The 57,671-nt window shown below is 45.7% G+C and carries 52 protein-coding genes (1 of these 52 running past the window's edge); 23 read left to right on the top strand and 29 right to left on the bottom strand.

The features are described from left to right. The 4 genes in view from VIM72_RS19540 to VIM72_RS19525 are tightly spaced (at most 47 nt apart) and all read right to left on the bottom strand, a layout consistent with a single transcriptional unit that may run on beyond the window. A protein-coding gene (locus VIM72_RS19540) for an ABC transporter permease (RefSeq protein ID WP_332004500.1) crosses the window boundary here: on the bottom strand, nt 1–1,282 show its 5' portion. 1,073 nt of this gene lie to the left of the window's left edge; 1,282 of the gene's 2,355 nt are visible here — the first part of the coding sequence; the start codon lies at nt 1,280–1,282; the stop codon falls past the left edge of the window. Nucleotides 1,283–1,284: 2 nt separating this feature from the next. Continuing rightward, entirely contained in the window at nt 1,285–3,690 is a 2,406-nt protein-coding gene (locus VIM72_RS19535) for an ABC transporter permease (protein WP_332004499.1), read from the bottom strand. Between the two features lie 30 nt (nt 3,691–3,720). After that, complete coding sequence (locus VIM72_RS19530; protein ID WP_325643687.1) at nt 3,721–4,410, bottom strand: ABC transporter ATP-binding protein; 690 nt, start codon at nt 4,408–4,410, stop codon at nt 3,721–3,723. A 47-nt stretch (nt 4,411–4,457) separates the two neighbouring features. Beyond that, complete coding sequence (locus tag VIM72_RS19525; RefSeq protein WP_332004498.1) at nt 4,458–5,705, bottom strand: efflux RND transporter periplasmic adaptor subunit; 1,248 nt, start codon at nt 5,703–5,705, stop codon at nt 4,458–4,460. Nucleotides 5,706–5,930: 225 nt separating this feature from the next. Here VIM72_RS19525 and VIM72_RS19520 point away from each other — a divergent pair, with 225 nt between their 5' ends. The 5 genes from VIM72_RS19520 to VIM72_RS19500 all read left to right on the top strand — a co-directional run bounded on the left by VIM72_RS19520 (nt 5,931) and on the right by VIM72_RS19500 (nt 11,975). After that, nucleotides 5,931–7,271 carry a sigma-54 dependent transcriptional regulator gene (locus tag VIM72_RS19520; RefSeq protein ID WP_332004497.1) on the top strand — a complete coding sequence of 447 codons (1,341 nt, stop codon included), beginning with the start codon at nt 5,931–5,933 and terminating at the stop codon, nt 7,269–7,271. 117 nt (nt 7,272–7,388) lie between these two features. Next, nucleotides 7,389–8,729 (top strand): sensor histidine kinase, encoded by a 1,341-nt coding sequence (locus VIM72_RS19515; RefSeq protein WP_332004496.1) that lies wholly within the window; start codon nt 7,389–7,391, stop codon nt 8,727–8,729. Between the two features lie 39 nt (nt 8,730–8,768). After that, nucleotides 8,769–9,443: a lysoplasmalogenase gene (locus VIM72_RS19510; protein WP_332004495.1), complete on the top strand. Its 675-nt coding sequence runs from the start codon at nt 8,769–8,771 to the stop codon at nt 9,441–9,443. Nucleotides 9,444–9,462: 19 nt separating this feature from the next. Beyond that, entirely contained in the window at nt 9,463–11,061 is a 1,599-nt protein-coding gene (nadB, locus tag VIM72_RS19505) for an L-aspartate oxidase (protein WP_332004494.1), read from the top strand. Nucleotides 11,062–11,114: 53 nt separating this feature from the next. Beyond that, nucleotides 11,115–11,975, top strand: a complete 861-nt coding sequence (locus VIM72_RS19500) for a lysophospholipid acyltransferase family protein (protein WP_332004493.1) — start codon at nt 11,115–11,117, stop codon at nt 11,973–11,975. 53 nt (nt 11,976–12,028) lie between these two features. On the opposite strand, the gene VIM72_RS19495 is transcribed toward VIM72_RS19500, so the two are convergent. The 5 genes from VIM72_RS19495 to VIM72_RS19475 all read right to left on the bottom strand — a co-directional run bounded on the left by VIM72_RS19495 (nt 12,029) and on the right by VIM72_RS19475 (nt 16,109). Then, complete coding sequence (locus VIM72_RS19495; RefSeq protein WP_332004492.1) at nt 12,029–12,529, bottom strand: BON domain-containing protein; 501 nt, start codon at nt 12,527–12,529, stop codon at nt 12,029–12,031. A gap of 121 nt (nt 12,530–12,650) precedes the next feature. Next, complete coding sequence (locus VIM72_RS19490; protein ID WP_332004491.1) at nt 12,651–14,054, bottom strand: MBL fold metallo-hydrolase; 1,404 nt, start codon at nt 14,052–14,054, stop codon at nt 12,651–12,653. A 131-nt stretch (nt 14,055–14,185) separates the two neighbouring features. Further along, nucleotides 14,186–14,545, bottom strand: coding sequence for an ArsR/SmtB family transcription factor (locus VIM72_RS19485; RefSeq protein WP_012788619.1), 360 nt, complete (start codon nt 14,543–14,545; stop codon nt 14,186–14,188). A 213-nt stretch (nt 14,546–14,758) separates the two neighbouring features. Then, nucleotides 14,759–15,436, bottom strand: a complete 678-nt coding sequence (gene tsaB, locus VIM72_RS19480; RefSeq protein WP_332004490.1) for a tRNA (adenosine(37)-N6)-threonylcarbamoyltransferase complex dimerization subunit type 1 TsaB — start codon at nt 15,434–15,436, stop codon at nt 14,759–14,761. A gap of 7 nt (nt 15,437–15,443) precedes the next feature. Further along, the gene (locus VIM72_RS19475) at nt 15,444–16,109 is read right to left on the bottom strand and encodes a 3-hydroxyacyl-CoA dehydrogenase family protein (RefSeq protein WP_332004489.1); all 666 of its coding nucleotides are present in this window, start codon (nt 16,107–16,109) and stop codon (nt 15,444–15,446) included. 98 nt (nt 16,110–16,207) lie between these two features. Here VIM72_RS19475 and VIM72_RS19470 point away from each other — a divergent pair, with 98 nt between their 5' ends. Continuing rightward, the gene (locus VIM72_RS19470; protein WP_332004488.1) at nt 16,208–16,591 is read left to right on the top strand and encodes a RidA family protein; all 384 of its coding nucleotides are present in this window, start codon (nt 16,208–16,210) and stop codon (nt 16,589–16,591) included. A gap of 166 nt (nt 16,592–16,757) precedes the next feature. Here VIM72_RS19470 and VIM72_RS19465 read toward each other — a convergent pair whose 3' ends face one another. Continuing rightward, complete coding sequence (locus VIM72_RS19465; RefSeq protein ID WP_332004487.1) at nt 16,758–18,428, bottom strand: L,D-transpeptidase family protein; 1,671 nt, start codon at nt 18,426–18,428, stop codon at nt 16,758–16,760. A 164-nt stretch (nt 18,429–18,592) separates the two neighbouring features. Here VIM72_RS19465 and VIM72_RS19460 point away from each other — a divergent pair, with 164 nt between their 5' ends. Beyond that, nucleotides 18,593–18,919, top strand: coding sequence for a cupin domain-containing protein (locus VIM72_RS19460; RefSeq protein ID WP_332004486.1), 327 nt, complete (start codon nt 18,593–18,595; stop codon nt 18,917–18,919). A gap of 36 nt (nt 18,920–18,955) precedes the next feature. Here the strand turns inward: VIM72_RS19460 and VIM72_RS19455 are convergent, their stop codons facing one another. The 3 genes from VIM72_RS19455 to VIM72_RS19445 form a co-directional block, all read right to left on the bottom strand. After that, complete coding sequence (locus tag VIM72_RS19455; RefSeq protein WP_332004485.1) at nt 18,956–20,506, bottom strand: Rne/Rng family ribonuclease; 1,551 nt, start codon at nt 20,504–20,506, stop codon at nt 18,956–18,958. A gap of 456 nt (nt 20,507–20,962) precedes the next feature. Beyond that, nucleotides 20,963–21,805, bottom strand: coding sequence for a tetratricopeptide repeat protein (locus tag VIM72_RS19450; protein ID WP_332004484.1), 843 nt, complete (start codon nt 21,803–21,805; stop codon nt 20,963–20,965). A 24-nt stretch (nt 21,806–21,829) separates the two neighbouring features. Beyond that, on the bottom strand, nt 21,830–22,132 hold the full coding sequence (locus tag VIM72_RS19445; RefSeq protein WP_260607449.1) for an HU family DNA-binding protein: 303 nt from the start codon (nt 22,130–22,132) through the stop codon (nt 21,830–21,832). Nucleotides 22,133–22,335: 203 nt separating this feature from the next. On the opposite strand from VIM72_RS19445, the gene mutY reads away from it, so the two are divergent. The 6 genes from mutY (at nt 22,336) to VIM72_RS19415 (ending at nt 28,227) form a co-directional block, all read left to right on the top strand. Then, a complete protein-coding gene (gene mutY, locus VIM72_RS19440; RefSeq protein WP_332004483.1) occupies nt 22,336–23,409 on the top strand; it encodes an A/G-specific adenine glycosylase in 1,074 nt (357 codons plus the stop codon). Nucleotides 23,410–23,606: 197 nt separating this feature from the next. Further along, nucleotides 23,607–24,065, top strand: a complete 459-nt coding sequence (locus VIM72_RS19435; protein ID WP_142684729.1) for a single-stranded DNA-binding protein — start codon at nt 23,607–23,609, stop codon at nt 24,063–24,065. Between the two features lie 132 nt (nt 24,066–24,197). Further along, the gene (gldE, locus tag VIM72_RS19430; protein WP_332004482.1) at nt 24,198–25,535 is read left to right on the top strand and encodes a gliding motility-associated protein GldE; all 1,338 of its coding nucleotides are present in this window, start codon (nt 24,198–24,200) and stop codon (nt 25,533–25,535) included. 28 nt (nt 25,536–25,563) lie between these two features. Next, nucleotides 25,564–26,166 (top strand): hypothetical protein, encoded by a 603-nt coding sequence (locus tag VIM72_RS19425; RefSeq protein WP_332004481.1) that lies wholly within the window; start codon nt 25,564–25,566, stop codon nt 26,164–26,166. Between the two features lie 20 nt (nt 26,167–26,186). Next, on the top strand, nt 26,187–26,807 hold the full coding sequence (locus VIM72_RS19420; RefSeq protein ID WP_332004480.1) for a DUF3109 family protein: 621 nt from the start codon (nt 26,187–26,189) through the stop codon (nt 26,805–26,807). Between the two features lie 46 nt (nt 26,808–26,853). Further along, the gene (locus VIM72_RS19415; protein WP_332004479.1) at nt 26,854–28,227 is read left to right on the top strand and encodes a LutB/LldF family L-lactate oxidation iron-sulfur protein; all 1,374 of its coding nucleotides are present in this window, start codon (nt 26,854–26,856) and stop codon (nt 28,225–28,227) included. On the opposite strand, the gene VIM72_RS19410 is transcribed toward VIM72_RS19415, so the two are convergent. The 3 genes from VIM72_RS19410 to purH all read right to left on the bottom strand — a co-directional run bounded on the left by VIM72_RS19410 (nt 28,228) and on the right by purH (nt 31,660). Then, nucleotides 28,228–29,427, bottom strand: a complete 1,200-nt coding sequence (locus tag VIM72_RS19410) for a TonB family protein (protein WP_332004477.1) — start codon at nt 29,425–29,427, stop codon at nt 28,228–28,230. Continuing rightward, complete coding sequence (locus VIM72_RS19405; protein ID WP_332004476.1) at nt 29,420–29,974, bottom strand: sigma-70 family RNA polymerase sigma factor; 555 nt, start codon at nt 29,972–29,974, stop codon at nt 29,420–29,422. The genes VIM72_RS19410 and VIM72_RS19405 overlap by 8 nt, the downstream gene beginning before the upstream one ends. 171 nt (nt 29,975–30,145) lie before the next feature. After that, nucleotides 30,146–31,660, bottom strand: coding sequence for a bifunctional phosphoribosylaminoimidazolecarboxamide formyltransferase/IMP cyclohydrolase (gene purH / locus VIM72_RS19400; protein ID WP_332004475.1), 1,515 nt, complete (start codon nt 31,658–31,660; stop codon nt 30,146–30,148). A 239-nt stretch (nt 31,661–31,899) separates the two neighbouring features. Here purH and VIM72_RS19395 point away from each other — a divergent pair, with 239 nt between their 5' ends. Then, complete coding sequence (locus VIM72_RS19395) at nt 31,900–33,036, top strand: hypothetical protein (protein ID WP_332004474.1); 1,137 nt, start codon at nt 31,900–31,902, stop codon at nt 33,034–33,036. A gap of 197 nt (nt 33,037–33,233) precedes the next feature. On the opposite strand, the gene VIM72_RS19390 is transcribed toward VIM72_RS19395, so the two are convergent. Next, the gene (locus VIM72_RS19390; protein WP_332004473.1) at nt 33,234–35,336 is read right to left on the bottom strand and encodes a ComEC/Rec2 family competence protein; all 2,103 of its coding nucleotides are present in this window, start codon (nt 35,334–35,336) and stop codon (nt 33,234–33,236) included. A 450-nt stretch (nt 35,337–35,786) separates the two neighbouring features. Then, nucleotides 35,787–38,603, bottom strand: coding sequence for a carbamoyl-phosphate synthase large subunit (gene carB, locus VIM72_RS19385; RefSeq protein ID WP_332004472.1), 2,817 nt, complete (start codon nt 38,601–38,603; stop codon nt 35,787–35,789). Between the two features lie 199 nt (nt 38,604–38,802). Here carB and VIM72_RS19380 point away from each other — a divergent pair, with 199 nt between their 5' ends. From VIM72_RS19380 to VIM72_RS19365, 4 genes are all read left to right on the top strand, one after another. Continuing rightward, nucleotides 38,803–39,486, top strand: coding sequence for a hypothetical protein (locus VIM72_RS19380; RefSeq protein ID WP_332004471.1), 684 nt, complete (start codon nt 38,803–38,805; stop codon nt 39,484–39,486). A 188-nt stretch (nt 39,487–39,674) separates the two neighbouring features. Then, on the top strand, nt 39,675–39,917 hold the full coding sequence (locus VIM72_RS19375) for a hypothetical protein (protein ID WP_332004470.1): 243 nt from the start codon (nt 39,675–39,677) through the stop codon (nt 39,915–39,917). Nucleotides 39,918–39,965: 48 nt separating this feature from the next. Further along, entirely contained in the window at nt 39,966–40,892 is a 927-nt protein-coding gene (locus VIM72_RS19370; protein WP_332004469.1) for a DUF692 domain-containing protein, read from the top strand. Between the two features lie 5 nt (nt 40,893–40,897). Beyond that, nucleotides 40,898–41,554, top strand: coding sequence for a hypothetical protein (locus VIM72_RS19365; protein WP_332004468.1), 657 nt, complete (start codon nt 40,898–40,900; stop codon nt 41,552–41,554). A 3-nt stretch (nt 41,555–41,557) separates the two neighbouring features. Here the strand turns inward: VIM72_RS19365 and VIM72_RS19360 are convergent, their stop codons facing one another. Together VIM72_RS19360 and VIM72_RS19355 are read right to left on the bottom strand one after the other, a co-directional pair. Then, on the bottom strand, nt 41,558–42,712 hold the full coding sequence (locus VIM72_RS19360) for an MFS transporter (RefSeq protein WP_332004467.1): 1,155 nt from the start codon (nt 42,710–42,712) through the stop codon (nt 41,558–41,560). Nucleotides 42,713–42,738: 26 nt separating this feature from the next. Then, complete coding sequence (locus tag VIM72_RS19355; protein WP_332004466.1) at nt 42,739–43,485, bottom strand: DeoR/GlpR family DNA-binding transcription regulator; 747 nt, start codon at nt 43,483–43,485, stop codon at nt 42,739–42,741. 84 nt (nt 43,486–43,569) lie between these two features. On the opposite strand from VIM72_RS19355, the gene VIM72_RS19350 reads away from it, so the two are divergent. Then, entirely contained in the window at nt 43,570–44,115 is a 546-nt protein-coding gene (locus VIM72_RS19350) for a 5' nucleotidase, NT5C type (protein ID WP_332004465.1), read from the top strand. A 9-nt stretch (nt 44,116–44,124) separates the two neighbouring features. On the opposite strand, the gene VIM72_RS19345 is transcribed toward VIM72_RS19350, so the two are convergent. Both VIM72_RS19345 and VIM72_RS19340 read right to left on the bottom strand, forming a co-directional pair. Next, nucleotides 44,125–44,664 (bottom strand): helix-turn-helix transcriptional regulator, encoded by a 540-nt coding sequence (locus tag VIM72_RS19345; protein WP_332004464.1) that lies wholly within the window; start codon nt 44,662–44,664, stop codon nt 44,125–44,127. A gap of 149 nt (nt 44,665–44,813) precedes the next feature. Further along, nucleotides 44,814–45,392, bottom strand: coding sequence for a helix-turn-helix transcriptional regulator (locus VIM72_RS19340; protein WP_332004502.1), 579 nt, complete (start codon nt 45,390–45,392; stop codon nt 44,814–44,816). Between the two features lie 511 nt (nt 45,393–45,903). Here VIM72_RS19340 and VIM72_RS19335 point away from each other — a divergent pair. The 3 genes from VIM72_RS19335 to acs all read left to right on the top strand — a co-directional run bounded on the left by VIM72_RS19335 (nt 45,904) and on the right by acs (nt 50,000). Then, a complete protein-coding gene (locus tag VIM72_RS19335) occupies nt 45,904–46,179 on the top strand; it encodes a hypothetical protein (RefSeq protein ID WP_332004463.1) in 276 nt (91 codons plus the stop codon). Between the two features lie 649 nt (nt 46,180–46,828). Beyond that, on the top strand, nt 46,829–47,974 hold the full coding sequence (locus VIM72_RS19330) for a hypothetical protein (RefSeq protein ID WP_332004462.1): 1,146 nt from the start codon (nt 46,829–46,831) through the stop codon (nt 47,972–47,974). Nucleotides 47,975–48,086: 112 nt separating this feature from the next. Next, a complete protein-coding gene (acs, locus tag VIM72_RS19325; protein ID WP_332004461.1) occupies nt 48,087–50,000 on the top strand; it encodes an acetate--CoA ligase in 1,914 nt (637 codons plus the stop codon). A 13-nt stretch (nt 50,001–50,013) separates the two neighbouring features. On the opposite strand, the gene VIM72_RS19320 is transcribed toward acs, so the two are convergent. After that, a complete protein-coding gene (locus tag VIM72_RS19320) occupies nt 50,014–50,169 on the bottom strand; it encodes a hypothetical protein (RefSeq protein WP_332004460.1) in 156 nt (51 codons plus the stop codon). Between the two features lie 42 nt (nt 50,170–50,211). On the opposite strand from VIM72_RS19320, the gene VIM72_RS19315 reads away from it, so the two are divergent. Beyond that, on the top strand, nt 50,212–51,018 hold the full coding sequence (locus tag VIM72_RS19315) for an alpha/beta hydrolase (RefSeq protein ID WP_332004459.1): 807 nt from the start codon (nt 50,212–50,214) through the stop codon (nt 51,016–51,018). A 175-nt stretch (nt 51,019–51,193) separates the two neighbouring features. Here the strand turns inward: VIM72_RS19315 and VIM72_RS19310 are convergent, their stop codons facing one another. The 6 genes from VIM72_RS19310 to VIM72_RS19285 all read right to left on the bottom strand — a co-directional run. Then, nucleotides 51,194–51,760 (bottom strand): L,D-transpeptidase, encoded by a 567-nt coding sequence (locus tag VIM72_RS19310; RefSeq protein WP_332004458.1) that lies wholly within the window; start codon nt 51,758–51,760, stop codon nt 51,194–51,196. 129 nt (nt 51,761–51,889) lie between these two features. Beyond that, a complete protein-coding gene (locus VIM72_RS19305) occupies nt 51,890–54,829 on the bottom strand; it encodes a M16 family metallopeptidase (protein WP_332004457.1) in 2,940 nt (979 codons plus the stop codon). Between the two features lie 155 nt (nt 54,830–54,984). Further along, nucleotides 54,985–55,329, bottom strand: coding sequence for a hypothetical protein (locus VIM72_RS19300; RefSeq protein ID WP_332004456.1), 345 nt, complete (start codon nt 55,327–55,329; stop codon nt 54,985–54,987). A 29-nt stretch (nt 55,330–55,358) separates the two neighbouring features. After that, a complete protein-coding gene (locus tag VIM72_RS19295; RefSeq protein ID WP_332004455.1) occupies nt 55,359–56,303 on the bottom strand; it encodes an outer membrane beta-barrel protein in 945 nt (314 codons plus the stop codon). 19 nt (nt 56,304–56,322) lie between these two features. Beyond that, nucleotides 56,323–57,393, bottom strand: a complete 1,071-nt coding sequence (locus VIM72_RS19290) for a zf-HC2 domain-containing protein (RefSeq protein WP_332004454.1) — start codon at nt 57,391–57,393, stop codon at nt 56,323–56,325. A gap of 23 nt (nt 57,394–57,416) precedes the next feature. After that, nucleotides 57,417–57,671, bottom strand: a 255-nt coding sequence (locus VIM72_RS19285) for an RNA polymerase sigma factor (RefSeq protein WP_332004453.1), incomplete at its 5' end; no start/stop codon positions are given.

Below are 57,671 nucleotides of genomic sequence, written 5' to 3'. Positions count from 1 at the left end.
AAAGTACAAACTGCAGCACCACCAGATTCTTGCGGAACAATGATGTACCTCCTCCACTGCTCAGATCTCCTTTCAATACTTTCACCGGCAGGAAACGGGATAACACAAAGGCCGGGTAACTGCCTGCCAGCAGGCCCGTCACAATAATCACTCCCAACAGTAGCAGCAGGTATTTACCGGTAACCGGCAGTGTAAACGTGATATGCTTGCCTGTAAAATTATTGAATACCGGCATCAGCAGATATACCGCTACTGCTGCGGTAACCGCTGCTATAGCGCACATCAGGATCGCTTCCCCGGTAAACTGCAGCATCAGTGAGGCCCTTGAAGCACCCATTGATTTACGCACGCCCACTTCGCGGGCTCTCCTGGAAGCCTGTGCCGTGGAAAGGTTCATGAAATTGATACAGGCGATGGCCAGTACAATCAGGGCGGTAATAAAGAACAGTCGCACATACTCTATTCTTCCACCAGCTACTTTTCCGTTTTCATATTTTTCATGCAGGTAGATATCACGGAAGGGTTGCAACCATACTTCGTTCTTACTACCAGGATTAAGTGTAGCATACTGTTGCTGCACTTTTGCAGTGAGGCGGGAAATATCTGTACCGGGTTTTACCACCATATAATTATATATGCTGTAACTGCCGGGCTTCATCAGCCAGGCATCTTCCTGCAGGGTTAGGGCAAAAGGAAGTATAAAGTCGAACCGGATGGAAGACGCAGCAGGTGCATCTTTTACAACAGCGGTTACCTGCAGCGCTTTATTTTCCATATTAATGATCTTTCCGACAAGATCAGTGGTACCATAATATTTTTTTGCGAATGATTCAGTCAGTACAATGGAGTTGGGCTGTACAAGCGCAGTATGCTTATCTCCTGCCACCACCGGGAAGTCCATTTCTTCCAGCAGGTTGGAAGTAGCAAAAATGTAGTTGCTCTCCAGCTGTGATTGCTGCCCGGTTTTAAACAGCCTGTTGGAATTAGTGATACGGACTTTCACATTTGCAGTTATCTCCGGGAAATTATTTTTCAGATCATCCGCCAATACAACCGGCGTGGTTGTCAGTGTGCGCACGCCCCCCCAGTCAACATTCACCTGTAAGCGGTAAATATTCTTACCGTTTGAATGAAATTTATCAACACTGTATTCATCCAGTACCCAGCAAAGGATAAACATGCATACAGCCATTCCAAACGCCAGGCCGGCAATATTGACAGCAGCGAAGAACCGGCTTCTTTTCAGATTCCTCCAGGCAATGCGGAAATAGTTCTTAATCATGTTTATTCAGATCTAAGTGATTTAACCGGGTTCATTAATGCCGATCTTACCGACTGAAAACTGACTGTTCCCCATGCAATCAGCACTACAATTACGGCGGTGAGCGCAAACACCCACCACTCGATATGTATCCTGAATGCAAAATGCTGCAGCCATTTTTCCATGCCGTACCAGGCTATGGGAGAAGCAATGCAGATTCCTATCAAAACCAGTTTGAGAAAATCTTTCGATAACAACAGTGAAATGTTGGCAATAGAAGCACCCAATACTTTACGGATACCTATTTCTTTTGTACGCTGCCGGGAAATGAGCATAGACAATCCCAGCAGGCCCATACAGGCTATAAAGATGGCAAGGCCGGAGAAAATACCAAATAACTTTCCTAGTGTACGTTCTGAAACATACCGCGCCTGGATATCATCTTCCACAAAAGTGAAGTTAAACGGCACATCAGGAATAATACTATTCCAGGCCGATTCCACACGCTTCATGATGGCCTTCTGATCACCGGCTGCCAGCCGCAGGGTGATGATAGCTACTTCTTCCTGCCTTACCAGGTAAATAATGGGATCTACCGGTGATTGCAGGGAGCGGAGATTAAAATCCTCCACTACGCCTACGATAGTCCCGTGCCTGCTCATATATCCGGGCCTCCACTCAATCCTTTTCCCTACGGCATCATCCTTATAGCCCAGTTGCTTTGCAGCAGCCTGGTTAATGATAAAGGCATCGGAAGAATCGGTTGACAACGCCGGGTTAAAATCGCGGCCTGCCACCAGCTTAATACCGGTCGTTTTAAGCAGGTCGAAATCAGACTGGATAATCCCTGCTACAAAACCGTCCTTATCATCCTGCCCCTCACGTACTACAGGGTTGTTGTTAAAAACGCCGCTACCCATTAAAAAATTATGGGCCGAAGCTTGCTGTACACCCGACTGGTTTAAGAAAGCAGCCTTTAACAATGCTGTTTTAGTACCGTCTACGCCAGACAGGTATACATTTACAAGATGTTCTTTATCAAACCCAAGATTCTTTGTTTGCCAGTAACGGAGCTGGGAAAATACCACAACAGTGGAAATGATCAGCGCCACTGCTACTGCAAACTGCGCTACTACCAGGCCCCGGCGGATGAACACACGCGAGCCCGAAGTAACAAAACTGCCTTTTAATACCCGCACAGGTATGAGGCCGGATAAATAAAGCGCAGGGTAACTGCCGGCAATAAGACCAACCACCAATACCAGCAATAATAAACCTCCATATAAAAAACTATCTGCAGCAGAAAGCAATAACAGTTCTTTACCTGTAATAGTATTAAACAACGGCATCACCAAACCCACCAGCAAAATAGCCAGCAGGAAAGAGATAACGCTGATCACCAGCGATTCCGTAAGGAACTGCAGGATAAGGCTTTTTCTTTCTGCGCCCAGCACTTTCCGCAATCCTACTTCCTTTGCTCTTTCATGGGCCCTTGCCGTAGTAAGGTTCATAAAATTGATACAGGCAATCAGGACCAGGAAAACAGCAATGGCAATATACAGCCAGATGAGCGGGGAATTATCAAGGCCCTTGTCGCCCTCGGGATGGAGATGCACATTCCTGATGGGCTGCAGCTCCAGCGCGAACTGTATATTATGCCGCTTTAGTATGCCACCGATATGGGTGGTAACAAATGTTTGCAGATCTTTAGTGAGTTTAGCGGGGTCTGTATGATCGTTCAGCTGTACGTAAGTAACATTATTGCTGAACATAAACCACTGGGCTTCCATATCGCTGCCTCCTTTCAATGCCTCTTTGAGCATGGTGGAAAACGATATCAGCATCGTCATACGAAGATCTGTATTGGCGGGAAGATCTTTCGCCACGCCGGTTACTGTACAACTGTAGCTGTTGCCTACTTTTATCAGCTTTCCGACAGGTGATGCATCTCCAAAATATTTTTTTGCAGCAGATTCAGTAAGTACAATGGAATAAGGTTCTTTTAAAACAGTAGCAGGATTTCCTTCCAGCAAAGGGAAATTAAAAACCCGGAAAAACGCTTCGTCAACGAAACCGGTATTCTCTTCCCAGATCTTTTTATCCCCAACAGTGTAAAGCGTGCTTCCCGGCGCGCAGATACGCACAGCTTCTTTGATGCTGCTGATATCTTTTTTGAGGTTGGGGCCAACGGGAAACTGGGTAGCAGCGCCATACTCGGCATTGCCTGCCTGGCGTATGGATTGAGTGGTAACACGGTAAATATTATCCGCATTATGGTGGAACCTGTCAAAACTCAGCTCATCACGCACATACAACGCAATCAGTATACAACAGGCCATACCTACGGCAAGCCCTGAAATATTGATGACGGTAATCAACTTATGACGCTGTAAATGGCGGACAGCAATTTTGAAATAATTCCGGAACATTATGATGTGGTTTTAGAATGGCGGAAAAAATCACACATGAAACTGTTCCTTGATATTCTCAGTTACTACGCGCCCGTCGAACAGGTTGATGATACGGTGGGCAAACCCGGCATCGTACGGGGAGTGCGTTACCATGATCAGTGTAGTACCGGCATTGTTCAGTTCCTGCAGCAGTTTCATTACCTCTTCCCCGTTGGTCGAATCCAGGTTACCCGTGGGCTCATCCGCCAGGATCAGGTTAGGTTTGGCTACTACGGCGCGGGCAATGGCCACCCTTTGCTGCTGACCACCAGACAGCTGCTGCGGGAAGTGGTTGCGGCGATGCATGATGTTCATGCGTTCCAGCACTTCTTCTACCTTTCCCTTTCTTTCAGCGGCAGGTACTTTCAGGTATAGCAGGGGCAACTCTACATTCTCAAACACTGTTAACTCATCAATGAGGTTAAAGCTCTGGAATACAAACCCGATAGAACCTTTGCGGAGCTGGGCTCTTTGTCTTTCACTCATACGCGCTACTTCCTTATCCCAGAAGTGGTACTCGCCATCGCTGGGGTTATCCAGCAGCCCCAATATGTTCAGCAAAGTAGATTTGCCGCAACCGGAGGGGCCCATGATCGCTACAAATTCCCCATCCTGCACTTCCATGTTAATACCGTTGAGGGCTGTGGTTTCCACCTCTTCTGTTGTAAACAGCTTCTGTAAGTTAACAGTGCGTATCATAAGTGTTTGTTATTTTAAATACTAGTTTATAAAAAAATGGATGAATACTAAAAAGATAAAACGTCTTTATTACCGAAATTCTCATAAGAGGAAGTAATTACCTGGTCGCCCGGCTGCAGGCCTTCCAGTACTTCAAAATATAGCGGATTTTTGCGGCCCAGCGAAATATTCCGTTTTACTGCACGGTTGCCGCTTTTATCCACTACATATACCCAATTGCCACCGGTGTCGGAGAAAAAGCCGCCGAGTGGCAAAAGGATCGCTTCGGCCGACTTCCCCAATACCAGACGGATGGGGGATGATTGCCCACGGCGGATACCTTCCGGCGTATCCTTTTCAAAGTTCATATCAGCCTGGAAACGGCCGCTTTTTATTTCCGGGTATACCTTGGTAACCACCATATCGTAGGATTTACCATCAAATTCAAAGGTGGCTTTCAGCCCTGCAAACACCTGGGAAACGTAATGCTCATCGATATCAGCGCGTAATTTAAACCCGTTCAGGTCATCGATCTGGCCAATATTCTGCCCGGCGGTAATGCTGGATCCTACTTCCACATCAATGGAAGAAAGCTGCCCGGATACCGGAGCGCGTACAATGAGGCTGTTCAGGTTCTCCCGCATCAGGTCAAGGTTGCGCTGGGTTCTGGCCAGGGTGCCCTCCAGCTGGGTAATCTGCATTTTGGCATTGTCCTGCTGGTATTTCTGAGATTGAAGCTGGATCTCTTTCTGACGCAGGAGCCCTTCCAGTTCAAACTTGTTTTTGTTAAACTCCTGCCGGGCCACGATCTTTTCTTCCACCAGTTGCTTGTTCCGGTCGTACAGATCCTGCGCAGCTTCTATTTTGGCATCAATGTCCGAGATAGTCTGCTGCATGGTAAATTCCTGCTGGCGAATGCTCAGGCGGGTATTCTGCAGCTCGTTACGTAAGCGGTAGATCTCCGTTTCATGATTTACGAAATCCATCATCATATGCTGGTTATCCAGCCGCAGAATGGAATCTCCTTGTTTTACCATGTTACCGCCTTCCAGGTATTTCCTGCTCACATATCCTCCTTCAATAGCATCCAGGCGGATGGTTTTCAGGGGCATCACCACCGCGGTAACGGCAATGTATACATCAAAGGTTCCTTTCTTTACTGTAGAGATAGTGATCTTGTCCTTTTCTACATTGAGGGTGGCCCGGTGATCCGCAAAAAGCAGGGTATACAGCAGCAGCATTGCTACTGCGGCGCCACCACCTATCATCAGGATGCGCTTTTTATTCCAAAACTTCTTTTCTAATTTTCTGTCCATGTTTTTTAGCGAAAAGTTTGCTGCCCGGAGAAAGTCAATCCACATGCCAAAGCTGAAAACGCCTTACCAGCAACGCTTTCCACGAAAAACGCTTAAAAAAAACGTCCTTTGCCGGACAAGCGGTGTCCAGAATCGGACACTTTTAAAAGTTCCTGAAATTAGCTGTGGGTTTGAAAGAATCTTTGTTTAATATTGTCACCTATTCACCATTCGCATATGACTACCATGCAACCAGGAAAGATTTTAATTGTTGATGATGATGTGGATGTTTTACGTGCTGCCCGCCTGTTACTCAAAAGACATTTCGAACAGGTTGATTTTGAGAAGAATCCGCAGAAAATACCTTATCTCGTATCCAACTTCGACTACGATGTGATCCTGCTGGATATGAACTTTACGCGCGATCTGAGCAGCGGCAAAGAAGGCTTTGAATGGCTGGACCGTATCCTGGATATAAAACCGGAAACGGCGGTTGTTTTATTTACTGCCTATGGCGATGTGGAAATGGCCGTCAGGGCCATCAAGGCCGGCGCCGTTGATTTTGTGCTCAAACCCTGGGAAAACGAAAAGCTCCTGGCCACCATCCAGAATGCCTATAACAAACGTGCCGCCCAGCAGGATAAACCACCTGCCGCCGTGCATCATCCCGGCAACCAGGTAATCGGTAAAAGCCCCGGTATGCTCACGGTATTTGATACCGTATCCCGGGTGGCTGCCACAGATGCCAATATCCTTATCCTCGGTGAAAACGGTACAGGTAAAGATATGCTTGCCCGGCAGATACACGCGCAATCGAACCGCAGCAATAAACCCTTTGTTAGCGTTGACCTTGGCGCTATCAGTGAAACACTGTTTGAAAGTGAGCTGTTTGGCCATGTAAAAGGCGCCTTCACCGACGCCCGTGAAGACCGTGCCGGCCGCTTCGAAGAAGCCAACGGCGGCACTATTTTCCTGGATGAGATCGGGAATATCTCCATCCCTTTCCAGGCGAAACTGCTTACCGTACTGCAAAACAGGTCTGTTACAAAAGTGGGTTCCAATAAAAGTATACCCATTGACGTTAGACTGATCTGCGCCACCAACCGCAACATTTCACATATGGCGGCGCAACACCTGTTCAGGCAGGATCTGCTCTATCGTATCAATACCATCGAAATACAACTACCACCGCTGCGGGAACGGGTGGAAGATATCATCCCGCTGGCAGAACATTTCCTGCAACTGTACCGCGATAAATACAAACGCCCGGTAAACAGCATGCATGAATCACTTATCACACAACTGCAGCGGTACGACTGGCCCGGTAATATCCGTGAACTGCAACATGCCCTGGAAAGAGCCGTGATCCTGTCGCAGGGAAAAACCCTCCAGCCCAAAGATGTGTTTGTTAAAAATAACAACAATGCCGACCAGGCAATGGATACCGGTTATAACCTGGAAGAAATGGAGCGCAACATCATTTCACAGGCCATGAAAAAATGTAACGGTAACATCACAGAAGCTGCCAAGGAACTGGGGCTCAGCAGGGCCGCACTTTACAGGCGACTGGAAAAATATAATATTTAGCAGAAAGCAGAAGGGATAAAGCAAAAAGCTCCCGCATAATATGTTTAACGATACACTTTTATTTTTCCAAAACAATAGCTTTTTGCTTTGCGCTTTCTGCTTTAAGCTCTTAAAACCATGAATCGCTTCAGCATTAATATCAGCTTACGGGTCATCCTGCTGGCAGCTACCCTCACAGCAGCCATCTGGTTGTATATGCACAACATGCAGCCCCTCACTTTCCTGCTTACCCCGCTGATATTAATACAGCTGTATGGCATCTATCATTACCTGAACCGGATTAACCGGAAACTCACGCTGTTCCTGGAATCCATACGCTACGAAGATTTTTCCATCCGCTTCAGCGCCGATAATAAACTTGGTAAAAGTTTCAGTATGCTGAACCACCAGTTCAATGAAGTACTGGAAGCCTTCCGGCAAACCAGGGCGGAAAAAGAAGCGAACCTGAAATATATAGATACTATCGTGCAGCACATCAGTATCGGCGTATTGTCGTTTGATACAGAAGGTAAAATAGAGCTCATTAACCCGGCGGCTTTCCGGCTGATGGGCATCTACCGGCTGCGCAATATCCATGAGCTGAAAACAGTTCATCCCGGCCTGGCTGAATTACTGATGGAACTGCCTTCCGGAAACAAAACACTGTATGCCACAAGGCAGGAACAACAACTGTCTATACACGCTGCCACCGTACGTTTGCAAGGCAGGCTCATCAAACTCATTTCCATTCAGAACATCCATTCCGAGCTGCAGAAAAAAGAACTGGAAGCATGGCAGAACCTCACCAAAATATTGCGGCATGAGATCATGAATTCCGTGACGCCTATTGTATCGCTGATTGGCACCATGCAGGAAATTGTGGACCTCGACATTGCTCCCGGCGCACAACACCAGGAAGGCATTTCTGATCTGCGCGAAGCGCTGCAAACAGTAGAAAGCCGCAGCAAGGGAATCATGAACTTTGTAAATGCTTACCGCGACTATACCACACTTCCTCAACCCCAGTTTACCAACGTTAACGTAAGATCGCTGGTAAACTCTGTCAGCAGCCTTTTCCAGGCAGATATGAAACAGGCGGGCATCCGCTTTTCCGTAGAAACAGATGCCGAGAACATGGAAATCCATGCAGATATATCGCAGTTGCAGATGGTGCTGATCAACCTGGTTAAAAATGCGATGGATGCATTGGAACAAACGCCCGGGGCAGCCATCAGTATGAAACTGTATCTGAATAACGTTCAGCAGATCTGTATTGAAATTACCGACAATGGCCCTGGTATTGATGCCGATGCCATGAACAAAATATTCATCCCTTTCTTCACTACTAAAAAGAAAGGATCAGGTATTGGTTTAAGCCTGTCGCAACAGATCATACAAATGCACGGCGGACAGCTGAAAGTGATAAGCCCGGGTATTAACGGTAACGGCACTACGTTCTATATCCTGTTGAATACTTAGGAGAAAAATTGTAAATTAACGGTACAATTCCCGTTCCGCATGTTGCGCCCTAAACACCTTATTGTTTATTTCCTTGTACTACTGGCTGATATTCTGCTGATTGCCTTTGGAAAAGAAGAATACCGGTATGCAACCAAGCCGCTGCTGATGATACTGCTGGCTGTGTACACGTTGTATACCAACATAAAAATGCCACGCTCCTTCCGCATTTTTCTATTGCTTGCCTTATTTTTTTCTTCCCTTGGAGATGACCTGTTATTGTTCGATCACCTGTTTTTGCCCGGGCTCGGCAGTTTCTTTATAGCGCAGGTCATGTACTGTATCTTCTTCCTGAAAATACGGTACAGCAATTTGCCGGTACCTTTATGCAGGTATCCATACATATTGCTGAATGCAGCAGTGATCATCCTGTTCCTGCTCTTCCTGCTGCCTCACCTGGGTAGTTTAGCTGTACCCGTTATAGCATACGCCATCACGCTTTTCTTCCTCGTACAATGCGTGCTGCATGCCTTTCATTTCAGCCGGCAACCCAGCGGCTGGTATTCGCTTATTGGCGCTATATTATTCACGATCTCCGATGCACTGATAGCAACAGGCAAATTCTATCGTCCGCTCCCTGCCGGCGATATCCTTGTGATGCTCACCTATGGATTTGCACAATGGGGACTGGTGTATGGCGGTACAGAGTACTTCCGGGTAAAAATTAGCCGGTAATGCTTATTTTTGCTTTACTATGCAGCAAACAGACTTTCTTGTCATCGGTTCAGGAATTGCGGGGCTCACTTATGCGCTCAAGGTATCACAACAATGCCCGGATAAAAAGATCACCATCATCACAAAAAGCCGGGAGGATGAAACCAATACCAAGTACGCCCAGGGCGGCGTAGCGGTGGTAAATGACCTGGAGAACGATAGTTTCGAAAAACATATAGAAGATACGCTTATCGCCGGAGATGGCCTCTGTAATGAACAGGTGGTAGAGATCGTGGTAACTGAAGGCCCGGAAAGAGTGAACGAGATCATTGAATGGGGCGCCAACTTCGACAAAAACGCCGATGGCGATTTTTCCCTGGGCCGTGAAGGCGGGCACTCCGTTTTCAGGGTGATCCACCACAAGGATATTACCGGTAAGGAAATAGAGCGCGCACTGCTGGAAGCTATACACCGCCGTCCGAATATTGAACTGGTCACCCACTGCTTTGTGGTAGATCTCATTACCCAGCACCACCTGGGATACCTGGTCACCAAATCCACCCCGGATATAGAATGCTATGGGGTATATGTATTAAATCTCACCACCAATAAAATTGAAAAGATCCTTTCCAAGGTAACCCTGCTGGCCACCGGTGGCAACGGCCAGGTATACCGCAGTACTACCAATCCAAATATCGCTACCGGCGATGGTGTGGCCATGGTATACCGCGCAAAGGGCCGCATCGAAAACATGGAGTTCATCCAGTTTCATCCCACGGCGCTTTACCAGCCCGGCGTAAGCCCTTCGTTCCTTATCACTGAAGCAGTGCGGGGCGACGGCGGTATCCTGCGGAATATTCACGGCGAGGACTTTATGCACAAATATGATCCGCGCCTGTCGCTGGCCCCCCGCGATATTGTAGCCCGCGCTATCGACAGTGAAATGAAGATCACCGGTACGGAGCATGTTTATCTCGACTGCCGCCATATGGACCTGGAGAAATTTATCCATCATTTCCCCAACATCTACGAAACCTGTAAAGCTGCAGGAATTGATGTAGCGCAGCAGATGATCCCGGTATCGCCGGCGGCACATTACAGCTGTGGCGGTATCAAAACCAATGAATGGGGGCTTACCTCTATCCGTAACCTGTATGCCTGCGGCGAATGCGCCAGCACCGGGCTTCACGGGGCTAACCGCCTTGCTTCCAACTCGCTGCTGGAGGCAATGGTATTTGCACACCGCTGCTTTATGGATGCCACCAGCAAAATAGACCTGCTGGAATTCAAGGATAATGTACCCGATTGGGATGCCACCGGCACCAGCGCTCCCAAAGAAATGATCCTGATCACCCAGAGCCTGAAGGAGCTGAAGCAGATCATGAGCGATTATGTAGGGATTGTAAGAACAGATGTACGTTTGCAACGTGCCCTGCGCCGACTGGATATCCTTCATGAAGAAACGGAAGACCTCTACGAGAAAACCATGGTATCGCCGCAATTATGCGAACTGCGCAACCTTATTACAGCGGGATACCTGATCGTAAAAGGCGCCGCCTTCCGTAAAGAAAGCCGTGGACTGCATTTCAATACCGACTATCCGTATAAGAGCGAGCTGGTACAAAACATCGTGCTGTAAGCCAAACGGCTGTCTTTCATTACCTTTGCGCTGGATTTACAATAACCAGGAATATGTATTATCTGCTGCTTGCTTTTTGCTATAGTCTTTCCATATTGCCTTTCCCGGTGCTTTACTTCATCAGTGATGTATTATACGTGCTGGTGTATTATGTGATCGGGTACCGCAGGAAAGTAGTGATGGAGAATCTGGCCCAGGCTTTCCCCGGGAAATCAAAAGAAGAGCTCACATTACTGGCCAAAAAATACTACCACAACCTCACCGATATGATGGTGGAAACCATCAAACTGCTCACCATGAGCAAGGCGCAGCTGCAAAAGCGGTTCCGCTGCGATCTTACCGTGTTGCATGAACTGTACGCACAGGGTAAAAGCTGCCAGCTCCACCTGGGCCATAATTTCAACTGGGAATGGGCCAACCTGTTTTGTATGCAGGGCGTAGCGTTTCCCTTCCTGGTAGTGTATATGCCGCTTACCAGTAAGCCCGCCGACCGGATGTTCCGCCATTTCAGGGAAAAATTCGGCACCATTCTCATTCCCGCCAACGATATGGGTAACAGCATGCGGGCATGGACCAACAAACAGTACTTAATTGCCCTGGTAGCCGATCAGAATCCCGGCAACCCGCGCAGCTGCTACTGGTATCCTTTCCTGAATAAAATGACGCCGTTTTACAAAGGCCCTGAAATGGGCGCCAAAAGAAGCAATATCCCGGTGGTATTTGTAGATATCCGCAAAGTAAAAAGAGGCTATTATCATGCTTCACTGCAACTGGCCTTTGAAAACCCGCAGCAGGAGCCGGATGGGGCTATTACAGAAGCTTTTGTAAAATATCTTGAGAAAAATATTCATGAACAACCCGAAGTATGGGTATGGAGCCATCGCCGCTGGAAGCATGAATATAAAGGAAAGTAACTTTTTTTCCGGGAGATAAATACCTCATTATCTCCGCCAGGCTTCATGCATTTTTACTTCGCCTGCACATTATTCGTTACTTTTTTTGGAGAGAACTGTTGTGCAATCTGCAACATGTTCCGAACATTTTTTCTTTTCACACTTCCACTGAGAATAACTTCCCCGTCTGAAACGGTCACCCTGACATTTGTAAACCTGCGGGCAGTGTAAACCGAATCGAGGGAACGTTTCAGGATATCATCCCGGTTTGGTGCAGCTTCCACCACCGGCACCGGTGCGGGGGTTGCTGTGGTAGTTTTCACGGTGATGTTATCCTGCACGGAAGTCATTCCTTTCAATCCCTTCAACGCATCTTCAGCGGCCGATTTGGCCACTTCATCACTCACTTCACCGCTAAGGATCACCACCCCGTTTTTCACGTCTGCTGTGATGCCGGGAATATGACTTAGCTTCTCATTCACTTCTTCCTTTAATTTCTCATCAGATGGTTTACAGGAGAATATCCCTATGCTCATAAACATTAATGAGGCGATTGCCAGGGTTTTGCTTGTCATGCCCAAACAATTTTATTGCAAGAAGTTAATAAATACGCAGGGAATAGCCAAAAGAAAACGGGAGCAATAAGAAGAAGTGCTCACTTCTTTTTATTACTCCCGTTTAAAAATATAGAAGGATTTAGTTCAGTACCGTTTTTTCCTGAACAACCTGTAATCCTTTCTGGTCTTTCATTTTAGCGAATCCGCCATCAACGTTGCGTAAATTGTGGATACCTTCTCTTTTCATGATAGAGCAGGCAATGATGCTGCGGTAACCACCCTGGCAATGTACATACAGGTTGTGGTTATCTTCCAGGTCTGCTAATTTTCCAGGATCCATCATGTCACCGAGGGTAATATTGAGGGCGTTTTTGATATGGCCATCGGCAAACTCAATTGGTTTACGGACATCGATGATCACCAGGTTGGGATCGTGTGGAATATCCATTGCCAGTTCATCTGCTTCAACAGTGATGATCATATCTTTTGCTTCGCCAGCGGCTTCCCATGCGGGGTATCCGCCATCCAGGTAGCCCACTACATTATCAAAACCAACGCGAGCCATTCTTACCACGGTTTCTTCTTCTTTATCAACAGGCGTTACGAGGATAATGTCCTGGTCAAACGGCAGCAGGCTGCCAGCCCATTCAGCGAAGCGGCCTTCCAGTCCTATGCTGATGGCGCCCGGAACATATCCATCGCCAAATTCAGTTGCCGGACGGGTATCCAGGATCAGTGCCCCGGCTTTAGCCTTTGCTTTGAACGCAGCAGGGGTAAGTGGCTGCATTGCCTTTTCCATTACTGCTTTCAACGCATCATATCCTTCCTTATTTATTTTTGCGTTGATCGGGAAATAAGATGGTGGCGTAGCCAGACCGCTGGTCACTTCTTCTATAAACTTATCCTTATCTGTAGCCAGTAATGCGTAGTTGGTAGCTTTCTCTTCACCGATGGTGCTGTAAGTATTAGGGCCCAGGTTTTTGCCACAGGCAGAACCGGGACCATGCGCAGGATACACAATTACTGCATCAGGTAATGTTTTAATACGGTTGTTAAGCGAATCGAACAGGTAACCGGCCAGTTCTTCTTTAGTGAGGTTACCGCTGAAAAGGTCCGGGCGGCCAACATCTCCAACAAATAATGTATCCCCGGTGAATACAGCGTATGGTTGCTGTTGTTCGTCTGATAACAGGTAGCAGGACGATTCCAGGGTGTGGCCGGGTGTATGCAGCACTTTGAGGGTTACTGCGCCCACCTGGAATACTTCGTTATCTTTTGCTATATAAGAATCGAAGCTGGTTTCTGCATCCGGGCCGTATACGATTTTTGCGCCGGTAGCTTCTGCCAGTTCCAGGTGCCCTGAAACAAAATCTGCATGAAAATGTGTTTCAAAAATGTATTTAATGGTGGCGTTACGTTCTTTTGCCAGGTCCAGGTATACTTCAATGTCACGCAACGGGTCAATCACTACCGCGATCCCGTTGGATTCTATGAAGTATGCCGCTTCCGACAAACAGCTGGTGTACAATTGTTTTACGTACATGGTTTTTGATTTTTACAAATTTACAACTTCTCAGGTTGTGCACTCATGGATAAAATCTATACCAAAATAAAAAAGTAGCCGTATGGCTACTTTTTTATATGAACTTTCCGTAGTGATACGGATCAATGCTTTTAACCAACAAGTTCTTCCACAAACTTTGCCACTTCAGCAATACGTTGCTTGTTGATGGTGTAGTGAATAAACTTACCATCTCTTTCTGTAATTACAATGCCAGCACGCCTTAATATGGCGAGATGTTGCGATGCTACCGATTGTTCCAGACGCAATTTCACATAGATCTCCGTCACGGTCATTTTCTTATGATCTTCCAGCAGCTTAATCATCTGCTGGCGCAGCTTATGGTTGATAGCACGTAAAACCATAGCAGCTTTCTTTACGGCAATGTAATCCAATTTGATCTGGTCTTTTTCATTGGTACCTCTAGAAATAATAAGAGTATTAGAAGAGGTAGTTAATAATGTTTTTTCCATCGCATAATAGTTTTAAAAAAATGATGAAATGAAAGGGATCAACGGACAGTACTCGCAAACAGTTAGACAACAATTGCGGTAATCGATTTATACAAAAATATAATATCTGTCACAATAAAAAAAATTTCCATACCTTATTTTATCATATATATGCCCCGGATACTTGCAAATTAGATGTAATTTGACCATTTCATGACAAAACTATTAGATATGTCAGGGCTTTTGAGGAGAATAAAAGGGCTTGAGGTAAAATGGGCTGAAATAGGCCAGGTCAGCGAACAATTTTCTTTCAAAGGCCTGGGCGGACAGGGGCGCCATATGGGCAGCGCTTATCGTATATTTCGCAAAAATAGCATTTTTATGTGAAGATAGCATCAGTTCCCATTTGGGACTGCCGTCTCCGAAAAAGTAGATGGTATGCGCTGCCAGCGGGCCTTCCAGCGAGGATGGCTCCAGGATCATGGCCTGTGGCGGCATCACTTCCTGCAGGCGCGCATCATATAAAGCTGTGAACACCTCCTGCCTGCGGGCATCCAGCATAGGGCAGTATAAAGCCTGTTCATCTTTTACACGGGCAATCAGGCCCTGCGCCATCATCTGAAGCGTGGAAATAGCCAGCAATGGCTTATTCCAGGCATAACACAGTCCCTTCGCTGTAGCCACGCCTACACGTAAACCGGTATAAGAACCCGGTCCGGCACTTACTGCTACTGCATCCAGTTGTGCAGGTGTAATGCCCTGCTCTTTCAATAGCTGCTGAACAAATAGGATCATAGCAGCGGCATGATCCTGCTGCTTTTCATTCACCAGCGTTTGAATGGCCTCTCCATCGCGGGAAAGACTTACAGAACCAATAGTAGTTGCAGTATCTATATTCAGTATAAGTGCCATGTAAAAATCAGATTGCTTCGTAAGCTGTTTGCAATGAGGCGGCCACCTGGTACCGGTCGTCGCCGGTAGCATCATGTACAGCCTTTAATACTTCGTATACCTGTTTTATGCCTATCCGTTCGCTCCATTCAAATGGCCCGTAAGGATAATTGGTACCCAAACGCATGGAAGTATCAATATCTTCCGGCGATGCAGTACCTTCCTCCGCAGTGAGATAGGCTTCATTAATGATCATGCATATGACCCGCGGCGTAACCAGTCCTACGGCATCCGCTACCAGCAGGTATTCCCAGCCCAGCTTGTACATCAGCTCGTCCAGTGTTTCCTTTTGCCCTTCGTCCAGCACTGATACTTCCAGCACCGGCATATTCACCATACCCGTCAGAAAATTACAGCCCATGATATTGAAGCCCTGCTCAAACGCATACTGGCTGATAATTTCACTTAACGAGGTTTTCACAATGCCTGCCAGCACGGGAACACCCGGATTTTTAGCATACACGAGCGCATGATCCGGCCGGTCGTCGAAAATAAGATCCAGCACCAGGTCAAATGCTTTAAGGGATAAAACCTCTTCCAGGCTTGTTTTCCACTGTACATCATGATGCTTTCCCATTCCCTTTTCCTGCAATTCATCAAAGCGCTGCGCATCTGCTATTACCAGGATATTCATGTGTTAAATTTCGGCAAACCTAATAAAGAATCAGTAATTATAATGCATCTGCACGGCATACATTGGTGCGTTCTCAATTATTATTTACTTTCGTTTTCATGGAAAAGCAAATTATTAACACCAGCAATGCGCCCGCTCCTATAGGGCCTTATAACCAGTCTGTGAAAGCGGGCAACACCCTGTATGTATCCGGCCAGATAGCCCTGGACCCTGTTTCCGGCGAACTCGTCAAATCCGGTATCGTAGATGCAACACACCAGGTAATGAAAAATTTACAGGCTGTTCTCACCGCAGCCGGACTTGGGTTTGAGCACGTTGTAAAAACCACCATCTTTTTAACAGATATGAAAACTTTCCCACAGGTGAACGAAGTATATGGTAGTTATTTCAAGGGCGATTTTCCTGCCCGGGAAACGGTAGAGGTGTCTGGATTGCCTAAAGGAGTGGAAGTGGAGATTTCTGTAATTGCAGCAGGCGCTTAGTATTGCTGTAGCATAGCGAAAAGGGATTGCGATAAATGCCCGAAGCTGTAGCAGTACAGCGGAAAAAAATTGCAGCCGGCGCTTAAAATTATAAGAGCAGATTGCATACTGCCTGATATTGGAGTGAAACAGCGGAGGGATGAATACCCCTCCGCTGTTTTATGCGTTATTTCCCAAATAAAGAAGCCGCCAGTTTTTTGTCGTGGCCATATACATCATCCCGGAAGTTCAGCCGCCCATCGCTGTCTACAAAGGCGGTGAAATACACGATGAAAACAGGAACCTTCTCTTTTATGGTTACATACTTTTCTTTGTTTCCATTCATCGCCTCATCAATCTTCTTTTCTGTCCAGGCCGAATCCCCACGCAGCAGCCATTCCGCCAGGCGTTTGGGTTCTGCCACCCTGATGCAGCCATGGCTGAAGGAACGCTTGTTTTCTCCAAACAGGTAACGGGCGGGCGTATCGTGGAGGTAAATATTATACTCGTTGGGGAACAGGAATTTTACTTTGCCAAGCGAGTTTTTTCCCCCGGGTTTCTGCCTCACGATATATGGAAAATTCGCACCGGAATATTTTGCAAAATTAATAGAGCCCGGGGCAATCACTTTCCCGCTGGCTCCCACAATTTCCATATTCTGCCGGGCAAGATATGCACCGCCACTGCGTTTCAGGCCAGGCAATACTTCTCCGCCCAGGATGCCCGGCGGTACATTCCAGTAGGGGCTGAATACAATATAACGCAGGTCTTTTGTGAAAATAACCGTGTTGGCGCCAGGCTTTCCTACCACTACGTTGCAGCTCCACGACAACTTTCCTTTATCATATGCATGCATTTTAAACTGCGGAATATTCACCAGGATATAATCAGTAGTGGGCTCAATAGGTACCCAGCGGAGGCGTTCCATATTCACCAGTATTTTCTGGATACGATCCTGTACCGGGGTATTCAGTGCATCCAGTACGCCTTTGGTAATGAGGCCATCTTCTTTCAGCCCCATTCTCAGCTGGAAATTACGTAGCGCTGAATCCAGCGCTGCGTTGAAGCGCTTGCTGGTATCGGTTCCGGGTAGGTCGCCATAGGCTTCCAGCCTGGCTTTCACTGCAGCAATCACTTCCGCTGAATCGCCTTTCTTAAAGCTTTTCTGGGTAGTACGGATGGAATCCCATTTAACGGAAGATTCAATTTTCGCCAGTTTTTTCAACTGCTGGCGTAACATAATGTATTGCCTGTTTACCGGCTCATCATCTTCAAAAGCATTGTTCTTTTTATTCACCATAGAATCCAGCAGGCTCTCCATATCTATTTTCTTGCGGGGAATAAACCATTCCAGGTCTTTGGCAGTATCAGCGGTGAGCCCGCCCCATACTTTATTTCCATAGGCAAAGAACTGGGCGGTGAGCAGCATTTCAATACGGGGAACGGCGGTATCCCCAGGCTTCAGACCTACATCGCTCACAAGGAGGGTGTCGGTAAGCCGCTGCAGATCCGGGTTCATCAGGCTGCTGTCTTTAATACCATAGGCCGCATCATTCTTCATCATGTTAATGAAGTTACCTGCCTGTTCGGTAAGCCCGTCTTTATTGATCCATGCAAAGTGATAGTCCCGCTTGCGGTAGAAGTTCCGGATATACTCATCATAGGCGTCGTACGATGTATGGGATTGCAGGAAATTATTGACATAATTGCTGTCGATAGTTTGTTCAATATACTCCTGTTTAGTATAGTGAGTAGTATCTCTTGCTTTGTTTTTTTTCCGGGATCCGCCCTGCTGCTGGCAGGCAGCGAAAATAATCAGTGTCAGTAAGGCCAATGAGGAGTAAAAACGTATAGTCATAAGCGTAATGGATATTAATTATTTACTTAGAACAAACATGACGATCAAACTGTTGGGATTATAAGGGTATTGGTGGTAAATGTATGAAATATATGCACTTATCGCTTCAGGCCGTTTGTTAAAATCTGTTGTATCATCTATATTTAATATTAAAAGGTATAAAAATGAACAAACCTGCTCCTTTGGAAACCATTCCTGTAAAGAACACGATTGCCGGGCATTACGGCCGGTTTGTACACGGCAATAAGAGCACGCTGGCCTTCTGGGAAATAAAGGCGGGATCTGAGTCGCCGGTACATCAGCATCCGCATGAGCAGATCACTTACATAGCCGAAGGCGTTTTTGAAATGAGCCTGGATGGCCGCAAGTATACGCTGCATCAACATGATACGCTGGTAATCCCGCCGGATACGCCGCACGGCGGCCGGGCGCTGGAAGATTGTAAGATCATCGACAGTTTCAGTCCTGCAAGGGATGATTACAGATATTAAAAAGAAAAGGTCCCGGTTAAACCGGGACCTTTTCTTTTATAATTTGATCTCTTCGTCGTTCGCATCAAAGAAGCGATATTCAGTAAGATGGTAATTGGAGTCTGCCTTGAGTTTGATCCATTTTTTATATTGGAAATACCATTTCCATTGTTTGGATGCCAGGAAACCTTTGGTAAGGTATGCATGCAATATAGGGTGAATGCGTATAGTAAGACCTTTGTGTTGGTGATTCAGCAGGTATTGCAGGTTTTTCTCGATATCTTCGAGGATCAGCATGGATGCGCCGATTTTGCCGGTGCCCCTGCAGGTAGGGCAATCTTCTGCCACGGAGATGGTGATCTCTGGTTTTACCCGTTGGCGGGTAATTTGCATGAGCCCAAATTTCGAGATAGGCAGGATGGTATGTTTGGCTCTGTCCTGGGCCATGAATTTCTCCATAGCTTCAAAGATGGCCTTTTTGTTTTCCGGCAGTTTCATATCAATGAAGTCAATGATAATGATACCGCCCAGGTCGCGCAGTCTTAACTGCCGGGCAATTTCCGCAGCTGCTTCCAGATTGGATGCGAGGGCATTCTGTTCCTGGTTGTTGCTGGAGCTTTTATAGCCGCTGTTTACGTCTATAACATGCAGCGCTTCCGTGGCTTCAATGATGAGATACACCCCACTGTCGAGGTTTACGGTTTTCCCAAAGGAGGCTTTCACCTGCCGGGTAATACCGAAGTTATCGAAGATGGGAGAACCGTTGTTATAATAGTTAACGATATCAGACTTTTCCGGCGCTATCTTCTGGATATACGTTTTGGTGTCTGTATAGATATTTTTATCGTTTATAACGATGCGGTTAAAGCTTTCATTGAGCAGGTCACGGAGGATGCTGGCGGTTTTGGTTTGTTCGCTCAGTATCTTTTGGGGGGCTACGCCTCCATTGAGATTTGCCTGGATATTTTTCCAGGTTTGAACGAGGGTGGTCAGATCTTCGTGTAATTCTGCGGTTTTCTTTCCTTCAGCGGCGGTGCGTACAATAACGCCGAAATTGGGCGTTTTGATGGCTTCCACTATTTTCTGCAATCTTTTTCTTTCTTCGGAGGAGTGGATTTTTTTAGAAACCGCAACAATATCATTAAAGGGTGTTAACACTATAAATCTTCCGGGTAAAGAAATTTCGCAGCTAAGGCGCGGGCCTTTAGAAGAAATGGGTTCTTTCAGAATTTGTACGAGGATATTGGGTTTACCTCCCAGTACATCCGTAATTTTACCGGTCTTAACTATTTCCGGTTCATTTTTAAATTTGGTAAAGTCAAATCCATCGGGCGTTTTATCGCTGATGGCCATTGAAGTAAATTTAAGAATGGAGCGGATATAGGGGCTTAGATCCGTATAATGTAAAAAGGCATCTTTTTCAAAGCCTACGTCAACAAATGCAGCATTTAAGCCGGGTATCAGCTTTTTTACCTTACCCAGGTACAAATCGCCTACTGAGAAGTTAGGATTGCCACTTTCGTGATGTAATTCTACTAGCTTCTTATCTTCCAGTAACGCAATTTCCACCCCTGTGGGAGCCGCATTTATAATAAGTTCCTTATTCAAGCGTCCAAAATTTTAACCTTTAAAACTTCACCTTTATGCTATGCACACGGCTATTTAAGAACAGCTTACTGCATACCAAAACAATAGCTCACCTATAAAGTTAGCGTATTTCTTCACGTTCGTGATGAATGGATTGCTTAAGGGTTCAGCGATCACTGCAGGTAATGTCCGGAGAATTCAATTGCGGGATCTATGGAAACAACCTGCATGACTATAGCAATTTAAGAAGTAAATGCTAGAATCATGCAGGATATATGAAAATTTTTATCCGACCACCGCGCCAGGAGCATACCTTGTTAGTATAAATGGCGGGAAACTGGAGTAATTATTTCTTCTTACTTTTATGCCGGTTCTTTCTCAGTCTTTTTTTACGCTTGTGAGTGGCAATTTTATGTCTTTTTCTTTTCTTACCGCAAGGCATACGCTGATACTTTTTTAAATGATTGAAAAATAATATTATTGAATACTTTTAATGTAACTATCTACTTCCTTCTTCAGTTCCGGGTCGGTCATGAGTTGTTTGCTTTTTTCAAACAGTTCAATCGCTTTTTTCTTATCCCCCTTACTCCTGTACGATTCTGCCAGCACAAATAACACTTTTGCATTATCCGGGTGGTTCTTCGCAACGCCTTCCAGTCTTTCGATAGCTTTATCGTACTGACCTGATGTGATAGCAAGGTTAGCCAAAGTAACCTGTGCGTCAATATTATCAGGGTGTGCTGCAACGACTTCTCTCAGCTTGGCTACGCCGGTCATAGGTTCACCGGTGTTCATATACACCATAGCCTGTGATATTTTCAGCGTATCATTTGCCGGGTTCAATTGTATTGCCTGGTCAAACAAAGTGATTGCCTGCTGGGCTTCCCATTTTGCCACACGAGGATCTTCTGCGTGCTGCAAGTGGGCTAAAAATAAATTGGCTGCAAAGGTGAGGCTTTTTTCGGAATTTTCCAACTTAGCGGCTTCTCCGAGGTAATAAGCTGCTACGGGCAGCTGGTTGAGGCTGTCCCAGGTGTTATACAACTGACGGTACGCGGCTATCTGTTGGGTTTTCACATCCCCGCGGACAACATTTGTTTCAATGGTATTTACCTGTAAAAGTTTATCAGCAGGAATTTTCCCCTTAGCTGTTTCCAGCAGTTCAGAGAAGGCAATAGGTGCTATGTCCTGTCCACCCTGCATAGGGGCGGCAGATGACATAGGTTTCTTTTCCGACCGGGGCACGGTACGGCCAAAGGCGAATAATATCACCAATAGTGCTACCGCAGCACCCACCAGAAGAACTTGTGATTTTTGCATCGCCTAAATTATTAGGCTGCAAAATTAAGAACTTTTGAGCTTCTTTACTTCAGCAACGAATTCTTTCGAAGGTTTAAATGCCGGAATAAAGTGCTCGGGGATCTCCACAGCTACGTTCTTCTTGATGTTCCGTCCAATTTTTGCGGCCCGTTTTTTTGTGATAAAACTTCCAAACCCACGGATGTAAATATGTTCTCCGTTAGCAAGAGCTTCTTTCACCTCTTTAAACATAGCCTCAAGTGTGACTAGCACATCAACTTTGGGGATGCCGGTTTTTTCAGCAATGTTGTTAATTAAATCAGCTTTTCTCATATGAAAGCGAGAGATTACTTTACTCTCAAAGTTAATTTAAAAATTCTAATTGCTGAATTTTAAGCAAATAAATTTTATCATTTTTTCTTATAACTGGTATTGGCGATAAATTATATTTATTTGCAGGCCCGGAAATGTGTATCGGTTGTACCATATAGGGTTGTGTACAGCATTTGCCATATCAATATACTAAATAATTTTATTAAAATAATATATAAATGATATCACCCCGACAATTTTTTACGGAAAAATTACTGGAATGGAACCGGGAAATGAATACCCGCAGCATGCCCTGGAAAGGTGAAAAAGATCCATACCGTATCTGGTTATCGGAAATCATTCTCCAGCAAACCCGCGTGGAGCAAGGCTGGCCGTATTATGAACGATTTATTCAGCACTATCCGGATGTAAAAAAACTGGCAGCTGCACCGGAAGAAGAAGTGTTCCGTTTATGGCAGGGACTAGGTTATTATGCCCGCTGTAAAAATATGCTGGCAGCTGCCCGCGAAATTGCGGATACCTATCAAGGCAAGTTCCCGGACCGGTATGAACAGATCAAAGCGCTCAAAGGGATAGGCCCCTACACGGCTGCTGCGATCGCTTCATTTGCCTTCAATCTTCCCCACGCAGTACTGGATGGCAACGTTTTCCGGGTGCTCTCCCGCTATTTTGGGATAGAAACCCCGATCGACAGTACCGCCGGCAGGAAGCAATTTGATACACTGGCGCAGGAACTGCTGCCACAGGGGCGCTCGGCGGAATACAACCAAAGCATTATGGACTTTGGCGCTGTTATATGCAAGCCCCAGCAACCCCTTTGCGGGGAATGTGTGCTTCGCAAAAAATGCGTAGCCCTGCATGAACAAACCATTCCACATCTCCCGGTAAAAACCAAAAAACTGGTTATTAAAAAAAGATATTTCAATTATCTCCTCGTACAGTACAAAGATGACATCTATATCCGTAAAAGAACGGATAGCGACATCTGGCAGAATCTTCATGAGTTCGTTCTCATTGAAACAGCAGGCCCGGCAGATATCACATTGCTGCAGTCGTCCGGCGCCCTCGCCCCTATCCTGGGAAAAACTGCTTTTGAAATAGAAAGGATATCCGCTCCCTTTAAACAACAGCTAACCCATCAAACCATTCACAGCCAGTTCATCAGCATCACCGTAAAAAAAGCGCCGGTAATCCCCGGGTATATAATGGTACCCAGGAACAGCCTGAATAAATACGCTTTCCCGAAGACAATTACAACTTTCCTGGAAAGTAATCACCTGCAATTATTTTAAGGAACACGTATAGAGAATAAAAATATACATTAAGTGTTAAGCCAGTTCCGTAATAGCGCCGGATAACAAAATCCGGCTTAACCTGCTGCCAGTAAGAAATTTTTCACTATCGATTGGAAAAAAATATTAACTTTAAGAAGGTTGTTTATTTATTAAAAGAAGAACTTTTTAACAATAGACTAAAAAAACCTACAACTATGAGAGGTGTTAATAAAGTAATCCTGATAGGCAATTTGGGCAGAGATCCGGATGTACAGTTTCTGGAAGGTAATATTGCAGTAGCCAAATTTTCACTGGCTACCACTGAAACGTTCAAAGACAGAGCCGGCAAGCTCATTTCACAAACAGAATGGCATACAGTGGTGCTATGGCGGGGACTGGCCGAACTGGCGCAGAAATACCTGCACAAGGGCAGTCTTGTTTACATTGAAGGCCGCTTGCGCACCCGCAGCTGGGAAGACAAAGAAGGCAATAAGAAATTTGCCACTGAAGTTGTAGGAGACAACCTGGTTATGCTGGATAAACGCATGGACCTCAACAACCAAGATCACCCCATACCTCACCATAGCAGTACAGGTTCAGGCGGTGGAGAAAACTTTCCGGGACTGGAAATACCCCCTTCATTGAACGAACCCGCAGACGATCTGCCTTTTTAGTTGCAAAAAGATATTAAGTTTTGAACCTGCGTAATCCCTTTTAGGGACATTACTTATATTTGCGTGCAGGGAAAGCAATTCTATGAATTACTTTCCCGCTATTTTTGATTAATTACATCAAAGTTGAACATCTTGGGCATCCTTTCGGCAAGCTACGTATCCTATTTTTTACAAGCCAGCGCACCAATTGGCGCCCCTAACGTGGTGGTATTTCTGCTTGTTATTTTTATCCTGCTTCTGCTCACCTTCATTGTTGCCGGTGCAGAGGTCGCCTTCTTTTCCCTTAATCACAAGGATCTGAATGTGCTCAAAACACGGCAGAACGCCTCCGGCAAACTGATCACCCGGTTGCTGGAAAAGCCTAAATCACTGCTCGCGTCCCTCCAGATAGCAGGGGTGTTGCTCATGATCGCGTTTATCATGATCACCAATTACCTGATTACCCAGATGGAAGACCTGCAAACCTTGCCGGTAGTTTCCCTCCTGGTAAGGATTTCCGCTATCTGCCTCATCCTGCTGTTCTTTGGCCAGATCCTGCCCAGGGTATGGGCTGCTCAAAACAATATCCGTTTTGCCACCTATTTTGCGTGGTTTGTGAGCGGCGTACACGCCACCATGGAACCGATCAGCGATTTTTTTGTTGGTCTAAGTACCAGCATCGAAGACCGGTTCTTTCACCGGGGCACAGGTCCGGTGAACTACCAGGAAATTGACCAGGCCATCGAAATGAGCGTAGATGCCACCGCTTCCCAGGAAGAAAAAAATATCCTGAAAGGGATCCTCAAATTTGGTAATATCACTGTAAAGCAGATCATGCGCGGGCGTTTGGATGTAAATGGCGTGGAATACGACAGCTCTTTTGCCGACATTGTAAAAAGCGTAGCCGACCTGCATTACTCCCGTTTGCCCGTCTATAAAGATAACCTGGACAACATTGTAGGGGTTATTCATACCAAAGATCTCCTGCCCCACCTCGATAAAGGCAGTAGCTTCGACTGGCACGAAGTAATGCGCCAGCCTTTCTTTGTACATGGCCATAAGCTGATAGAAGACCTGTTGTCTGAATTCCAGAGCAGGCGGATGCACTTTGCCGTGGTAGTGGATGAATTTGGTGGTACTTCCGGCATTGTAACACTGGAAGATATCATGGAAGAAGTGATCGGCGATATCAAAGATGAATTTGATGAAGAAGAATTTAACTACAATAAAGTAGATAACTTCACTTACGTATTTGAAGGCAAAACTATGCTGAACGACGTTTGCCGCATTATGAACATCTCTCCCGAAACATTTGAACCTGTAAAAGGTGAAAGTGACTCCCTCGGTGGTCTTATACTGGAACTGGCCGGAAAATTTCCTGAAGAAAACAGCGTTATTAACTACAATAACTTCGATTTCACTGTACTGGAAGTCAATAAAATGAGGATCCAGAAAGTACAGGTAACCATCAGGCCGGATGCCGCTGAATAAGTATAACCGCCTGCTAAACAACCGTAAGATGCCAGCGACTAATGGAAAGGCCCTCGCCCTGATCATGGGGCTGTTGTGTATATTTGCAGCCTGTGAAAATGTGCCCACGCCAAAGCCCCGTGGCTATTTCCAGGTAAAGTTCCCTGAAAGGAAATACCGCACCTTTGACATGCCCGGATACCCCTACACATTTGAGTATCCCGCATATGCCAATATCGTTAAAGACACCTCTTTTTTTGGTGCTGCACCGGAAAATCCCTACTGGATCAATGTCGACTTTCCTTCTCTGAACGGAAAAATCTATATGAGCTACAAGATCATAGGCCCGGGCAATAATAGCTTTCAAAAACTGGTAGACGATGCCTTTAAAATGACTTACAAGCACACCTATAAGGCAGAATATATTGACGAGAACCGGATCCATACCACGAACAATGTAAGTGGTACCTTCTACGAAGTAGGCGGCAACGCCGCTTCCTCCAAACAGTTCTTCGCCACAGATTCGGTAAAACATTTCCTCCGGGGAGCCCTCTATTTTGATGTTACCCCCAATGCCGACTCCCTGGCACCCGTGTACAAATTCCTGGAACAGGATATGTGGCATATGGTGGAAACCCTACGCTGGAGATAAGCCCTGAATACTGTAACTTTGTGGTCTTAATAAGATTGTCTGTTATCATTCCAGGCAAAAGACCATTCCCGATGATCATCATTGACGATAAATACATAAGTGACGAAGTAATTGAGGAGCAGTTCGTGTGCAATCTGTCGGCCTGCAAAGGTGCATGCTGTGTAGCGGGCGACTGTGGCGCTCCTTTGGATAAAACAGAAGTTAAAACCCTGAAGAAAATTTATCCGAAAATCAAATCCTACCTCCGGGAAGACGGTATCAGGGAAATTGAGCATACCGGTACCAATACTATTGATGATGAATATGGGTATGTGACACCGATTGTGAATAAAGGCATCTGTGCATATGCTACCATAAATGACCAGGGCATAGTAGGTTGTGGTATCGAAAAAGCATATAATGACGGTGTGGTTGACTTCAAAAAACCCATCTCCTGTCATCTCTACCCTATCCGTATTAAGAAGTACGAAACATTTGAAGCGGTGAACTACGACCGCTGGGACGTTTGCAAACCAGCCTGTAAAAACGGTAAAACCCTGCAGGTGCCAGTGTATCGCTTCCTTAAAGATGCTTTGATCAGAAAATACGGCACGGAATTTTATGAAGTGCTGGATAACATCGCAAGAAAAGAACACGGGTAAATCATTTTTAGATTTAACTATCTTTAATTAGGAATATTGCTTGCTTATGCATCAGATAGCATCTACTTTTCTGGAAGAAAGTGAAAAGAAAGCGTCCGATCTCGGCCACCGGCAGACGATCAACTTCAATATAGGTAAATACAATACAGCTGTCAAAGCCGGTAAACAACAGTTTACGGATTTGCCGGGAGCAAGAGAGAGAGCCAAGAACATCAAGTGGAGAGCTATTGAGCACCTGGATAATCACCTGGAAGAATTTGAGCAAAACTTTACCCGCCGTGGAGGTAAGGTAATATGGGCTGAAACCGCCGAACAGGTGCAACAGGAAATACTGGCCATTTGCCAGGCCAAACAATGCAAAAGCATTGTGAAGAGTAAGTCGATGGCTACTGAAGAAGTACACCTGAATGACTTCATGGAAAAGAACGGCATCGAATGCGTGGAAACTGATCTCGGTGAATATATACAACAACTTGACGGAGAACCGCCCTACCACATTGTTACACCAGCCATGCACAAAAGCAAGGAAGATGTAGCCCGTTTATTTGCCGAAAAACTGGGCACTGACCCTGGTCTTACTCCCGAGCAGCTCACCCTGGTAGCCCGGGAAAAGCTGCGCCACAAATATCTCCAGGCGGAAATAGGTATCACCGGCGCCAACTTTATCATAGCAGATACCGGCTCCATTGCCGTTACAGAAAATGAGGGCAACGCACGTTTAACCACTGCATTTCCCAAAACACATATTGTATTGGTGGGTATTGAAAAAGTATTACCCTCTATTACAGACCTGGGGCTGTTCTGGCCATTACTGGCCACCTATGGTACCGGTCAGCAGGTTACCGCTTACAACAGTATTTTCAGTGGTCCACGCCAGGAAGGGGAAACAGATGGCCCGGAAGAAATGTACGTGATCCTGATGGACAATGGCCGCACGAACATCCTTCAGGATACTACTGCCCGCGAAAGCCTTTACTGTATCCGCTGCGGCTCCTGCCTCAATGCCTGTCCCGTTTATAAAAATATTGGCGGGCACTCCTACGCCGCCACTTACAGCGGACCTATCGGTTCAGTGATCACTCCCCACCTGAAAGGGATGGATTCATACATGCACCTGAGCTTTGCATCATCGCTTTGCGGCAACTGTACCGAAGTATGCCCCGTTCGCATTAACCTGCACGAACTGTTGCTCCACAACCGCCAGAAGGCCGTAGAGGAAAATTATACTTCCGGTGGAGAGAAATTTGCCTGGTTTATGTGGAAGCAGGGTTGCAGCAGCCGTAAAATGATGAATATGGCAAGTGGCAAAATGAAGAATTTCCTGCTGCGGAGATTCTTTGCCAAAAGCTGGGGAGATAACCGTGAATTACCGGTATTTGCTGCCAAATCCTTTAACCAGCTGTGGAAGGAACGGAAATAGCTACTTATCTTTTTTTACTGTAAACTTTACCCTGATCTTTACTTTGGCCGGCTTTCCGTCTGATGCGGGCGCCCATGCGGGACCTTCTTTGATTACACGGATCGCTTCAGCATCACACTCTTCATTCAGGTGACGGATAATTTTAAAATCCTGCAGGCTGCCATCCGGCATAACGATAAAGGATACACGTACTGTACCCGAATACTTATTCTCCGGGTTAACCGTTTTGGTTTTCAGGTAATTTTCAAAGGCGGTTTCACCTGTTACCGGAGCAGGCGCCCGGTAGGCAGTGTTATCATCGTCTGATGATATATTCACTCCCGCCGCTCTACCTGCCAGCATTCGCTGTGCACTGGAATCAGTAATACTGCTCTGCTGAAGCACACTTACCGAACCTGTTACATTTTGCTTCTTTTGTATGCCATAACCTATTACCACTACTTCATTCAAAGCATTTCTCTGGCTATCGGGTTTTCCCAGTGCCAGGCTGCCTTGTCCGCGGATCCTTATCTGTGTGTCTTTTTTATCAGAAGGAGAAATCACAAGATTCCGTTGATCTTCCCTGCGCTCTACCTTTAGACCAGGTGTGACGGCAGGAACGCTGGTTAAATCAGGAGCCTTTTTATTGGTGGCCGGAACTGTTTCATTAACCTTTTCATTTTGGACATAAGGTATTATTCTGTCTGTTGCTTCTGTTGCCTGTTCCTGGCTTTCCTGCTGCTTTTTAGCTGTTTCAGGAGCGGCTGGTGTAGCGGGAGTACTTTTTTTAGCAAGATGATCTGCATTTGCCGAGGCTGGAGCAGTATCCCCATGCTCGGAGAATACCGGTGAAGCCTGCGGAGATGGCTCAGGGGTATTTACCCCGGCGATAGGTGCTGTCTGCTGTTGATTCCAGAGGAACCAGCCCGCCGAAAACATGAGGAGCAAAATAGCCGCCGCGGCGGCAGCCCGGTAAAGCATAGGACGGATGCGGCCTCTGGAAGCAACTCTGTCCGACAACCTGGAAACAAGTTCTTCCTGGTGAGCGGCCTGTTCCGGTGTATGCAGAGAATATCCTTCCAGGGCATCTGCCAGGAATGGGTCATCCAGGGCCTGGCGTTCCAGGGCATGCATGGCCTTATCGTCCAGCTCCCCCGCCAGGTATTGGCGGATGAGCCCGGCGAGTTCCTCCGGTTTTATATGTGGCCGCTTATCAGTCATGCTGTTGTTCCATACATATTTTCAGGTTACGCTTTCCGTTCTGGATATAGCTTTTCACCTTATTCATTTCATACCCGGTAATAACACTTACTTCCCGGTAGCTTTTTTCTTTCAGGTAGAACAGGTCTACACTGCGCTTTTGCTCTTCCGGTAAGGTTTCCAGGCACTTTTCCATGCTCTGCAGGTTATCTTCCAGGGACATTCCATTTTCATGATGCCCGTTTTCCTGGTTTTCCACAATGAGGTGGTCATCAATAGATACCTGCCGGGATTCCTTATTTTTCATAGCCCGCAGTTTCATTAAGCAATGATTCCGGGTAAGTACATGCAGCCAGCTTTTAAAATTCTGGACTTCATGTTGTTTCAGCTTTACAATTAACTCCTCAAAGATCAGCATTACAGCATCTTTACTGGCTTCTTCATCAAAATATCTCAGGCATACCCCGTACACCAGGTTCATATAACGCTGGTAAAGGGCTGCGAGAAAGTCCAGTTTCCCGGTGGCTTTAAACTCACCGATCAACCAGGCATCATCTGCATCCTGCATGATATTTTGTTTGATAAAAGACATTTATGGCGGCTGTTCTCTGGCCTTAGCTTTAAAATTATATTGATTTACAAGCCAGCAATACTATTATTTTTTTTGAATATTATAAGATGAAAATAAGAAAGCACCGGGAATTCCGGTGCTTTCTCTTATAAATTCCAATAATTGTTATTAGTGCCTGAAGTGACGCATACCAGTCATCACCATTACCATATCATGTTGTTTACAGAATTCAACAGAGTCGTTGTCTCTTACGGAGCCACCGGGTTGAATTACAGCTGTAATGCCGTGTTCATGTGCAATGCTCACACAGTCGTTGAAGGGGAAGAAAGCATCAGAAGCCATGGCTGCCCCTTTCAGGTCGAAGCTGAACTGTTCTGCTTTTTCAATTGCATGACGCAGGGCATCGATACGGGAAGTTTGGCCGCAACCTTTGCCAATCAGCTGTTGATTCTTCACCAGGGCGATAGCATTTGATTTCAGGTGTTTGCAAACGATATTGGCAAACTCCAGGTCAGATTTTTCAGCTGGTGTAGCAGGGCGGGCGCCTACATCATTCCATTCTTTGTAATTCCCATTGTCGCTATCCTGCAGTAATACGCCGTTCAATACATTTTTGAACATGTATTTGCTTTTCACCGGTTGTTTCTGCTCCAGGAGAATACGATTCTTTTTAGCCTGCAATACAGTAAGCGCATCTGCATCAAAGCCCGGTGCGATCAGGATCTCGAAGAAGATCTCGCTGATAGACTCGGCAGTAGTTTTGTCGATAACCTTGTTGGTGACCAGCACACCGCCAAAAGCGCTTTCCTTGTCGCCCGCCAGCGCTGCATCCCAGGCTTCCTTCAGGGTAGCCCTGGATGCGATGCCGCAAACGTTGGTATGTTTGATAACAGCAAAGGTGGTGGCTTCAAATTCCTGGATAAGCTGGCAGGCAGCATCTACATCCACCAGGTTGTTAAAGGATAACTCCTTGCCATGCAGTTTGTTAAAAATTTCATCGAGATTACCATAGAAAACGCCACGCTGATGCGGGTTTTCTCCGTAACGGTTCACCTGTCCTTCCGGAACAGAAAGCTGGAAGTTTACTCCTGGCTCATTATTCAGGAAATACTGGGAAATTGCCACATCGTAGTGGGCGCAAACTTCAAATGCTTTGGCTGCAAAGCTCCTGCGGTCTTCGATGGTAGTAGCGCCATTGTTATCAGTCAATACTTTTTCAAGATCTGCATACTGATCTTTGGAAGCAACAATTACTACATCTTTATAGTTTTTGCCGGCTGCACGGATCAGGGAAACGCCGCCTATATCAATTTTCTCGATAATAGTTTGCTCCACCGTAGTGCTCTTTACGGTTTCTTCAAATGGATACAGGTCAACGATTACCAGGTCTATTTCCGGTATCTGGTATTCTTTGAGTTGTTCCAGGTCCTGTGGGTTATCGCGACGGGCCAGAATACCACCAAATACTTTAGGATGCAGGGTTTTAACGCGTCCGCCCAGTATAGAGGGATAAGCGGTCAGGTCTTCAACAGCTTCACATTTCACCCCCAGGTCCTCAATAAATTTTTGTGTACCACCGGTGGAATAAATGGTAACACCCTGTTCACCTAATTTTTTAACAATGTTCTCCAGGTTATCTTTATAGAAAACGGAGATCAGCGCTGATTTAATTTGCTTTTGCATGAATGGAAAACATTAGAAATTAATAACATAGGCTCCCTGGTCCGGAACCGAAAAGAAGCGCAAAGTTAACACGTAACATTCATTTTTCCATTGTCTGATTCCTAAAACACCGGAGAATGGTTCCCGGATAGGGTTACTACTGATATAAATACTTGTGAAATAAGGCTTTAATTTGAAAAAATCCTTATTTTGGCTACGGATTGTTAATCCCATTGTGCCCGCTTAAATCAAATCCCTATATGAAAAGAATCATCTTATTGTTTTCCTTGATTTGCCTGCTTAGTACTGCAAAAGGCCAGGTTTTTTGTGATACGGTAATAACGTTTGACCGAACCGCCGCCCCATTAAATGGGACAAAAATTAGAACGAATCTTCCCTTTACCAACGGGGTAGAGATGCCTACCATTATTTTGGAAGGTTATAACTATGTTACCGCTGAGCCTATTGGGTTAATCATCAATTTCTACATTTATGGTGGTATTTTCCAAAACACCCGGGTTTCTTCGTTTGGCGCTTATACTCCACGTATTTACCTGGCTAATGAGAATGGGAAAGTGATTATTTTTCTGGATAGTAAAGACTATTATCAACGTTTTTCCATCAGAGCATTCGCCAGAGGACTTCCTATGGATATTCCTTCAAGCTACCAGGGGTGGAGTATTGTTGACGAGGCTGTTTTGGCAACCGCTACACAAAAAACAGAACTTAACTATCTGAATAAATATGCAGGCACTGTACTATTTCCGGGTAATGGTACCTGGAAAAATACGGGACGTGTTGGTATCAATATCACTTCGCCTTCCGCTCCACTGCACGTTATAGCCACTGCCCAAGACACTGTTGCCGGATATAAACTGGCGGCGATACTTGGCAACGCCTATAACGAATGGACTGCTTTTGGAGCAGCCAATGGCGGCAAGATCCGCGGCAGTAATGAAGGTTACCTTGTACTTGAAACAAATTCGGCAGGTTCTGATAAAAAAATATATTTAAATGCGCAGTCACCAGGTAACATTATTATGGCCACTGGCGGAGGAAACGTTGGGATTGGTACTGCTGATCCCAAAAGTAACAAGCTGGCAGTAGAAGGCACCATTGCCGCCAGAAGGGTAAAAGTAACCCAGGCTAACCCGTGGCCCGACTATGTTTTCGGTGACAACTATGTACTAAAGTCTCTTTCGGAAACAGAAAAATTTATACAAGAGCATAAGCATCTGCCTGAAATACCATCTGCCAAAGAAGTAGCGGAAAACGGTCAGGATCTTGGTGAAATGAACCGAAAGCTGCTTGAAAAAATGGAGGAAATGACTTTGCATATGATCAGGATGCAAAAGCAGATTGATCAGCTGGAAAGTCAGATCAAAAAGCAACAGTAGCCGTGCGTGCATATCAATCCTTGCCTTCACAGGAAAACAAGGATTGATATGCAAACCCAAAGAAACGTCTCCCGGCTTTCATCACCCGGGATACAACCATCCTCCAAACTCAGGTAATGCAAACGGGGTAATCATTTGTAACACAGTCCCGATTACATTCAACGGCGCTACAGGCAATATCAACTCTGTACCCTTGTTCAGCGCAACTTTAAAACAAATGCTCCCTGCTCTCCGATGGAATAATACTTCACTCGCATCATTTCACATTCACGCTTCCATTTCCTGATCCTCCACGAGCTGTTGGAAGCCGCCAGGATAAGCGTATCAAAAGTATAAAAATCACTCAGCCGGCGGATACTCACAGGTGGATTACATGTTAACAAAATATAGTTAGCCGCGAATTTTTCAGACGGGGAATGTTCGGGTAGCATACTGTCTATGATCAGGAGCCTTTTACCCTGAAAGCTCAGAAAGCGGCCATATTGCTGAAACGTGGCAACGCCCCCTGTCTGAACGCGCAGCCCAGATCGCGCATTGAGTAGTTGCTGCGCCACAGGCAATTGCCAAACACTGTCGCTGCCGGCAAATTGCACGTTATTACCTTTAACGCAATCAATAGCCATATAGGCGGGCACGTTATAAATGATCAGGCTGCATTGTTGTCTGCAAGCTAAAATCCATTGTACACGAACAATGAGAAATGCCCAGGCGCAGAAAAGCCCTGTCCACAAACCAGGTCTGAACTTTACCAGCAACCACAGTGCCAGCCCCGCAATTAACAGATAGAGCAACAGGGTTTGGGCCAGCGTGCAATGAATGTTCCTGATCAGCGCACCAGGTAACTCTCCTATCCAGCTAACACAACTATTCATGGAAAAAATGAGGTATTTCAGCCCTTTGCCCAGCCAAACTGCCGGAAGCCCTAAAGGAGCAACAAACAGGAGAATTACTTCTCCATAAATAATCACGGTAGATAAGGGCACTGCTACCAGGTTAGCCGGCAGAAAATAGTTAGGAAACTGGTGAAAATAAAATAAACTCACCGGCGTGGTGCTCAGCTGGGCAGCGAGCGATACAGCTGTCATTTGCCAAAGCCAGTCGGCCCACCTATATTTCCATTGAAACAGCTGGTAAACCGGCTGGTAAAAAAGCAGGATCCCAAGTACCGCCAAGTACGACAGCTGAAATCCTGCATCCAGCACCAGGTACGGGTTAAAGCACAATAGCATGGTAGCAGAAGCAGCCAGTGTGTTATAAATACTACTATGGCGATACAATATAAAGCGCCCTATGGTAATACCTGTAAACATCACTGCAGAGCGAAGCACAGATGCTGATGCCCCGGTAAGCAATGCAAATCCCCACAGCACAAGCAGAACGATCACTGCTTTCGTGAAATTCATCCAGCGATGCGCGGGCAACCATTGTAATAACCACAACAGGGTACCATACAACAGTGCGAGGTGCATTCCTGATATGGCAATCACGTGCACAATTCCTGTATTACTGTAACTCTGTACCACTTCCCGGTCCAGATCCTGGCGGTAACCGATCAGCAGTGCTTCTGCCATACCTGCTTCAGGTCCATTGCCGATAAATTTTTTCAGATTAGATAAACAATATTCCCTTGCCTGCAGCAATAACTGCTGAACAGGATGACCGCGGTTATGTGGTAACCGGTAAAAATCCTGCGGACGGAGGAATAGTTGCTGATAAACCTGTTGCGTTACCAGATATTGCTGATAATCAAATGCGCCTGGATTACCATTAAACTTAACAGATTCGGGCCTTTTACGGGCTATCAGTTCATCGCCGTAGCGAAGGGCCGGTGAGCTGCTGTCTTTCCCTATATAAACCAATAAATAGCCTTTTGCAGGCATCCATTCACCCTGCCTGTATACCGCCATTACCTGTACCATAGTTTTGAACGAACGGGATTTTTCCTCCGGAGGCGCTTTAATATGCAATAAACACAAGGGCGTATCATCATTAATGTAATGACCGTAAAACCCCTTACTGCGACGCAGATCAGCATTATGCAACAACAGGCCACCACAACAGCAGATCAATATAAAAAGAAATATCCCTGGTAACCAGGTAGCCCTAAACCGCCACTGTAGCGGTAAAAAGCGAAATGCCAGCACGCCGGCAATACAACTGCCAATCAATATAATATATAAGGCAGCATGCACTGGTATGTTTAACTGAAGTACTATACCAACTACTAATGGTACAATGATACGCAGGAAGGGCGCACGTTTCCAGCACATCACAACAAACAATGTTGATTCAAATTCCATGCAGGGTTAACTTTATCAGTCAACACAAAATTCTTGTTTATAGATGGCAAAAGTGTTTTGGAAATGTTAAAGGACCGCTCAGGAAGCTGCTAATATTTATATATGATCACTTGAGAATTTCCACTTTCAGTAAATAAATCCCCATAAATCAATAAATATTAATAGTTATTTATCAATTTAATAATCAATAAATAAAATATTATTAATTATGTCATCTGTTATTGATTAGTTAACATCTCTTTTAAATATAATATTATTTGTAAACTGCATTACCGGTCACGCTATATGAATTGTATCAAAATTCAATAGTCGTGTCTTTAATGGTTATTTTGAGGGAAAAGAAGGAGCCTGATTTTTATCAGGCTCTGTTATTTTTGAGATAAATCGATTTATATAAAAAGCCCTTCCGGCATACACCGGAAGGGCTTTATTATTTATCCTTAACAGGAATTATTTACTCAGATACATACTCTTTTCCTTGAACAATTGTCTGAAGTACGGATCACGCAGATCTTTGATAAAGCGGATTGCTTCTCCCGTAGATTTCATTTCGGGCCCCAGCTCTTTGTTCACGCCCGGAAATTTGTTGAAAGAGAATACCGGCTCCTTGATTGCAAAGCCCGTCAGCTTCTTTTCAATAGTGAAGTCTTTCAGCTTGTTGGCGCCAATCATCACTTTGGTAGCGATATTCAGATAAGGCACCTGGTAAGCTTTGGCGATAAACGGCGTGGTGCGTGATGCACGCGGGTTAGCTTCAATCACAAACACATTACCATCTTTGATTGCAAACTGAATATTGATCAAACCACGGATATTCAACGCACGGGCTATCTTTTCAGCATAGTACTCCATAGTGGTCACTTCAATCGGCGACAGGTTGAAGGCCGGCAGCAAAGCATGGCTGTCGCCACTGTGGATACCTGCCGGTTCAATATGCTCCATCACTCCCATCACATGAAAATCAGTACCATCAAAAATACCGTCTATTTCTGCCTCCTGGCAACGATCCAGGAAGTGATCAATCAATATTTTGTTACCTGGCAGATGTCTGAGCAGGCTCAGTACAGATTCTTCCAGCTCTTCTTCATTAATAACAATCCTCATACGCTGACCACCCAATACATAAGAAGGACGCACCAGCACAGGATAACCTACTTCTTTCGCCACATCAATGGCATCATCTGTATTATAGGCAGTACCGTATTTAGGATAAGGAATACCCAGGTCTTTCAGCATGTCGGAGAAACGGCCACGGTCTTCCGCAATATCCATATTATCAAAGGAAGTTCCGATGATCTTTACCCCATTTGCTTCCAGGCGTTTAGCCAGTTTCAGAGCGGTTTGTCCACCCAGCTGCACAATCACACCTTCCGGTTTTTCCAGTTCAATAATCTCCCAGAGATTCTCCCAGAACACCGGTTCAAAGTACAGTTTATCCGCCATATCAAAATCGGTGGATACTGTTTCAGGATTACAGTTCACCATGATTGCCTCGTATCCGCAATCCTGGATGGCCTGTAAACCGTGGGTACAGCAATAATCAAACTCAATACCCTGGCCAATCCTGTTGGGACCGGAGCCGAGTACAATGATCTTCTTCCTGTCTGTTGGAATACTTTCGTTGACAGTATCGAAAGTAGAATAGAAGTAAGGCGTTTTAGCTTCAAACTCTGCGCTGCAGGTATCCACCATTTTGAAAGTACGGGTAATGCCCAATTCTTTACGTTTGGCATATACTTCGTCTTCATCGCAATCACCGAACAATACAGACAGCTGTGCATCGGAGAAACCAAGTTTCTTGGCATCCCTGAGCATATCAGCAGAAACTGATTTCAGTTCAAGTTCTGCGAGCTGTTTTTCCATATTCACAATATCCTGGATCTGGTTCAGGAACCAGCGGTCGATGTACGTAAGCTGGTGAATATGCTTTACAGACACGCCAGCCATCAGGGCATCCTTGATACGGAAAATACGATCCCAGGTAGGGCGCTTCAGTTTTTCAACCAATTGTTCGCTTTTCATGAGCGACTTACCATAGTAACCGAGTCCGAGTGCATCGTTCTCGAGGCTCTGGCAGGCCTTCTGCAGCGCCTCAGGGAAAGTACGTCCGATAGACATAACCTCTCCAACTGATTTCATCTGCAAGCCTAAAGTATCATCAGCACCTTTAAATTTATCGAAGTTCCAGCGCGGCATTTTTACGATCACATAATCCAGTGCCGGTTCAAAGAAAGCAGAGGTAGTTCGGGTGATCTGGTTTTCCAGTTCATCCAGTGTATAACCAATAGCCAGTTTCGCGGCGATTTTTGCAATCGGATAACCGGTTGCTTTGGAAGCCAGTGCAGAAGAACGGCTTACACGCGGATTAATTTCAATGGCGATCAGTTCTTCGTTTTCGGGATTGAGCGAGAACTGTACGTTACAACCACCGGCAAAGTTGCCGAGGTCGCGCATCATTTTCATAGCCTTGTTGCGCATGTCCTGGAATGCAGTATCGCTCAGGGTCATTGCCGGTGCCACAGTAATGGAATCACCGGTGTGGATACCCATCGGATCCAGGTTTTCCACGGTACAAATGATCACCACGTTATCATTCTTATCACGTAATAATTCCAGCTCATATTCTTTCCATCCGAGCACGGCTTTTTCTACCAGCACTTCATGAATGGGAGACGCTTTCAGACCACGGTCCAGCGCTTCGTCCAGGTCTTCCTTGCTGTGCACAAAACCTCCACCGGTACCACCCAGTGTGAATGAAGGACGGATCACCAGGGGGAACCCGATCTCCTGGGCAAACTCTTTACCTTCCAGGAAGGAATTAGCTGTTCTGGCCGGTGCTACCGGTATTCCCAGCTGTATCATCCACTGGCGGAACTGTTCACGGTCTTCCGCTTTATCAATGGCTTTGATATCAACCCCGATCAGGCGAACATTATTTTTTTCCCATATTCCCAGTTCGTCTACTTCTTTACAAAGGTTCAGCGCAGTTTGGCCGCCCATAGTAGGTAATACGGCATCTATCTGGTTTTCTTCCAGGATCTGCTCAATGCTTTCCACGGTCAGTGGCAGCAAATAAACCTTATCAGCCATCATTGGATCCGTCATGATGGTAGCCGGGTTGGAATTAATCAAAATCACTTTAATTCCTTCTTCCCGCAGCGAACGTGCTGCCTGGGAACCGGAATAGTCAAATTCGCAAGCCTGACCAATAATAATGGGTCCAGAACCGATAATGAGTACAGATTTGATAGATGAGTCTTTTGGCATTTGTGTAATCTATTGAAAATGAAAAACCAAATTGATCTTTCTGCCGTATGAGGGAACAAAAAAATCGTGCAAAGCTACGGCATTGAAATTTATAAATGGCAATAAATTTTGTTTGGGAAGAAGAATTTTTTTGGGAGAAGAGATAAATGCTTATTGTTTTATATGTTAATTTTATTTTATTCAGATGAAATTTTTTTTTATGGAAACACCGGAGGATGGTTTTCAGGGCGAGGGGTACGAGGAAGCAAACCTCAGACAGTACCTGGAGGAAAAACGGAAGCAGGAAGCGGAAGATCTACTGCCAATGAAGATTTACAGGAAATATGGCAAAGGGATTATCAACTCCATAACCGGCGATAAACATCAGCCCATCTGGAGCCACACCTTCAGGCTTACCTATGAACAAACAGACGGGTTGCTTCGTTACGCATGGGAAAATGAATATGATAATCCATACCTCAACGACTTTAAATCCCTGATGAACCCAGCTTATAACGGCAGAATACATACCGGATACACCTTATTACAACTGGAATTGCCAGGGCAAAAAAACAGGCTTAAAATATCCTCTAAAGGCGCGCTGCATTTTCTCAGTGCATTAAATCCTGCTAAAGTACAAACAGGCTCCAAGGCATTCGACCATTACTTCATTACTATAGCCCATCCCAAAAGCATCGTCGAAAATATATACAGGGAAATCGAATTTCTCCTCGATCCGGACTTCGGAAGGTCCTTGTCGCTCATTACCAATTTTGAAGATGCCATCACCCTACGCTTCTACCTGCAATTGCGCATTGACAGGCTCATCACCGGGGAAACTCAAATAGAAAATCTGCTGAAGCACACGCTGGCATTGGTAAATAAATTGAACACACTGGACTAACAGCAAATAAACGGTCCACCGTTTTTCCGTATAAATACTTATCCTGATCTCATCTTATTCACTTAACTTTATCATCCGCAGTTCAAATACCTGCGCTACAACCCCAAAACGACTGGTACTTCTACAACAGCCCTGCCCCGCAGGGAATCTTGCTTTTTTGTATTAAAACACCCCAAAAATCAAATGTCATGCGTACAGCTGAAATTCATTATGGCGACGATGGTCGCGTAGATGTTGCCGTTCCCAAAGGCACAAAACTGGAAGACATTACCAGGCTGCAATCCATGGTGATCAAACAAATCAATCCACGTGGTTGCCAGGCTTGCTTATCCGGCGTTCACTTTAACATCCGGGAAAAACTGGAACAGGTGATCAAGGTAGACCTGGATAAAATGGCTGTGATCAAAGACGTTGCCATCAAACAACATTAATCCGGATGCCGCCCTGGCATTGCGGGGCGGCATTTTAAACTCCCTGTCATGTCACAAGTATTATCAACTGCCAGAACAGGACATCTTTATCAGCAAACTATTCCGCAGCTGGGTGTGGGCCTGCTGTATAATCCTTCGCTGGAGTTATACCTGGACGCATGCCCCGGTATATGCGACTACGTGGAAATCATTCCTGATATGTTCTGGACCGATCGCGGCAACCTTGCACCGCAAAGGTTTGAGGAAATTGAATCGTGGATGAAAGTGCTGGATAAAATAGCAGCACAATATCCTCTGACCGCACACAATATCTCCTACTCCCTGGGCAGTGCAGGCATCTTCGATAAATCCTATCTCTATAAAATGAAAGAATGGCATGAGCGTTATCGCTTTAAATGGCATAGCGATCATCTCTCTTTTGTAAAAGTACATAACGAACAACAGGAAGAACATAATGCCGGGCTGGCCGTACCTGTACCTTACGATTATGAAGTACTGGATATGATAGGCGGCCGCATCAATGCCATCAAACGCGCTATCAGCACGCCTTTCCTGGTAGAGAACAATGTTTACTTCATTGACCTTCCCGAACAGGAGCTGAGCGAAACAGCGTTTCTGAATGAGTTGTCGCACGATACTTCCTGCGGATTACTGCTCGATATCCATAACGTATATACGAACGCGGTAAACCATCACTTCGACGCAAAGGCTTTTATTGCGCAGCTGGAACTGGATAAAGTCATCGAAATCCATATTGCAGGCGGAAATGAAATGGCCGGTATGTATACAGATTCCCACGCAGGGCCCTGTCCGCCGGAGGTATGGCACCTGCTCAATTATACGTTACCGTTAGTGCCAAACTTATGCGGTATCACCTTCGAGTTTCATGAATCCTATTTTCACCTGCTGCAATTTGACGGTATTACCCGGGAGCTGAACAAGGCAAAAGCAGCCTGGAACCTTTATCATACCTGAATATTATGTCACTTCTATCTTTTCAGAAAGCATTGACAGACCTGATTGCATCCCCGCAATTATGTTTGCAGTTACGCAATGATCCGCAAGCGGTATTGCTACGATATGATCTGACCAACCGTGAGCGCCTGCGGTTGCGAACTGTGGTGTATCAACGAGGCATGTCGGTAAGCTGTACCCTTTACAGGGTTAACCGGATCACACCTGTTTACACGATGCTTCCCTATACCTGCTTTTTATTAGGGGCACAGCTGATGCCGGTAATTGAAGAATTCTGGGCAATTGACAACCGGTCGGATCTTCAATTCAAAAGAGAGATCAGCATTTTCGGGGAATTCCTGTTACAGAAACTGCTGAGCGGAGAGATTGTAAATCCTTATCTGCGGGAGATTGTAGTAATGGAACTGGCCATCAATGAATTGAAATTTTTACCGAGGGAATTATTGATGGAAAACAACAACGAAGAAACAGGCCTGCACCCGCTGGTAAGATTGGTACCATTTGATCATTCTCCCGAGCCTTTGCTCACAGCGCTTGCCAATATGCAGCTGCCGGAGCAGGAAGAAGATACCGGAGAATACTGGTTAATGCTGGACCACCGGGAAGAAGAACTTTCTTTCCGTCCGCTGCCCCACAAAAGCGGGGCAGCAACGGCAGAATGATAATTATAATTTTATCCTGGAAGACATGACTGCAATAGCTGCGCCCATGACAGCAATCATGGTGAAAGCCACACCGAGATTAGTGGCCTGCGCTACAAATCCTATCAGCGGCGGACCAAACAGGAACCCGAAATAACCAATGGTAGAAACCGTAGCCAACGCCATTCCGGGAGGTAATTTTGTAGACTTACCAGCGGCGCTGTATACCAGTGGCACTACAGCAGATACACCCGCACCTACTAACATAAAGCCCAGCATAGCCGGAACAAAGTAAGGAAAAACAACTGCCACCAGTAAGCCACTGGCAGTAAGACCACCACTTATCAGCAACATCTTTTTCACGCCCAGCCGCGTAGTCAGGTAATCGGCTACAAAGCGGCCGGAAGCCATGGTGCTCATAAACGCGGCATAGCCGGCACCGGCCCATCCTTCCCTTACCTGTATTACCCTGCGGAAGTATACCCCGCTCCAGTCGAACATAGTACCCTCGCAAATCATGGAGCACATGGCGATAATTCCGAGCGTGAACAGGAACGCATCCGGTTTTCCAAACAGAGAAGGAGCGTTGTTTTCATTGGTAACGCGCACCACCAGCCGGTTCATTGTGAGCGCAACAAGGATCCAGGAAACTGCCGTAATAATTAAAAAGTGATACACCGGCGCAAGATGCAGACCTGTCATCCAGGTACCAAAAGCAGCCCCCGTAAAACCAGCTACGCTCCACAGCCCGTGAAACGATGCCATAATAGAACGGCCATACATGGCTTCCACTCCTACCGCCTGTGTGTTCACTGCAATATTGGCGAGGTTACCACAAAAACCAAAGAATACAAGACACACGCTGAGCTCCCAGGAAGTATGCGCCAGTCCGAGCATTGGCAACACAACAGAATAGGCAACCGCCGCAATAAGTAATACCTGCCGGCTGCCGTATTTGGATACCAGTATACCCGCCACCGGAAGGGAAATAATAGACCCTACCGGCAGGGCCAGCAATACACTTCCAAGCCCGGCATCATTTAGTTTTAACGCCAGCTGGATATCCGGAATACGGGAAGCCCAGCTGGAAAAACATAACCCGGTTAAAAAAAACAAGGCGCTCACCGCGATGCGGGTTGCTCTTTTATTAATCATTACCATCGATAGATCCTGTAACATCTTCAGTCAGATAAAAGTTGAATTGATCAGATCACCTGTATGCCCAGGTTAATATAAGGTTTCAATGAGGGCAGGTCCGGGTTGTCTGTAATAATCGTATCCAGCCCTGTAATATCGCATACCTTAAAAGGTTCTGCTGTTCCCATTTTATCGCTGGTTGCCAATGCAATGGTTTTGTTGGCAGATTCCACCATAGCGCTTTTCACGTCTGCTTCCCCAAGATCCAGGCCGGTTACGCCTGCAGTGGGGTGCAAACTGCAGATGCCCAGGAAGCATATATCTGCCCGCATTTTCTCCAGCATGCGGATGGTATCCATACCGCCGGCCGTTTGGGAATCTTTGCCAATCAGTCCGCCTGTGAAGATCACTTCAATCACCGGATGCTCTATCAGCTGTGCTACAATGGGGACACTGTTGGTAATAACCCTGATATGCAGGTTGGCAGGAAACAATTTCGCCAGCATTAAGGTAGAAGTACCTCCATCGAGAATAATGGTTTGCCCGTTGTGCAGGTACGACAAAGCTTTAGTGGCGATGTGCTTTTTATCTGCTTCATGAATTACGATACGTTCCTTAAAGGAATAAGGATTCGGGGAATGCGGGATAGCCCCTCCCCTTACTTTTATCAGCTGCCCGTTCTGTGCCAGGGATTCCAGGTCCCTGCGCACGGTATCCTCAGATACCTGCAAATCGCTGCTAAGCTCTGCCTGTAGTACCTTATGATCGGTCTGCAGCTTTTTAAGAATATAATCCAACCGTTCCTCTCTCAACATAAGTCGTGCTATTTTCTGCAATATTATGAAAGATTATGCAATAATTTGCGAAATATTGCATAACTTTGCATAAAATAGCAAAATATGGCAAGAATAGCAATCGACATGGATAATGTAATGGCCGATCTCACGCAACATCTGCTGGATGTATACGCTAAAGAATACGGAGAAGTGATAGATCCGGAGCGTTTAAACAACATCCCGGAAGGCAGTGCTTTTCCTGAAGGCGTGGCCATGGAAATATTAAGATCTCCCGGTTTTTTCAGGGGTATACCGGTAATGGCCGGGGCCAGGGAAGTAGTGAAAGCGCTGGCAGATCAGCATGAAGTGTTTGTAGTGTCTGCAGCCATGGAATTTCCTTTGTCACTGGCCGAAAAACACGCCTGGCTGAATGAGCATTTCCCTTTTATCAGCTGGAAAAACATCGTATTCTGCGGGTCTAAAACCATTGTGGAAGCGGATTATATGATCGACGACCACGACAAAAACCTGCGTACATTTAAAGGAACGCCTCTTCTGTTTACAGCGCCGCACAATTTGCCCCTCACGGATTACAAGCGGGTAAATAACTGGGAAGAAGTAGCTGCTTACTTCGCATTAACTCCTGCAAAACTCCTGGCTGTAAATTAAACTCAGGGCTTACCTGGCTTCCAAAACATTAATTCTTTTTTCAAGGGTATTCACCTTACGGATGTATTGTTGTACTTCCATACACTTATCCAGGTAAGCCTCCGCCCAGTTAACTTCCTGCTTTATTGACTGCGGGCCCATAAAGTAGCTGGGCGACAGCCCCAGCTGATGATGCAGCTGTTCCAGCTGCACGGTGCTGAATACTGCGGAGTCGAGCCACTCGTGCACCTCACTCATTGATAACTGCAGCAGGGCGGCCAGTTGTTTATCTTTTATTTTCTGCTTCGCAAGATAAAGCTGCAGTAATTCTCCATGATGCCAGGAATTCCCTTCCAGTGAATTCCAGTTACAAAAATCTTCCAGTGTAAGGGGGATGGCTTCCAATAGTATATCCAGCTTTTCTCTTTTGATGGATGCCAGTGAAAAATAACGGTACAACCCCTGTGGGGTTAGCCCGGTTTTCTTCGCGTAGTGAAGGATCACAATTTGTTTTTGCCTTAAAATACGCCGCAACCTGGCGCCTGCATGAACATAATAGGGAACTGACATTTACAGAATTCCTGTTTGGTGAGAAATGGGGTGTATATATACAAATATAATACTTTTTTATTCTCAAAACAGGTGTTATTGTATCATAATATAAATAATTATCCCCAATAACTATCAGAAAATATCATTACAATAATAAAACAGCGATTTTAATCCTTTTGTTTCCTGAAAGCCGCCAACTCCTTTTTTAACTGCAGTACTTCATCTTTGAGCGCGGCGTGGCTTTTCAGCAACTGGGTATATTCTTCCAGCTGTTTATAATACTTTTCCCTTAACAGCATCATTTCTTCACTGTCTGTATTCCTGCCTTCCTGCAAGGTACCTGGATTTAGAAAACTTTCCACACTCATATCAAGCCCTTTCGCCACTCTTTCCAGCTCGTCGGGCGAGAAGTTTTCTTTTTCAAATAAGTTGTACATTGTGCGACGGCTCATCTCCAAACGTCCTGCCAGCTTACTTTTATTCAGACCTTTCTCTGCAATAATATGCTGTAAACGCTCTCCGTGATGTATGCTCTTCCCGTTGGTTAGCTGCATAGCGCCGTTCCATCTCATAAACTCTTCCGGGGTAATGCCAATAAGGGTGCAAAAACGTTCCATAGTAGCACGTTTCATATCGCTTTTCCGCAAGTGGTAATGAGCTATTTGGTTTGTAAAACCGGCCATAGTGGCGAAATCTACAATCTTTATCTTTTTCTGTTTTAAGATCTGTTTCAACCGGTGTCCCATGTGTATCAGGCTCGACTGCATCCTTTTTTCATTTTAAATTATGATGCTACATACAGGATGACCTGTCGTATTATCGTATAATTTAACAATTAATATTTCATTCTGTAAATAAAAATATCAATTTAACAAAAAAAATATAAGCCTGTAAACAGCTCTGGCCAACAAAAAGCGTACTAACTGTAAAGCGTACACGCAAAAAGGCAACAAGAAATATTTATCGATTTAATAGTTATGAAATCAGAATGATAACCAGCAGGATTATTGTGTAATCAATACACATCATTTTCAGCTTAACGAATCATAAACAAACACATGATTTTACCCTCAGATCAGCCATAGTAGCCAGTTACATCATTCTATAATTTTTTTATAGAAAGTAAAGTTTTATAATTATAAATTGCATGATTATAAATATATTTGCTTACACCTTAAAGTAACTTTAAAACATGTTCTACTATTCTGACAATTCATTTGTTAACCACATCCGATCATTCTCAAAACAATATCCATTATGAGCAAGGAACCAATAAATGTGCTGCTCGACATTCACACTAAACTTTCCGGTTTACCGGTAGTATTCAGGGAAAAAGTATGTGAGGAATGTAACTGGAGCACACCCACATTCTATCGCAAGATGCGTGGAAAGGACAAGCCTAATCCAAATGAGAAAGGAAAAGTCATTCCTGCTCTCAGCAATGCGGAAAAGCAAAAGATCATTGAAATCATGGAAGAGGTATTTGCATCCGGCGAAGAAGACCTGGAAAAATACCGGAAACGTGCCCGGTGATCATTTTACCTTTCATCCGCTGTCTGTAGAAACATCTTCCGTAAAAATCATCCTGCGCCGTAAAGCCTTGTTCCCCACCCCGGGTAAACAAGGCTTTACTTTTGATCGCCTCGTCCTGGTTCAGGATTACGCTGATGATACTGATTTCACAGATTTTATTTAAATGCTACTCTCTCCCTGGCGCCTATCCCTACAAAGTGATATTTGCCTGCAATGCTGCACCTTCACTTTTTCCTCTTTCATTAAAATTTTTTAATTGCAGCCAGTAACGGCTGCGGAAACTCTTATGTGATTTCTGCGTATGTTTTCCATTGAAACCGCGGTATCTGCCTGTTTCCCTTGCGGGTATTTATCTGTAGTGCCTTGCTCACAGTTATTTTTCCATTGAATCAATACCTGGCATCTACCGGTAAAACGGTACTCCCGCTGCTTTTCATTGCAGATATCTGTCTACAATGCCTTACATACGGTTATGTTTTCCGTTAAAAGTCATAGGTGGCATCTGCCTGTATCGCAATAGCACCGCTTTTCCATTGAACACTTGCATCATATATCAAGCCTGCACAGCAGTTCTCTTTTACCGGCCCGGTCAACTAAGTTTTTCTTTTTAAAACTAAATTCTTAGTTTTAAGATCGTAAAACACTTTTTATGCATCGGACGATCCAATATTTTTTCAGCCTGATTTTGCTTATTACAATAGCTTCTCCTGCACTGGCACAGGATTCTATCAACCGGGCCCAGGTAATGGACTATCTGCAGAACCAGCAATATGATGCTGCTATCAGCTATCTGCAGCCGCGGGTACAAGAGAATAATATAGGGCAACTATCTCTTCTTGCTTATACTTACTATCTGTCGGGAAAAACAAAAGATGCAATTACCAATTATGAAAAGGTATTACTGCTGGATAGTAACAATGTAACGGCCCATCAATATCTCGCCGGTATCAGTATGCAGATGGAAAGCCCCGTCCCGGCGGTTTTCCATTACCGGCAGATCATCCGGCTGCAACCGGCCAATGCCACCGCGTGGAAACAGCTTAGTTTCGCCTGCTTCGCTGCCCAACAGCCGGATACAGGTTTCGTTTGCCTGCAAAAAGCATATGCCCTTAATCCGGCAGATCCCAAAGTGACCGCGCGACTTGGCGAAGAACTGATAGAGAAACAACAATACCCGCTGGCAGACAGTATCCTGCGGGCCTTCCTGAAAACAGACTCCCTTCAACCCTCTGTTATTATGACTGCGATCAGGTCGGCCTGGTTCCTGAAAAACTATACCCGCTGTACGGATCTGGGCACACAGCTGATGCATATGAATATCGTATCGCCCAATACCTTCAGCATTGTGGCTGCCGCATGGTATACCCTCAAACAATACCAGCAATGCATTGGAGTATATGAATACCTGCAGGCCAATAAGGGGCAGTCGGAAACTATTATGTATTATGCCGCCCTTGCCTATACGGAATTAAAAAACTATGCCGCCAGCAATGAACTGCTGCAAACCTGCATAGATATGGCTACCTCGAAAAGCCTGGATAGTTATTACAGTGGGAAATCGGCCAACTATGAAGGGCTGCGGCAGTACAAACCGGCTATTGCCAACCTGGACACAGCTTATTACCTGTTCCACCAACCCCTGCACCAGTACAGCATTGGACGCATTTACGAAGTGCGTTTGCATAACAAACAAATGGCTACCCGGTATTATAAACGCTACCTGCAGCTCGGTAATCCTGCTAACCCCCAGGAAGCAGATGTTTACAAATACCTCCGCACATATGTTGAAAAATAATCTGCTTTTAATATGATTTTTTAGATTATTTCCAGCAAAACATCTGGTTTTTCTTAAATTTAAAGCCCGTTAGGAAAATGCTTGTACTTAACCAATAAACAATTACGGTGCTATGTCGTACCCATACCAGATCAAGAGTATCGAAGATTATCAGCAGGCTTATCAACAGAGTGTCATTGACCCCGAAGGCTTCTGGGCCAATGTAGCAGACCATTTTTACTGGCGTCGCAAATGGGACAAGGTATTGGACTGGAACTTCAAAGACCCGGAAATCAAATGGTTTACCGGTGCAAAACTGAACATTACAGAAAACTGCCTGGACCGGCACCTGGGCACATTGGGCAATACGCCTGCCATTATCTGGGAACCCAATGATCCGGAAGAGCATCACCGCATTATCACTTACCGCGACTTATACAACAAAGTTTGCCAGTTTGCGAATGTGCTGAAAAACAATGGCGTTAAAAAGGGCGACCGCGTATGTATTTACATGGGTATGATCCCCGAACTGGCTATTGCCGTGCTGGCCTGCGCCCGCATCGGCGCTGTCCACTCCGTGGTGTTCGGAGGCTTCAGCGCACAATCTATTGCCGACAGGATACAGGATGCGCAGTGCAGCCTGGTAATCACCTGCGACGGCGCCTATCGCGGTGCTAAGGATATTCCGCTGAAATCCGTTATGGACGACGCTTTGATGGCTTGCCCATCTGTAAAAAAAGTAATTGTGTGCACCCGTACCCGCACCCCGGTAAGTATGCTGAAAGGCAGGGACCTGTGGTGGGAAGATGAAATAAAACAGGTGGAAACAATGGGTAACCCACCCTGCCCCGCTGAGGAAATGGATGCGGAAGACCTGCTGTTCATCCTCTACACTTCCGGATCTACCGGCAAGCCCAAAGGCGTGGTACACACCTGCGCCGGCTACATGGTATATGCCAATTACACTTTCGTAAATACTTTCCAGTATCAACCCGGCGAAGTATACTTCTGCACGGCGGATATCGGATGGATCACCGGTCATAGCTACATCGCCTACGGCCCGCTCAGCGCCGGCGCTACCACCCTCATGTTTGAAGGAGTGCCCACCTATCCGGATGCAGGCAGGCTATGGGAAATCGTAGATAAATTCCGTGTAAACATATTATATACCGCGCCCACCGCCATCCGCAGCCTGATGAGCTATGGCCTCGGCCCCGTTAATCATAAAGATCTCAGCTCCCTTAAAAAGCTGGGTAGCGTAGGAGAGCCGATCAACGAAGAAGCATGGCACTGGTTTAAAGATAATATCGGCAAAGGCAAATGCCCCATCGTAGATACCTGGTGGCAAACAGAAACCGGTGGTATCATGATCACACCAATTGCCGGCGTCACCAAAGAAAAACCAGGATATGCCACCCTGCCATTACCTGGCGTGCAACCTATCCTCGTAGATGAAAACGGCAAGGAACTGAAAGGCAACGGCGTAAGTGGTAATCTCTGTATCAAGTTCCCGTGGCCAGGTATGCTGCGCAGCACTTACGGTGATCACGAACGCTTCCGCAAAACCTATTTTTCTACCTACGAAAATCTCTACTTCACCGGCGATGGTTGCCTGAGAGATGAAGATGGCTACTATAAAATTACCGGCCGTGTAGACGATGTGCTCAATGTAAGCGGTCACCGTATTGGTACTGCAGAAGTGGAAAACGCCATCAACATGCATGCGGGCGTAGTGGAAAGCGCCGTGGTGGGGTATCCTCACGACATTAAAGGCCAGGGTATTTATGCTTATGTGATCACCGAGCGGCTCACGCATGATCCTGAACTGACCAAAAAAGATATCGCGCAAACAGTGTCCCGCATCATTGGCCCCATTGCGAAGCCTGATAAAATACAGATCGTAAGCGGGTTACCTAAAACCCGTTCCGGCAAGATCATGCGCCGCATTTTGCGCAAAATTGCCGAAAACGACCTGGATAACCTGGGTGATACCTCTACCCTGCTGGATCCTGGCGTGGTAGACGAAATCAAGAAAGGGAAACTATAATAAACTCCTGAGCTTAAAAACGAAGGGATGCAGCGCTGTGCTGCATCCCTTCGTTATACATGAATACCCGGCTATGAAGCGTTTCTTTAAAAAACTGGCGTGGACCGTTGTTGTTCTGTTTATACTGCTTAATGTCATCGGGGCTTTCCACGCCTGGAAATTCACTCATTTTTATGAGGATGGCGGCCGCAGGAATAAACTTCCTGAACAGATGAGCACAGCCGAAAAATTAAAAACAATCCTGTTTGGCGTACGCATTGCTAAATCGGTCACCTCCAATTTTCCACCGGTACCTTATGAAACCGTATTGCTTCACAGTGCCGGCGGATTGCGGCTGGAAGGCTGGTGGATACCTGCCCGGACCGCCAAAGGCACTGTGATCCTGTTCCATGGCTACAATGGTAATAAAGGTTCTCTTTTGCCCGAGGCAAACCGTTTCCGCTCCTTAGGCTATAATACTTTCCTGCTGGACTTCCGCGCCCATGGCAACAGCGAAGGATATACCTGCAGCGTGGGCTACAAGGAAACGGAAGACGTAAAACTTGCCTGGGATTATGTAAAACAGAAAGGCAACCAGCCCATCATCCTCTGGGGCGTAAGCATGGGCGCTGCTGCTATTTTAAAGGCGGTTCCTGAGTACGGGCTCACACCAAAGCAGCTGATCCTTCAGTGTCCGTTTGCCACGCTTACAGACGCCGTAAAAAGCAGGATGCGCGCTGTTCACCTGCCGGCCACTCCGCTTTCACAGATCCTCACTTTCTGGGGAGGAATAGAACAGGGATTCTGGGGGCCCGGTTTCAAACCGGAAAGCTATGCCCGCCAGATACATATGCCGGTATTATATTTTTATGGGAAACAGGATATCCGGGTGATGGCTGAGGAAACGCAGGAAATATTTTCTCACCTCGGCACCCGGCAGAAAAAACTGTACATCTTTCCCAATGCTGGCCATCAATCCTTCTGTGGCAAAGATTCCACGGCGTGGATGAAAGAAGTCGCCGCTTTTCTCCGGCAATAAAAAAGCGCGCACCATACGAGTGGAGCGCGCTCTTCACAGGATCTGACCCGCCGTTTATATTTGAGTCATGGTGCAGTATCACTGCGCCACTAGATGCCGTACCTGTTTTATCGGTATCCTAAATTACAACGTGTAACTGCCAACTGGAGTCACCACAAAATAATCAGCAAAAACCTTACCGGCGAATCACCACCGGGGTTCCTACTTTGATCACTTCATATAATTCATTTACATCTGAGTTTTTCATGCTAACACAACCTAATGTCCAGTTGATACGTCCTTCCACATAACTATCCCGGATACCTGAATTATACTCTACGCCATGAATGCCAATAGCACCGCCAATACTGGCGTTGGCGGAAACCACACCCTGTGCCTGCCGCTCATGAAATTTCTGCCATGATACCTCATTCGGATAATCCAGCAGCATAAACCGGCTCCAGCTTTTATCCACCCGTTTTGTTAAAATATGAAAGGTCCCTTCCGGTGTTCTCCGATCACCTTCCACTTGTTTATCGGTTTGGTCGCGGTTACCAAATACCACCTTGTAGATTTTTCTCAACGTAACATCTTCATACACGTACAACCGGTAATCGCTTTTATCTATCAGCAGGAAAATTTTATCAGGATCAATGTTGGCAGCATTTAACCTTACACTATACAAATCAGATTCGTTGATAAATCCACTTAGCGGCAGCAGCAACAGAACAGCTACCAACCAGTAATGACAGCACTTCTTCATAGGAGTAATAAATATGCAGATAACGTAGTGGAATAATAATTTATTGTTTGGGAGATGGGTGAAAAATACAAAGGCACAAAGCGTAAAACTTTGTGCCTTTGCATTTTATTTAATTTTTTCCTGCCGTTATCAATATCCGAAAATCTCTTCCAGCGTGAGTTTCTTCACATCGCCATATTTTTTCAGATCATCCATGCTCACCTTCTTTTCGGAAGCAACAATGCAATAAGTATATGGTTTATGTGCAAGGTTCTCATCGTGGAATTTCTTCACGTCATCAAAGCTCATTTTATCGATGGACTCATACACCTGTTTACGGATATCTGTATTCAATCCCAGTTTCTGCGCAGCCAGGTAACTGAAAATGATACCATCGTTGGTGATCCGTTCTGTTTCGATGTCCTGCTTCATGCTTTCTTTAGCGGTTTGCAACAGTTTATCCGCGCGGGGAATATCATTCAACAGTTCGTTCATACCGGAAATGGCCTCGTTCATTTTATCGGCCTGGCTACCTACATAAGCCAGTACGGAATAACGGTCATCTTTTTTATCCGGAGAAGCATAGAAAGCATAGGTAGAATATGCCAGTGCTTTGGATTCACGGATAGTCTGGAAAACAACAGATCCCATACCACCGCCAAAATAGCCGTTGAACAGGGTAACGATGCCGGTGTTGGCGGGGTTGTACGCTGTTGCGTTTCTTACCCAGTTCACTTCTGTTTGTACCATATCATAATCTGCAAACAGCACCTGGTTTTTATCCTGGTTATCTTTTACAAACTTCATTGCCTCCGGTGCAGTTTTGAAGCTGGCAGGCAGCGTGTGCAGTTTCTTTACATCGGCAGCAGCAGCACTCAGCGACTGAGGTCCCCAGTAAATAACAGTATGCTTATAGGCCGGCAGTTCATGCAGAATGGTAACAAGTTCTGATGCAGAAATGCCATCCAGCTCAGCCTGGCTCAACTGGTTATTAAACGGATTTTTAGCGCCATACATGGCATAATTCACTACTCCTTTCATAATGGCTCCCTTATTCAGTTTGCTGTCGGCGCGGGCTTTCAGCAGGCGGCCTTTGAGGGCGGTCAGCGCATCTTCATTAGGCTTGCAGCTGGCAATCACATGTTCAAACAGGGTAACAGCCTTATCAAAATTTTCCTGTAATCCACTAATAGTAATGGTGGTGTTTTCTGCGGTAGCAGATACGCTGAAGTTGCAGGCAATGTTATAAAACTCCTTGCTGATCTGTTCAGAGCTATATTTATCAGTGCCCAGGTATTGCAGGTACTGTGCCGCCAGGGCCAGCTTCTTATTGCTCCAGGTGCCCATATCAAAGCGGTAGTACAGGCGGAAAAGACCATTGTCTTTGTTCTGTACATACATCATATCGGTATTGCCGAGAGATGTTTTCTGGATATCTTTTTCATAATCCAGCCACTGTGGCTTTACAGGCGTAGCGGGCATTTCGGCGATCTGCTGCAGGAATGGCGACTGTGCTTCCCTGTTTACCTCCACCGGGGTGATGGCAGGTTTTTCCACTTTCTCAATGTTCTTATCTTCCCCTTTACGTTTGTAGACGATAACATAGTTATCGTTGAGATATTTATTGGCGTAGTCAACAATTTGTTTTTTATTAACCGTGCCCATATCATCTACATAAGCAACATCATACTGCCAGTTTTTGCCCCTGCTTTTGATGAAGCCGTCCATCAGCGCGGTAGCGCGGTTGTTATTGTTTTCCAGGCCCTCCAATTCGCTCAGCTTGGCATTGTTAACAATAGCTTTTACAAGGGTTTCATCAAAATCTCCTTTCTTGAGGATATCCAGTTGGCTCAGTAGAAGCGCCTTTACTTCTTCCAGGGTCTGACCTTGTTTGGCTTTACCGCTGAGGGAGAAGATAGAATAATCTTTCAGGCCCAGCACACTTACGTTGGCATTCAGTACTTTCTGTTGCTTATTGATGTTCAGGTCCATTAAACCGGCCTTACCATTTTGCAGGATAGAGGACAGCACACCCAGTACCAGGTTGGATTTGGTATCGAGGGCGCCGGGCATTCTGAAAGCAATATCTACGCTTTCTGCATCAGGGCCCAGCACTTCTTTCACTATAGGCGATTTGATAGGCGCTTCCGGTGCAGGTTTATATTCCTTTACCGGTTTGGCTTTCATATAACTGAATTTCTGATCAATGGATTTGATCACATAATCCGGGTCGAAATCACCTGCCATTACAATGGCCATGTTATTAGGCACATAATATTCGTTATAGAATTCACGGATCACTTTCAGGTTTGGATTTTTGAGATGTTCCACGGTACCGATGGTAGATTGCTGACCATAGTTATGTGTGGGGAACAGCGCTGCAAGCATGGTTTCGTATACTTTGCGGCCATCGTTATCCAGTCCGCGGTTCTTTTCTTCATACACGGCTTCCAGTTCTGTATGAAACAAACGGAAAACCGGGTCGCGGAAACGCTCGGCCTGTACGGTCAGGTACTTATCTACCGCATTGGAAGGGATATCTTCCTCGTAGATGGTTTCTTCCACCCAGGTGTGCGCATTGGTACCCTGTGCGCCCATGCCCGACATCATCTTGTCGTATTCATTGGCGATGGCGTATTTGGCGGCAACGCCGGAAACGCTGTCTATTTCATGATAAACCGCTTTACGGGCTGCCGGATCTGTTGTTTTATTGTATTTGTCGTACAAATCGGAGATCTCGTTTATCAGGGGTTTTTCCTTTGCCCAGTTGAGCGAGCCAAATTTCTCGGTGCCTTTAAACAGGAGATGTTCCAGGTAATGCGCGAGACCGGTATGGTCTTTCGGATCGTTATCGCTGCCAGCACGGGTACCGATCAGTGTCTGGATACGGGGATCTTTCTTATTAACGCTCAGGATAACTGTAAGGCCGTTTTTCAGGGTGTAGAAACGCGCCTTCATGGGATCATCGGAAACGTACTTATAGGTATAACCGCCAGCAGTAGCCTCCTTCCATTGATATTTGCCCTGGGCTCCCGCCATTTTCAGCGAGCAGGCAAACAGGAATAGTAATACGACTCTTTTAAGACTCATACAAATAGTTGGTTTTTTGAAATTATTCTGTCAAATATACCGGAAGTCCAAATTATAAAGCGGGAAAAAAAGGGAGAATTGTATGAACGGTAGATGCATAGGAGTTGCAACCGGTTGCCGGGCCGGTAATTTACCTGATAAGCTGCGGGATGATCTCAGGGGTTAGGATTACTGTAAATCGTGTACTTTCCCCTCACAAAAACCTGGTTAAAAAGCAGGGAATCAATAGCTCCGTTGTTTTTGTCGGAGGACTGTTTTTTCCCCCTGGGGCGGTTCCTGTTACGGCCAACAGGAACAACTATAGCATTGGAAGCAGGAATTACCTGGGAAATATACCTGGCTGGCGGGCTACCGGCTGGCACCACTGCCAGTGGCAATTGTTCCGGCTGATCAATAAGGATATTCTTTTTTTCGAGTCTAACGCCTAACAAACGTTTCTCACAGGAGTGAATCCATGCAATGCAACCAATACATGTCATCAAAGCAACAAAAGAACGCATAAACACAATTTAGGACTGGCTAATAAATCTTAGAATCCGTTTAACCGGATGCCTATCGAAAATGGATATTGTTGTAACCCATAATCATGTAATGCCGTCAGGGCAAAGTTTGCATACAATTTCACTGGTCCATAGCCCAGTTCACTGGTAAGGCCAAAACGCCACTTATTGAGATTGAAGTCGTCCGTTTTCCTGACCTTGCCTCTTTCTTCACTTACCTGCTTGGTTCTGGATTTGAGGAGATAACCACCGGAGACACCGAAGCTCGCCTGGAACGCACGTCCAGGGCGGGCGGGGTTAGAATTGAAATTAAGCATTACCGGAATTGAGATATACTCGGCAAACAGCTTATTTTTCGAAAACTCTACGGAATCCCGGATTATTTGTGTAGGATAGCCCGGCAAATATGTAATGCTGCGGGCATACCTATAGTTATTCATCTCCAATCCTAAAGCATATAACAAGTTAAGCTTGTGTTTTGTTATATTAAGTCGCTGTTGAAACAACCAGATATTAAAATTGATCGATTTTCCGGTGATAAGTTTAAATTCAGAAGGTGTTAATGGCTCACTGGCCTCCCTGGGTGCAAAAGTGGCCAGGCCTGCAGCTGAATAATCATAGGATTTACTTACCGGCGACATAGCGGGGGCTCCGTTATAGTACATGTTGCTATTAGGGTAATAGTTAATAAAGCTGGCCCCGTTATAATCACTATGATCAATATAATTATTGAACCCCACATCAAAAACAAACCATTTGGTTTGCAGGTTCTTTTTGAGTTTCTGGCGGGCGTAAGAAGTATCGTTATAGAATTTATAACTGGTACGGCCCTTATCATTTTTCCCTTTGATAATGATCAATCCTTTGATCTGTATGGTGTCCGGTGGTGCCGGTGTATTTTTATCTGCCTTTTGCGCATGAGCCCATCCGCCACATAATACCAGTAACAAAATGAGTAAAAATTTATGCTTCATATGCTATGACCATGATTTATTATTTATTCCGTTTACGGGAAAAAAACTTCGCAACATTGGTTACCTTATCCAGGATCCGGCTGTCGCTGCCGCTTACTGACATGATTAGCTCACCGGGAGCGCCAGGTTGTTCGGCTACAGGGACTATTTTATTATTCAAGTGATCGTCTGTTTTGGCTGTATTAGCTGCCAGTACTGTTTCTTTTGTGTCCTGACGGGCTGCAATATGGGCGTTACCAGCCTGCTGCAGGTGTTCCTCCACTACTTCGCTCATAGAATTACGCTGCGGGGCCAGCTGGGAAATAACCGGTATATCTGTTTTAGGGGCATCTGCAGCCACCAATACAGGCTCTTTTGCCGGGGTACCCACTGGTTTGGTAACAGGCGATGTTACCGTTTTACTACGTTTTGCCAGCAATGGCTGGTTGGTTTTCGGTGTAACAGCAGGAGTCCCTTTTGTTGTTGCGGCACCGGCAAGCTGGTAGGTTGCAGCGGATGGAGTATCCGGCGCTACAGTGGGTGTGCTTACCGGGGCGGGGGCAGTAACAGCCGGTGGCGTATTTACTGCAACAGCCGGTGGCTGCACTGGGTCATTACCCAACGGCAACAACCAGATAACCAGCCCTGCCACTACTGCAGCGGCGGCGGCCCATCCCATACGGCGGTACATTGGCAGCGCCCTGCGTTTGCTGCTTCTGTATAAAGATGCTTTATCCGGAAATACGATCGAGGTATCGGGCATAAGCCTGGTAGCCTCAAACAGGGCCAGCTCCTTCCCTGCGGCAGGATGTTGCTGCAGATGCGCCTGTAAAACAGCCTCTTCTTCAGCTGTTAGTTCCCCATCGATATAACCCAGCATTAATGCCTCATAGTCAACGGAAGCCGTTTTGTACAAAGCAGCTTTATTATCAAAAACGAATTGCCCGTCCGGTACCAGTTTGGTTCCTTCCAGCAATTCCAGTTCCTGCCGGAACTGCGGATGCTTTTCCAGGAAAAGTTCCAGGGCAGCCAGTTCCATCTCACTCAGCTCGCCATCGATATAGCTGAGAAGATAGGACTCGTAGTTTGATATGTTAATTTCTATCGACAAAAATCTAATTTATTATAAAAATATTATATAACATTTTCCATTTTCACCAGGTAATTCTTCAGATGAATTCTTGCCCGGTGCAGATAAACTTTTACCTGAGAGGGATTCAGGTCCATCATTTCTCCAATTTCCTCATAGGAATATCCTTCATAATCCTTGAGCATAATCAGGGAACGCTGTACTTCACTGAGCTTGGACAATGCCTTTTCTATGACTTCCTTTGCGTTATGTATTTTATGATCCGCCACCTTATCCTCATCCTTGAACTGGTCTACAAG

Origin of the sequence: Chitinophaga sp., assembly GCF_036569185.1 — a bacterium.
Taxonomy (GTDB): domain Bacteria; phylum Bacteroidota; class Bacteroidia; order Chitinophagales; family Chitinophagaceae; genus Chitinophaga.
Note: the sequence above shows the minus strand (reverse complement) of the source record. Positions and strands in the feature narration are given on the sequence as shown.

Coding starts and splice junctions, on each gene's coding strand:
- VIM72_RS19535 (WP_332004499.1), bottom strand. CDS start 3,690: ATGTTCCGGAATTATTTCAAAATTGCTGTCCGCCATTTACAGCGTCAT.
- VIM72_RS19530 (WP_325643687.1), bottom strand. CDS start 4,410: ATGATACGCACTGTTAACTTACAGAAGCTGTTTACAACAGAAGAGGTG.
- VIM72_RS19525 (WP_332004498.1), bottom strand. CDS start 5,705: ATGGACAGAAAATTAGAAAAGAAGTTTTGGAATAAAAAGCGCATCCTG.
- VIM72_RS19520 (WP_332004497.1), top strand. CDS start 5,931: ATGCAACCAGGAAAGATTTTAATTGTTGATGATGATGTGGATGTTTTA.
- VIM72_RS19515 (WP_332004496.1), top strand. CDS start 7,389: ATGAATCGCTTCAGCATTAATATCAGCTTACGGGTCATCCTGCTGGCA.
- VIM72_RS19510 (WP_332004495.1), top strand. CDS start 8,769: ATGTTGCGCCCTAAACACCTTATTGTTTATTTCCTTGTACTACTGGCT.
- nadB (WP_332004494.1), top strand. CDS start 9,463: ATGCAGCAAACAGACTTTCTTGTCATCGGTTCAGGAATTGCGGGGCTC.
- VIM72_RS19500 (WP_332004493.1), top strand. CDS start 11,115: ATGTATTATCTGCTGCTTGCTTTTTGCTATAGTCTTTCCATATTGCCT.
- VIM72_RS19495 (WP_332004492.1), bottom strand. CDS start 12,529: ATGACAAGCAAAACCCTGGCAATCGCCTCATTAATGTTTATGAGCATA.
- VIM72_RS19490 (WP_332004491.1), bottom strand. CDS start 14,054: ATGTACGTAAAACAATTGTACACCAGCTGTTTGTCGGAAGCGGCATAC.
- VIM72_RS19485 (WP_012788619.1), bottom strand. CDS start 14,545: ATGGAAAAAACATTATTAACTACCTCTTCTAATACTCTTATTATTTCT.
- tsaB (WP_332004490.1), bottom strand. CDS start 15,436: ATGGCACTTATACTGAATATAGATACTGCAACTACTATTGGTTCTGTA.
- VIM72_RS19475 (WP_332004489.1), bottom strand. CDS start 16,109: ATGAATATCCTGGTAATAGCAGATGCGCAGCGCTTTGATGAATTGCAG.
- VIM72_RS19470 (WP_332004488.1), top strand. CDS start 16,208: ATGGAAAAGCAAATTATTAACACCAGCAATGCGCCCGCTCCTATAGGG.
- VIM72_RS19465 (WP_332004487.1), bottom strand. CDS start 18,428: ATGACTATACGTTTTTACTCCTCATTGGCCTTACTGACACTGATTATT.
- VIM72_RS19460 (WP_332004486.1), top strand. CDS start 18,593: ATGAACAAACCTGCTCCTTTGGAAACCATTCCTGTAAAGAACACGATT.
- VIM72_RS19450 (WP_332004484.1), bottom strand. CDS start 21,805: ATGCAAAAATCACAAGTTCTTCTGGTGGGTGCTGCGGTAGCACTATTG.
- mutY (WP_332004483.1), top strand. CDS start 22,336: ATGATATCACCCCGACAATTTTTTACGGAAAAATTACTGGAATGGAAC.
- VIM72_RS19435 (WP_142684729.1), top strand. CDS start 23,607: ATGAGAGGTGTTAATAAAGTAATCCTGATAGGCAATTTGGGCAGAGAT.
- VIM72_RS19425 (WP_332004481.1), top strand. CDS start 25,564: ATGCCAGCGACTAATGGAAAGGCCCTCGCCCTGATCATGGGGCTGTTG.
- VIM72_RS19415 (WP_332004479.1), top strand. CDS start 26,854: ATGCATCAGATAGCATCTACTTTTCTGGAAGAAAGTGAAAAGAAAGCG.
- VIM72_RS19410 (WP_332004477.1), bottom strand. CDS start 29,427: ATGACTGATAAGCGGCCACATATAAAACCGGAGGAACTCGCCGGGCTC.
- VIM72_RS19405 (WP_332004476.1), bottom strand. CDS start 29,974: ATGCAGGATGCAGATGATGCCTGGTTGATCGGTGAGTTTAAAGCCACC.
- purH (WP_332004475.1), bottom strand. CDS start 31,660: ATGCAAAAGCAAATTAAATCAGCGCTGATCTCCGTTTTCTATAAAGAT.
- VIM72_RS19395 (WP_332004474.1), top strand. CDS start 31,900: ATGAAAAGAATCATCTTATTGTTTTCCTTGATTTGCCTGCTTAGTACT.
- VIM72_RS19390 (WP_332004473.1), bottom strand. CDS start 35,336: ATGGAATTTGAATCAACATTGTTTGTTGTGATGTGCTGGAAACGTGCG.
- carB (WP_332004472.1), bottom strand. CDS start 38,603: ATGCCAAAAGACTCATCTATCAAATCTGTACTCATTATCGGTTCTGGA.
- VIM72_RS19380 (WP_332004471.1), top strand. CDS start 38,803: ATGGAAACACCGGAGGATGGTTTTCAGGGCGAGGGGTACGAGGAAGCA.
- VIM72_RS19375 (WP_332004470.1), top strand. CDS start 39,675: ATGCGTACAGCTGAAATTCATTATGGCGACGATGGTCGCGTAGATGTT.
- VIM72_RS19370 (WP_332004469.1), top strand. CDS start 39,966: ATGTCACAAGTATTATCAACTGCCAGAACAGGACATCTTTATCAGCAA.
- VIM72_RS19365 (WP_332004468.1), top strand. CDS start 40,898: ATGTCACTTCTATCTTTTCAGAAAGCATTGACAGACCTGATTGCATCC.
- VIM72_RS19360 (WP_332004467.1), bottom strand. CDS start 42,712: ATGTTACAGGATCTATCGATGGTAATGATTAATAAAAGAGCAACCCGC.
- VIM72_RS19355 (WP_332004466.1), bottom strand. CDS start 43,485: ATGTTGAGAGAGGAACGGTTGGATTATATTCTTAAAAAGCTGCAGACC.
- VIM72_RS19350 (WP_332004465.1), top strand. CDS start 43,570: ATGGCAAGAATAGCAATCGACATGGATAATGTAATGGCCGATCTCACG.
- VIM72_RS19345 (WP_332004464.1), bottom strand. CDS start 44,664: ATGTCAGTTCCCTATTATGTTCATGCAGGCGCCAGGTTGCGGCGTATT.
- VIM72_RS19340 (WP_332004502.1), bottom strand. CDS start 45,392: ATGGGACACCGGTTGAAACAGATCTTAAAACAGAAAAAGATAAAGATT.
- VIM72_RS19335 (WP_332004463.1), top strand. CDS start 45,904: ATGAGCAAGGAACCAATAAATGTGCTGCTCGACATTCACACTAAACTT.
- VIM72_RS19330 (WP_332004462.1), top strand. CDS start 46,829: ATGCATCGGACGATCCAATATTTTTTCAGCCTGATTTTGCTTATTACA.
- acs (WP_332004461.1), top strand. CDS start 48,087: ATGTCGTACCCATACCAGATCAAGAGTATCGAAGATTATCAGCAGGCT.
- VIM72_RS19320 (WP_332004460.1), bottom strand. CDS start 50,169: ATGAGTGAATTTCCAGGCGTGGAAAGCCCCGATGACATTAAGCAGTAT.
- VIM72_RS19315 (WP_332004459.1), top strand. CDS start 50,212: ATGAGCACAGCCGAAAAATTAAAAACAATCCTGTTTGGCGTACGCATT.
- VIM72_RS19310 (WP_332004458.1), bottom strand. CDS start 51,760: ATGAAGAAGTGCTGTCATTACTGGTTGGTAGCTGTTCTGTTGCTGCTG.
- VIM72_RS19305 (WP_332004457.1), bottom strand. CDS start 54,829: ATGAGTCTTAAAAGAGTCGTATTACTATTCCTGTTTGCCTGCTCGCTG.
- VIM72_RS19300 (WP_332004456.1), bottom strand. CDS start 55,329: ATGCGTTCTTTTGTTGCTTTGATGACATGTATTGGTTGCATTGCATGG.
- VIM72_RS19295 (WP_332004455.1), bottom strand. CDS start 56,303: ATGAAGCATAAATTTTTACTCATTTTGTTACTGGTATTATGTGGCGGA.